We start from the raw sequence: 54,673 nt of genomic DNA, 5'->3' as shown, positions 1-54,673 counted from the left end.
TCGATGGCGACCGGATCGCCCTTTTCATAGGCGATGGTGATGACGGTCGGCGTGTCCGGGGCGGCTTCCGGCGAGATGGTGCGCTGGTGCACGAACTCGGGCGCCTCGACGGCCGGATCTTCCAGCACCTTGCCCTCGGACGAGGAGTGCAGAAGGTTGGCGTCGACCGAGAAGGGGGCCTCGCCGCGCTTGTCCTTGGAGATCGGGATCTGGTGCTTCTCGGCGAAGTCCAGCAGCGCCTCGCGGGACTTGAAGTCCCACTCGCGCCAGGGGGCGATGACGCGGATGTCGGGCTCCAGGGCGTAGTAGCCCAGCTCGAAGCGCACCTGGTCGTTGCCCTTGCCGGTGGCGCCGTGACAGACGGCGTCGGCGCCGACCTGACGCGCGATCTCGATCTGGCGCTTGGAGATCAGCGGGCGGGCGATCGAGGTGCCCAGCAGATACTGGCCCTCATAGACGGTGTTGGCGCGGAACATCGGGAAGACGAAGTCGCGCACGAATTCCTCGCGCAGATCGTCGATGAAGATGTTCTCGGGCTTGATGCCCAGCTTCAGCGCCTTTTCCTTGGCGGGGGCGAGCTCCTCGCCCTGACCCAGGTCGGCGGTGAAGGTCACGACCTCGGCGCCGTACTCCTCCTGCAGCCACTTCAGGATGATCGACGTGTCCAGCCCGCCCGAATAGGCGAGGACGACTTTCTTGGGGGCGGGCTTGCTCATCGGTCGGGGAATCCTTTCAGGAGACGCAAGGGTCAGGGGACGCTTGGGGGAGGCGTTCGGCGCGCTTAAAGGACCAGACGCGCCGCGATGCAAGCGCGGGATTGGGGCGCCGGCCCGCCAATGCGTCGAGGGCGCCGCGAACTGATCCGCGACGCCCCCGTTTCAGGCTGGATTTTCAGCCGTTTAGAAGGGTCAGGCGGCCAGGGCCTTGAGGGCGTCGACCAGGTCGGTCTTTTCCCAGGAGAAGCCGCCGTCGGCGTCCGGCGTGCGGCCGAAATGGCCGTAGGCGGCGGTGCGGCGATAGATGGGCTTGTTCAGGCCCAGGTGCTCGCGGATGGCGCGCGGCGAGGCGCCGCCGATCAGTTTGGGCAGTTCGCGCTCCAGCACCGCCTCGGCGATCTTGCCCGTGCCGTGCAGGTCGACGTGGACCGACAGGGGCTTGGACACGCCGATGGCGTAGCTGATCTGGATGGTGCAGCGGTCGGCCAGGCCCGCGGCGACCACATTCTTGGCCAGGTAGCGACAGGCGTAGGCGGCCGAGCGGTCGACCTTGGTCGGATCCTTGCCCGAGAAGGCGCCGCCGCCGTGCGGGGCCGCGCCGCCGTAGGTGTCGACGATGATCTTGCGGCCGGTCAGGCCGGCGTCGCCGTCCGGGCCGCCGATGACGAAGGTGCCGGTCGGGTTGATGTGCCACTCGGTGTCGGCGGTGATGAAGCCCTGCGGCAGCACCTTCTCGACATAGGGCTTCACGATGGCCGCGACCTGGCTCTGGCTCAGGTTGGCCTTGTGCTGGGTCGAGACGACGATGGAGGTCGCGCGCACCGGGCGGCCGTCTTCGTAGTGCAGCGTCACCTGGCTCTTGGCGTCGGGCTCCAGGCCGGGCTCGGTCCCGGCGTGACGGGCGTCGGCCAAAGCCTTCAGGATGTTGTGGCTGTACTGCAGGGTGGCCGGCATCAGCTCGGGCGTCTCCTTCGAGGCGTAGCCGAACATGATGCCCTGATCGCCCGCGCCTTCGTCCTTGTCGGCGGCGGCGTCGACGCCCTGGGCGATGTGGGCCGATTGCGGGTGCAGGTTGTTCTCGAAGCGGAAGGTCTCCCAGTGGAAGCCGTCCTGCTCATAGCCGATGTCGCGCACCACGCCGCGCACCGCAGCTTCGATTTCCTGTTCGACGCCGGGAGCCCACTCGCCCTCGGCGTTCATAATGCCCTTGCCGCGGATCTCGCCGGCCAGAACCACCAGATTGGTCGTCGTCAGGGTTTCACAGGCCACCCGTGCTTCGGGATCCTTGGACAGGAACAGGTCGACGACGGCGTCGGAAATCTGATCGGCGACCTTGTCGGGATGGCCTTCCGAGACGCTCTCGGAGGTGAAGAGGAACGACGAACGGGCCAAGGCAGGCTCCTGCGTGACGACAATTCCGTCAGACATATAAAGATATGCTTATACGTTCAAGGCGGCTTCTGCGGCGAAGCTGCAGGCGGCGGTTGATAGGCGCAGCCCCTTTTTCTTGCGCTGCAATATTCTGTGTGGCAGCAAAATCTGATTTCTCCCCAGAAGCGGATCGGTTTCTCTTCTTGTGGCCGGTTTATGCCTAGTCATTTGGAAAATTAATGCCCATCCCGAACATCCTTGACGCGGCCCTGACCCGTCTCGACGAAGCCGCACGGCATGTGCAGATCGACAGCGACGTGCTGGAGAAGCTGAAGTACCCGCGCGAGACGATGAAGGTTCGGCTGCTGATCCGCATGGACGACGGGTCGCGCAAATCCTTCCTGGCCTGGCGCTGCCGCTACGACGACACGCGCGGCCCGACCAAGGGCGGCATCCGCTTCCACCCCGACTCCACCGTCGAGGAGGTCGAGACCCTGGCCTTCTGGATGACGGTGAAGTGCGCCGTGACCAACCTGCCCTACGGCGGCGGCAAGGGGGCGGTGCAGGTCGACCCCAAGGCCCTGTCCAAGGCCGAACTGGAGCGGCTGTCGCGCGCCTATGTCCAGGCCTTCGCGGGCATCATCGGCCCGGATCGTGACATCCCGGCGCCGGATGTCTACACCAACGCCATGATCATGGGCTGGATGGCCGATGAATACGCCTCCATCCAGGGCGAGGCGGCGCCCGCCGTCATCACCGGCAAGCCGATCGCCCTGGGCGGTTCGGTCGGGCGCGAGGACGCGACGGCGCGCGGCGGCTTCTACCTGACCTGTCACCTGACCGAACGGCTGGGCCTGCCGACCGAGGGGCTGCGCGTGGCGGTCCAGGGTTTCGGCAATGCGGGCCAGCATGTGGCGCGTCTGTTCCGCAGCATCGGGGCGAAGATCGTCGCCGTGTCGGACTCGGGCGGCGCGGTCCATGCGGCTTCCGGTCTCGATCTGGACGCTCTGCTGGCGGCCAAGGCGGCGGGCCAGTCGGTGGTTCAGGCCGAACACGGCGGCGAGGTCATTGCGGCGGACGACCTGATCGGCATCGACTGCGACGTCCTGGCCCCCTCGGCCATGGAGGACATGATCCACGACGGCAACGCCGCCTCGGTCCGGGCGAAGGTCATTCTGGAGCTGGCCAACGGCCCGATCACGCCCGAGGGCGACCGCATCCTGGCCGGCAAGGGCGTCGTGGTCCTGCCTGACATCCTGGCCAATGCGGGCGGGGTGACGGTGTCCTATTTCGAGTGGGTCCAGAACCGTCAGGGCTACTACTGGACGCTGGACGAGGTGCAGTTGCGCCTCAAGACCATCATCGAGACCGAGGGCGACGCCGTCTGGTCCATCGCCGAGGACAAGGGCGTCACCCTGCGTACGGCCGCCTATATCCACGCGCTGGGTCGTCTGGCCGCCGCCATCGAGGCCCACGGCACCCAGCAGTTCTTCGCCAGCTAGGCCGTCTGGGTTCTTCTTCCGACTTCTCCAAAGCGTCGCAATTCCAACTGCTTCCCTGTCATCAACCTTGGGCAAAGGGGCGGCGACCGAGGTCGGGAGCGCGCCCATGGACGTCTTCTATTGTCTGATCCACACGCCCGAGGCGATCACGCCCGAGCTGTGCGTCCTGCCGGGCGCCACCGAGGTCGAGGCCGTGCGCGGCCTGACGGCGGTCGCGCGCGACTGGCCGCGCCTGGAGCGCATCGACCTCTATCGCGGCAACCACGAGGTCCGCAGCTTCGCCCCGTCCGATCTCGCCCTGGCCCGACCTCTCCGCGCCCTGGCCGCCTGAAGTTCAAGCGTGCGGATGCGCCGCCCGAGGCGTGGGTGCGATTCTGACAGGTGAAGAGAAAAGGTGGTGCCGCTTAGGTGACTCGAACACCTGACCCCCTCATTACGAATGAGGTGCTCTACCAGCTGAGCTAAAGCGGCCCCGACGTCGTGCGCGTATGGAGGCGCGAACGAGCGAGGAGGGCTCTTTATACGGGAGCGGCGGGCTTGCCAAGAGCCGATAGCATCGCTGGTTCGTCAGGGGCGGCGGCGATGCGGATTTGCGCGAAATCGAAGGGGCGCAGGGGGATGGCGGCCGCTTCGGAGATGCAGATGGCGATGCGGCCGGATGAGGCGGGACGAGGCGAGGCGGCCGTCAGGATCGTGGCGAGCGCGCGGGCGGCGCGGGGGGAATGGAGCATGACCGCGTCGAAAAGTTCGGGCGCGGGCGCGTGGGTTTCGAAGGCGGCGTAGACGGGCAGGCGATGGACCGGGCGGTCGGGCAGCAGGGCGGGCAGGTCGCCCGCCGGTTCGCGCGCGCCGGGGGCCAGCAGGGGGCCGGGCGGGGCTTCGGCCGCGATCAGGCGGGCCAGGGCGTGGATGTCGCCGGCGGCGGAGCGGACGTCGGCGAAGCCGGCGGCGCGGGCGGCCTCGGCCGTGACGTCGCCGACGGCGAAGACGGGGTGGCGGCGAAAGCGCGAGATCAGGGGGGCGAAGGCCTCGACGCCGTTGGGGCTGGTCAGGGCGAGGGCGGCGACGGCGGCCGGGGCAGGCGCGGCGTCGAGGGCGCCGGGCAGGGGCGCCAAGGTCAGCAAGGGCGCGGTGATCGGGGTGAAGCCCAGCGCCGTCAGCCGGTCCGCCGTGCGGGCGGCGCCCGGCTCGGCGCGCGTGACCCAGACGCGGCGGATCGGCGTCATGGCCTTAGAGCGCGATCTTCTGGTCGCCGGCGACGGCCTGGACCTGGCCGCCGAGGTCGAGGCCCAAGGCGCGGGCGGCGGCGTGATCGGCGTCGGCGGCGATGTCGCCGGAGCGGGTCCAGCGGCTCGAACCGTCGGGGCTGAGCATTTCGGTGCTGAGGCGCAGGCGGCCGTCCGCGATGTGGGCGTAGGCGCCGATGGCGGTGCGGCAGGAGCCTTCCAGCGCGGCCATGGCCCCGCGCTCGGCGGCGACGGCGAGCGCGGTGGGGGCGTGGTTCAGGGCGCGGGTCCAGGCGGCGTCGACGTCGCCTTCACGCGTCTGCAGGGCCAGGGCGCCCTGGCCCGGCGCGGGCAGGAAGGCGTCCAGCGGCAGGCGCTGGCGGATGACCTCGCCGAGGCCGAGGCGGTTGAGGCCCGAACAGGCCAGCAGGATGGCGTCGAAATCGCCGTCGCGCAGCCGCTTCAGCCGGGTGTCGACGTTGCCGCGCAGCATCTCGATGTTCAGGTCGGGACGCAGGGCCAGGGCCTGGGCCTGACGCCGCAGGGAGGCGGTGCCGAAACGGGCGCCCTGCGGCAGGTCGGCAAAGGTGGCGTAATGGTCGCTGATGAAGGCGTCGCGGGGGTCTTCGCGCTCGGGCACGGCGGCGATGGCGAGGCCCGGCGGCTGTTCGGCGGGGACGTCCTTCATCGAGTGGACGGCGACATCGACGCGGCCATCCAGCAGGGCTTCCTCGATCTCCTTGGTGAACAGGGCCTTGCCGCCGATTTCCAGCAGGCGACGGTCCTGGATGCGGTCGCCGGTGGTGACGATCTCGACCAGAGGAACCAGGGTTTCGATCTCGGCCTCGGGCACGCCGAGGGCGCGGCCGATGGCGCGCTGCATCATGCCGGACTGGGCCAGGGCCAGGCGCGAACGTCGGGTGCCGATGCGCAGGAGAGGTTGAGTCACGTCGAGACGCCGTTGCGAAAGGGGGGGCGGGTCGCTAACTCCGCCGAATGAAGATGGACGCGGACTATAGCAGGGCGACGGACGGGGCAACCGAACGCGGGTCGGACGGTTTGACCGTGCTGGGCCTGGAGACCAGCTGCGACGAGACCGCCGCCTCGGTGGTGCGGCTGTCGGCGTCGGGCGCGCAGGTGCTGTCCAGCGTCATCCACAGCCAGATCGACGACCATGCGGCCTATGGCGGGGTGGTGCCGGAAATCGCCGCCCGCAGCCATGTGGAGATGATCGACGGCGTGACGCGCCGGGCCATGAGCGAGGCCGGGCTGGACTGGAGCGCGCTGGACGGCGTGGCGGCGACGGCGGGGCCGGGGCTGGTCGGCGGGGTCATGGTGGGTCTGAGCTACGGCAAGGCGGCGGCGCTGGCGCGGGGCTTGCCGCTGATCGCGGTCAACCACCTGGAAGGCCATGCGGTGTCGGCGCGGCTGGGGGCGGAGACGACCTATCCTTTCCTGCTGCTGCTGGTGTCGGGCGGGCATTGCCAGTTGCTGGAGGTGCGCGGCATTGGCGACATGAGCCGTCTGGGCACGACCATCGACGACGCTGCGGGCGAGGCCTTCGACAAGATCGCCAAGGCCATGGGGCTGGGCTATCCGGGCGGGCCGGCGCTGGAGAGGCTGGCGGCGTCAGGCGACGGGTCGCGCTTCGAGCTGCCGAGGGCGCTGCTGGGGCGCAAGGATTGCGACTTCTCCTTCTCGGGGCTGAAGACGGCGGCGTCGCGGCTGGCTCAGACCTGCGAGACGGAACAGGACAAGGCCGATCTGGCCGATGCGGTGCAGAAGGCGATCGCGCGCCAGCTGGCCGAACGCTCCGAGCGGGCGATGAAGGATTACGCCGAGGCGCATGAGCATCGCCTCTTTGTCGTGGCGGGCGGGGTCGCCGCCAACAAGACGATCCGGCGGACGCTGGAGGATCTGGCGACCAAGCACGGCTTCGACTTCCTGGCGCCGCCGATGGCCTATTGCACCGACAATGCGGCGATGATCGCCCTGGCGGGGGCTGAGCGGCTGGAAAAAGGGCTGACGTCGGACATCGATGTCGCGGCCCGGCCGCGATGGCCTCTGGACGAGACGCGCGCGAGCGTTGATCCTGTGCACAAGAAAACGGGCCGCAAGGGCGCCAAGGCTTAAAGCGGCCTGGCTCTCGGCGGGGGGCGGGGGACCGGAGAAGACATGGAATTTCATACGGCAGGCGTAATTGGCGGCGGCGCCTGGGGCACGGCCCTGGCGCAGAGCGCGGCGGCGGCGGGTCTGGCCGTCATCCTGCAGGCGCGCGAGCCCGAGGTGATCGAGAGCATCCGCACGCGCCGGATGAACGACGCCTTCCTGCCGGGGGTCGAGTTGGATTCGGCCATCAACGTCACCTCGGACCTGGCCGACCTGGCCGACTGCGACCTGATCCTGGCCGTGCCGCCCGCCCAGCATATGCGGGCGACGTTGCAGGCCTTCGCGCCCTACGCCCGGCCGGGCCTGCCGATCATCCTGTGCTCCAAGGGCATTGAGCGCGGCTCGCTGAAGCTGATGACCGACGTGCTGGCCGAGACGATTCCCTCGGCCACGGCCGCCGTGCTGTCGGGGCCGAGCTTCGCCGCCGAGGTGGCGCGCGGCCTGCCCAGCGCCGTGACCCTGGCCTGCGCCGATGCGGCCATGGCCGAGGCGCTGGCGGGCGCCCTGTCGGGGCCGGTCTTCCGGCCCTATTACGCCGACGATCTGATCGGGGCCGAGACGGGCGGGGCGCTGAAGAACGTGCTGGCCATCGCCTGCGGCATTGTCGAGGGCCGCGAACTGGGGCGCAGCGCCCATGCGGCCGTCATCACCCGCGGCTATGCCGAGATCGTCCGCGTCGCCACGGCCCTGGGCGGCAAGGCCGAGACGGTGGCCGGGCTGTGCGGCGTCGGCGATCTGGTGCTGACTTGCTCCAGCCCGCAGTCGCGCAACATGAGCCTGGGCCTGGCCCTGGGCCAAGGCCTCAGCGTCGAGCAGGCGCTGGAAGGCAAGCGCTCAGTGGCCGAGGGCTATGAGAGCGCGCCGGCCGTGCGCGAACTGACCCGCAAACTGGGCGTCGACACGCCGATCTGCGAGGCGACGGCGGCGGTGCTGGCGGGCGAGCTGACGGTGGATCAGGCGATCGAGAGCCTGATGAGCCGCCCGCTGAAGCCCGAGCGCGAATAGTGGCGCAAGAGGGTCCGGCGGCCGAGACGCAGGAGCGCAAGCGGGTCTGGAAGACGCCGCCGAACGTGGCCCTGTGTCTTGAGGCGGACATCAATGATCCCGGCTCGCGCGGTTTCGTGCTGCAGATCGGCGAGGCCTTCTTCCACGGCTTCGTGGTGAAGAAGGACGGTCGGGTCGCGGGCTGGGTGGATCGCTGCCCGCACGCGGGCTTTCCCATCGCGGTGGAGCTGGATCGCTATCTGACGCCGGACGGCTCGCTGATCCTGTGCGGTTGGCACGGGGCGGCGTTCGAGCCGCTGTCGGGCGCCTGCGTCGCCGGACCCTGCGCAGGCGGCAAACTGACGCCCTGGCCGGTCGAGGCGCGGGACGGGGTCATACGCACGGCGTGAGGCTTCAATAGCCTCAACACGGCCGTCATCCTCGGGCTTGATCCGAGGTTCCAGCTTTCGGCTCTGCTTCGTTCAGAGAGGCGGCGAAGACGGTTTCAACCGGATGCCCGTCGCGCGCGGCCTCTGGATCCTCGGGTCAAGCCCGAGAATGACGGCGGGCGGAAGCCGCGTCCCGCCTATTCCTTCGGGACCAGCTTGGGATCCTTGGTGAAGGCTTCGTCGACCTCTTCCTCGGTGATCCGCTTGGAGGGGTCGCCGGGCTGGTTGAGGTTCTGCTCCTCGGTGCCGTCGCCCATCATGCCGGGGTGGGGGTCTTTGGGGTCTTTCTCGGCCATGGTGATCTCCTCCGCATGGATGCAAAGGCAATCCGGCGACGGCGCCGGGCGTTCCATCACGCCCGCGCGAGGTCAGCGCTTCAGGCGTCGCGCATTGGCCGTGGCCTTGGCGTGGACGGGGGCCATGGTCTTAGCCTGCGCCTTCAGCGCAGCGCCGTAGAAGGACCAGCCGTCGTTCAGCGCTCGGCTCCAGGCGCCCAGGGCCCAGTCGGTCTGGGCGGCGGCGAAGGCGAAGGGGGTGTCGGCGCGGGCCAGTTTGGCCAGGCAGTCGGCGGCCTCGGCCCCCTCGCGCGCGGCCCGCCGCCCGGCGCGTTCGGCCAGGTCCAGCGCGCCGGTATAGGCGGCCCCGGCCGAGGCCGTCATGGCCTCGACCTTCTCCACGCCCATGCGGCTGAGTTCGGCGTGGTCGGCGCGCAGGGGGTCGGCCAGAGCCTCGCCAATGATCTCGAACCGTCGTGTGATGACGGCGGCCGAGGCCTGGGCCAGTTCCTGACCGGCCTGGGCGTTGCGCAGGGCGTTGCGGGCCGTCTTCTGCATGGGGCTCATGCAACGACCCTGGGCTGGTTTCAGGCGACCGGCAAGACTTCTTGCGCGAAGTCGGTCAGGTCGCGGATCAGGGCCGGAACGGCGGCGTCGATGATGCGCTGGCCCTTTTCCGGGGTCGCCTGGGCCGGGTCCGAGCCGATGCGGCCGTCGGGGAAGCGGGCGCGATAGTCGTTGGCGTCGCGGATCGGGCCGAAGGGGGCGATCTTCGGCTCATAGGCGGCGGTCTTGATCCGGTCGGGATAGCCGGCCTGGGTCACGGCGATCTCGGACGGGGTGGCGTGGCTGCCGTGGCCGGTCGGGAAGATGTCCTCGCACAGCTTCTGCACGCCCGGCAGATCCCACCAGTTGCGCAGCTTCAGCACGAAGGGCGGACGCTCGGCCCAGGGCTCGGGCGTGAAGGACCAGTCGGCGTAGATTTCGGCGAAGGCGGCCTCGATGGTGGCGACGTTGCCGCCGTGGCCGTTCAGGAAATAGATGCGCTCGAAGCCGTGGCGCGTCAGCGACGACACCCAGTCGGCGATCGCCGCCATGAAGGTCGACGGGCGCAGGGTGATGGTGCCGGGAAACGCCAGGTGGTGCTGGGCCATGCCGATGTTGAAGGTCGGCGTGATCACCAGGCTGTCGTCGCCCTTTTCGGCGGCGTGGGCGATGATCTCGGGGCACAGCCAGTCGGTGCCCAGCAGGCCCGTCGGCCCGTGCTGTTCGTTCGAGCCGATCGGCACGATCACCGTCTTGGACAGAAGGGCGCCGGACTTCAGGCGCTCGTCGATCTCGGGCCAGGACGACAGGTGGATCAGCATGGGAAGGACTCCGACGGGCGGGAGGTGAGAGGACTGGGGGCGGCTTTACGCTGATCCGCCTTCAGGGCCAACTTGGGCGCGAAGGCCTATTGCGGCGCGAAGGCGCGCACGAAGCGACGGGCGGCCTCGCGGGCGCGGGCGGGGATGTCGTCGATCTCGGGGTGGGGCAGGCCCAGCACCGAGCGCAGATGGCCGTGGCCCAGCACCATGCCGGTGAACATCTCGGCGGCGGCGACGGGATCGGGCGCGGACAGGCGGCCCAGGCGGTCCTGCTCCTCCAGCCAGACGGCCAGACGGCGCAGGTTCTGGCCGGGCCCCGCGTCATAGACGACGCGCGCCAGCTCTGGCGCCTCGGGCGAGGCCAGGGCCATGCCGCGCAGGGCGACGCCGCGCCCCTCGATGCAGACGCGCCGGATCAGGGTCTCGGCCACGCTTGCCAGGGCGGTCTCGACGTCCATGTCGGAGGCGAGGGGGGCCAGAGTCTCTTCCGAGCGTTGAGCCGCCAGGTCGCGGGCGATGTCCGTCTTGGTCGGATAGCGGTTGTAGAGGGTCTGTTTGGACACGCCCGCGCGCCGGGCGACCTCGGCCATGGAGACCTTGGCGCCCTTCTCCATGAAGAGTTCGGCGGCGGCGCGCAGGATGGCGCGGCTCTTGTGTTCGTCGATCTGGCCGAGGGCGCGGGGCATCAGTGGGCGTCCGTAGGAGCTGCGGAGGGATTGGGCTTGGCCGGTTTGGACAGCAGGGTCAGGAAACCGGCGCAGGCGCAGCCGATAGCTAATAGGGCGAAGGCGTCGCCGAAGGCCAGGGTGGTCGCCTGTTTCTGCAACAGGCCGTAGACCGCCTTCATCGCCGAGGCCTGGGGGTCGATGGAGCCGGCGAAGCGCACGGCCATGCCCGCCATCATGTCGCGCACCCCCTGATGGGTCTGGTCGATGGCGCTGGTCAGCTCGACCATGTGCAGGGCGGTGTTCTGGGTCAGGGAGGTGTTGAGCATGGCCAGGCCGAAGGCGCCGCCGACGTTGCGCGACAGGTTCACCAGGCCCGAGGCGTTCTTGACCATGTGCGGCGGCAAGGTGGCCATCGTCACCTGCTGCGAGGCGATCATGGCCAGCATGACGCCGGCCCCGCGCATGGCCTGGACCCCGGCGAACTCCCAGAAGCCCCACTGATCCGTCACGATGCGGGCGTCCCACATGCCCCAGGCGGCCATCATGAAGCCCACGAACATCAGAATGCGCGCATCCACCGCCCGCACCAGCCGCCCGGCGATGGGGCCTGTGGCGAACATGGCCAGGCCTGAGACGACCATGGTGGTGCCGACCTCGGCCGCCGAATAGTCGCGCACCCGGCCGAGGAACAGCGGCAGCAGGAAGGTGCCGCCGAACAGGGCCGCCCCGACGATGAAGGTCATCAGCACCCCGACCACGAAGTTGCGGTTGCCGAAGGCGCGCAGCTCGACGATCGGATTGCGGTAGCTGAGCGAGCGCCAGACGAAGGCCGGACCGCAGACGGCGGCGACGCCGCTGAGCAGCAGGATCATGTCATCGGCGAACCAGTCCTCCTTGGCGCCCTCTTCCAACACGAATTGCAGGCTCATCAGGAAGGCGGCCATCAGGGCCAGGCCCAGCCAGTCGAAGCCCTTGGACAGGCTGGGGTCGCCCTTGTCGAAATGGGCGTAGCGTCCGACCAGGAACAGGACGATCGCGCCGGGAAAGACGTTGATGAAGAACAGCCAGCGCCAGCTGAGCCATTCCGTCAGGTGCCCGCCTAGCGTCGGGCCGACGGTGGGGGCCAGCGTTACGATCAGCCCCATGATGACGCTAGCCGTCACGCGCCGCTCGGGCGGGAAGGCGGTGAAGGCCACGGCGAAGACGGTCGGGATCATGGCCCCGCCGACGAAGCCCTGGAGCGCGCGGAAGACGATCATCATCTCGATCGACGACGACAGGCCCACGGCCACGCTCATCACCAGGAAGCCGAGACAGGAAGCCAGGAATACCTTCTGCGTGCCCCACAGCCGCGACAGGTATCCCGACAGGGGGATCATCACGACCTCGGGGATCAGATAGGCGGTCTGGATCCAGCTGATCTCATCGGCCGAGGCGCCGACCCCGGCCTGGATCTGCGGCAGGGAGGCGGCGACGATCTGGATGTCCAGAATGGCCATGAACTGGCCGATGACCATGCCGGCGAAGCCGAGCAGCAGGACGGTCCAGTTGATCTCGGGCTGGGCGGCGGGGGCCGGGGCCGCCGCTGTCGGGGCCGCCGTCTGGCTCACCGGGCGGAGCTCGGGGCGGCGGCCTGGGCCAGGGCCGTCTCGCCCATGTGGGCCTCGGCGAAGGCAGGCCCGCCCTGGCTCTTCAGGTCGACCTTGACCTCGACCGACAGGCCGGGCCGCAGGACGATCGGCTGGCCCGAGGCGTCGCGCTGGACGACGATGCGGACGGGCACGCGCTGGGTGATCTTGGTGAAGTTGCCGGTGGCGTTCTCGACCGGGATCAGGGCGAACTCAGACCCGGTTGCGGGGGCGAAGCTGTCGATACGGCCCTGCAGCGCCCGGCCGGGGAAGGCGTCGGCCTTGATCTCGACGGCCTGACCCAGGCGCATCCGCCCGACCTGGGTCTCCTTGAAGTTGGCGACGACATAGGTGTCCTGCAGCGGCACCACGGACATCAGCTGGCCGCCCGCCTGCACCACCTGGCCGAGGCGCACGCCGCGCGCGCCGACGACGCCCGCGACCGGGGCGCGGATCACCGTGCGGTCCAGCGTCAGCTGCGCCTGATCGACCAGGGCGCGCGCCTGTTCGACGGCGGCCACGCTCTGCTGGCGTGAGGAGCCGAGCACGGCGGCGGTGCGCTGTTCGGCGGTCAGGGCGGCCTGGGCCTGGGCGACCGAGGCGCGGGCGGTCTCGGCGGCGGCGCGCTGGGTCTCGATGCGCTGCTGCGACACCCAGCCCTGATCGGCCAGCTTGCCGTAACGGTCAACCTCGGCGTGGGCGAGGTTCGCCTGGGCCTGGGCCTGGGTCACGGCGGCGGCGCGGGCGGCGATAGTGGCCTGCTCCTGCTCAGTCCGGGCGTCGACATTGGCGACGGCGGCGGTCAAGGCCGCCAGATTGGCCTGGGCCTGGGCCAGGGCGGCGCGGGCGTCGGCGTCGTCCAGCCGGACCAGCACCTGACCGGCCTCGACGCGCTGGTTGTCCTTGACCAGGACTTCGACCACCTCGCCGCCGATGCGCGGGCTGACGGCCACGGTGTCGGCCTGGACGAAGGCGTTGTCGGTGCCTTCCCAGCGCTGCTTGCCCTGCCACCAGACCACGCCGCCGATAATCAGGCCCAGGCCGACGACGCCGGCGACGATCAGGGGCAGGCGCTTCTTGAGCGGGGCGGGGAGGGCCATGGGGGAGACAGCTCGCTTCGATTTCACGCGTAAAATGGACGGCGCAGTCCAGAATACAAGGCGAGACTGCGATTTTTTGTCGCAGCGTCGCGAGCGCGCGACATTGACGCCGGGCGCGGGGAAGGCGAAGCGGGGGCATGGCTCCGTTGAAATCCGCCTCCCGCCAGAAGAAGGCCGTTCAGAAGGCCGGGCTGACCCCGCCGCCGGGCAAGCGTTCGCGCCAGCCGAAGAAGGCCCCCGTCGGCGCCGTCATCAGCTGGCCGCCGGATGAGGATCGGGTGGAGGAGATCTTCGTCCGCCTGTCAGGCGTCATGCCCGATCCGAAGACCGAGCTGGATTTCGTCAATCCCTACACCCTGGTGGTGGCGGTCGCCCTGTCGGCCCAGGCGACCGATGTGGGGGTCAACAAGGCGACCAAGGCCCTGTTCGCCGTCGCCGACACGCCGCAGAAGATGCTGGCCCTGGGCGAGGAGGGGCTGATCCCCCTGATCGCCTCCATCGGCCTTTACCGCACCAAGGCGAAGAACGTCATCGCCGCCGCCCGGATGCTGGTCGAGAAGCACGGCGGCGAGGTGCCGCTGAACCGCGCCGACCTGCAGGCCCTGCCGGGCGTCGGGCGCAAGACCGCCAGCGTGGTGCTGAACGAACTGGGGATCGAGCCGGCCATCGCGGTGGACACCCACGTCTTCCGTGTTTCGCACCGGCTGGGCCTGGCCAATGCGGCGACGCCCGACAAGGTGGAGGTCCAGCTGCACCAGGTGGTGCCCGAGGCCTGGCTGCCCAAGGCGCACCACTGGCTGATCCTGCACGGTCGCTACACCTGCCTGGCGCAGCGGCCGAAGTGCAGCGCCTGCGTGATCTCCGACCTGTGCCCGTCGCGGGCCAGCTTCATGGGCGTGTAGGCCTAGCGCTCCAGCCGCGCCCGCACCGCCTGACCGAAGCGGGCGCCGGCTTCAGGCGCGGCGGCCAGGTAGAAGTCCGGCTCGATGAGTTCGGCCTCCATCAGCACCCAGTCGCCGTCGTCGTCCTTGGTCATGTCGATGCGGGCGTAGAGCAGGTCTTCGTCGATGGCGGCCAGGGTGCGTTCGGCCAGATCGAGCGCGCCCTGGGGCGCGGCCTTCAGCGCTTGGTATTGTCCGCCGTACTGGGTCTGGATGCGGAACTCGCCCGCCGCGCCGGGGCGCTTGTTCACGACGTGGCTCAGTTCGCCGCCGAAATAGAGCAGGGAGGTCTCGCCCTCGGTCTCGATGGCCTTGAGATAGGGCTGGATCATCGTTCCGCCGACGGGGGCGTCGGCCAGGGCCGCGTCCAGCAGGTCGCCCGCCGCCACCCGCAGGGTGCGCCAGGCGCCGCCCGAGACGGTCGGCTTGACGATCAGGGTCTCGGCCCCCGTGGCGGCGAAGGCGGCTTCCAGAACCGCAGCGTCGACGTGGTCGGCGAAGATCGTCTCGGGCACGGCGACGCCCTTTTCCGCCAGGCGGGCCAGATAGCGTTTGTCGGCGTTCCAGCGCAGGGTCGCGGCCGGATTTGCCAGGGGCGCGCCCGCCTCGGCCCAGGTCGTGCAGGCCTGGACCCAGCGGTCGTGATGCTGATGATAGCCCCAGACCAGCAGCGGCAGGACCAGGGGGAAGTCCATCAGGGCGCGGGCGTTCTCGACGTGATCGGTCCAGGGCGTCGGCCGCGCCGTGATCCCCGCCGTCGCCAGCGCCTCGCCCAGCCGGTCCAGCACGCCGGGCCACAGGGTCGAATAGGTGGGATCGGACGGATCAGGGGTCAGGACGGCGACGTCGGTCATGGGCGCGGCTCCGCATGGCCCGGGAGGGCGGTGTGCAACTGGTCCATCGGCTTTAGGCCGCCGCCGGATCGGCGTGAAGAGCCGCTTTTCGCACGACGGCGGGGCCGGCGCTCTGGCGCGCGGCGGCCTCGCCCGCTATGGGGCGCGAATGACCCAAGTCCTGCCCCCCTTCGCCCACAACGCCCGTTTCGACGTCTGCGCCCTGGGCAACGCCATCGTCGACGTCCTGGCGCCGTGCGATGCGGCCTTCCTGGAAGCCAAGGGCCTGATCCCCGGTTCGATGCAGCTGGTCGACGAGGATCAGAGCGCGACCCTGTATGACGCCATGGCGGCGGGGGTCGAGGCCTCGGGCGGTTCGGCGGGCAACACCGTGGCGGGCGTCGGCTCGTTCGGCGGGCGCGCCGCCTATATCGGCAAGGTGGCCAAGGACACCCTGGGCGGGGTCTTCAGCCACGACATCCGCGCCGTCGGCGTCCACTTCGACACCCCCGTGCTGGAAGACGGCGCGGGCAAGGGCTTCGGCACCGGCCGCTGCCTGATCAACGTCACGCCGGACGGCCAGCGCACCATGTGCACCTTCCTGGGGGCCGCCAACCAGCTGACCACGGCCGACGTCGATGCGGGCGTGATCGGCGACAGCGCCATCGTCTATCTGGAAGGCTATCTGTTCGATCCGGCCCCGGCCCGCGCGGCCTTCGAAGCCGCCGCCGCCGCCGCCCATGCGGCGGGCCGCAAGGTCGCCATCACTCTGTCGGACAGCTTTGTGGTGCATCGCTGGCGCGCCGAACTGCTGGCCTTCATCGAGACCTCGGCCGACATTGTCCTGGCCAATGAGGCGGAGCTGCACGCCCTGTTCGAGACCGAGGACTTCGACCACGCCGCCGCCCACCTGGGCCGCATCGTCGAGGTGGCGGCCGTGACGCGCGGCGCCGCCGGTTCGGTGCTGTTCCGCGGCGGCGAGCGGGTCGAGGTCGCCGCCTATCCGGTCGAGAAGGTCGTCGACACCACGGGCGCCGGCGATCAGTACGCGGCGGGCGTTCTGCTGGGCCTGTCGCGCGGTCTGTCTCTGGCGCAGGCCGGGGCTCTGGGTTCGCTGGCTGCGTCGGAAGTCATCGCCCACTGGGGGCCGCGCCCGATGGTCGGGCTGAAGGATCTGGCGGCGCAGCACGGTCTGAGCCTCTAAGAGCCTCGGCGCTCCAACATCGTCACCCTCGGGCTTGTCCCGAGGGCCCATGGTCCGGCGATGCGGGGCGACAGGCTGGTCCAGCCCAGGCGTGAAAGCGGTTCACCGACGGGGACGCCCCGCGCTGGATCCTCGGGACAAGCCCGAGGATGACGGAAAGAAAGAGAAGAGCCGCGACAAAGGGTCGGAGGCGGCGCCCGCTTGCCGTGGGGCGCTGGGCCGCGTAATCGGCGGCCCATGTTCGGCCTCGCCAATCCCGACCGCTTCATGCGCTTCACCGGCCCCCTGGTTCCGGTGTTGTGGATCTGCGCGCTCGGCCTGCTGCTGCTCGGGACGTGGTTCAGCTTCTCCGCGCCGGGCGACTATCAGCAGGGCGACACCGTCCGCATCATGTTCATCCACGTTCCGGCCGCCAGCCTGGGCCTGATGGCCTATGGCGCGCTGGGCGTGTCCAGCTTCTTCGCCCTGGTGTTCCGCCATCCGCTGGCCGATGCGGCGGCGCGGGCGGCGGCCGTGCCGGGCGCGGCCTTCACGGCCCTGGCCCTGGTCACCGGCTCCCTGTGGGGCCAGCCCATGTGGGGGACGTGGTGGGTGTGGGACGCGCGCCTGACCAGCGTGCTGGTGCTGTTCCTCTTCTACCTCGGCTACATGGCCTTGCGCGCCTCGATCGACGATGAGGCCAAGGCGGCGCGGGCGGCGGCGGTGCTGGGTCTGGTCGGCCTGATCAATCTGCCGATCGTGAAGTTTTCAGTCGACTGGTGGAACACCCTGCACCAGCCCGCCTCGCTGCTGCGGTCGGGCGGGACCAGCGTGGACCCGGTCTTCCTGCCCGCCCTGCTGACCATGATGGCGGCCTATGCGGTGCTGTTCGGCGCGATCTGGCTGACGTCGATCCGCACCGAGGTTCGTCGTCGCCGCGTTCTGACCCTTCGCGCCCGCGCGGCGCTGGAAGCCTGATGGAGGCGCTTCGTGCTTGATCTGGACATGAGCCCCTACGGCGCCTTCGTCTGGCCCGCCTGGGGGATCAGCGCCGTGGTGCTGGCCGCCCTGTCGGCGCGCGCCCTGATCGCCGCCCGCCGCTGGAAGCGCGAGCTGGCCCGGCTGGAGGCTGCGCGCAAATGAAACGCTGGCTGGCCCTTTTGCCCATCGCCGTCCTGGCGGCGCTGGGAATCTTCCTGATGACGCAGATGGACCGGATGGCGGGCGATCCCGCCGCGGGCCCGACCTATAAGCCGGACGCCCTGGTCGGCCAGCCGATCCCGGAGACGACGGTCCTGCCCATCCTGGCGGACGGCAAGGCCAGTGACGACCTGCTGGACCTGAAGACGGCGGGCGTCGGCAAGCCGATGATCGTCAACCTGTTCGCCAGCTGGTGCGCGCCGTGCCGTCTGGAGCATCCGCATCTGATGAAGCTCAAGGAACAGGGGATCGCCGTGGTCGGCGTGGCCTATAAGGACGATCCCGTCGCCACCGACGCCTTCCTGGAAGAGCTGGGCGATCCCTATCGCCTGGTGCTGGTCGACCGCGAGGGGCGCGCCGGGCTGGACCTGGGCGTGTCGGGCGTGCCCGAGAGCTTCGCCGTCGACGCCTATGGGACCATCGTCGCCAAGTCCTCGGGCCCGATCCTGACCGACGACGATCTGAAGACGCTGACCGACGCCCTGAACGCTCCGGCGCGTTGAGGCGATCGCGCGAAACAGGGTGAATCGCGCATTAACCATATCTAGACGAAGCGCGGGCATCCTCAGCCCATGTCCGCGATTTCGTCCGAGCGGCCGGCCTTTCCGCCCCAGGCGGGCGGTGCGGCCCACGCCCTGAGAACGGCCCAGTCGGCCTTCTTCCGCCAGGCCATGGGGTTGGCGGCGCCGATGGCGGCCGAGGAGACTGCGCGTCCCGCTGCAGCGGCTGCTGCGCCGGTCGAACAGGCGGCGCCGACGTCGCGCCTGCAACGCCCCGGCTCCCTGCTCGACATTCGGGTTTAGGGCGCAGCCTCAATACCCCGCTCATCCCGGCGGACGCCGGAAGGGAAGGACTTAGCCTTCAGCCGCGTCCTTGAGCGGAACCACGACGGCGTCGGCGACGTCGTCGGTCTGTGCTTGCTCCACGGCCGGCTCGCCCTTTTTCTTCTTCTTGCCGCGGCCGTCGGTCTTGCCGTCGCCCTTGCGGGCGGCCTTTTCCGCCTTCTTGGCGTCCTTGGCCGCCTTCTTCGCCGCCTTGATGTCGGCGCGGGCCTGTTCGGGGGCGGCGTCGGCGGCGTCGGACAGGCTGCACAACAGGTCCAGGAAGCTGTCGCGCTTGGACTTGGGCAGCAGGCCCATGATCCGCTTGTCGGCGGCCTCGACGCGCGGGCGGGCGGCCAGCAGCGCGGCCTCGCCCTCGGGCGACAGGCGCACGGCCTTGGCGCGGGCGTCCAGCGTCGAGCGTTCGCGCTCCAGCAGGCCCTTGGTCGTCATCCGCGCCACCAGGTCGGCCAGGGTCGAGCGATCGATGCCGGTGGCCTTGACCAGGTCGGTCTGCGTCAGGCCCGAGCGGGCGGCCACGGCCTCCAGCACGGCGAACTGGCGCTGGGTCAGGCCGTCCGGCCCGGCTTCCTCGGCGTAGATGTCCAGCGCCAGCTGCAACGCGCGGTGCATCAGATGGCTGGGCGATTCCGCCAGCCCGCCCTTGATCTTCGCCTGCTTGCCCGACTTGATCATCGTCTTCGTCCCCGAACAGCCCGATACCGGCCGTGGCCGGATGATGCTGCAACAGCTAACAGCCCGGCTTAACGCTTTGACGACGTTAAGGCTGACGGTTTGAAGACATTTAAGCGGGCCTACCGCGCGTTCGCGCTGCTTGAGGCCTTTGTTTGGCGGGCCTACCGGGCTTCGCCCTACTTGAGGCCCGGGAATGGATGGTCGAGTCCCTCTATGCCTCCGTCATCCTCGGGCTTGACCTGAGGATGACGAAAGGTGTCGGGGCGACCGTCAGAGACCCGTGTCGGGGGAGACGGGGCCGCGTTCCTCGTCCTTGGTCATGTTCTTCAGGATCAGCGGCACCTGGGACAGGCCGAAGATGGAGGCCGCGATCCACAGCACGCCGCGGAAGGCCGTCCAGACGCCGTTGGGGTCGGGCGTTCCCAGGTTCAGCGTCGACCAGATGGCGGTGACGGCGGTCGGGCTGCGGAACACCTCATTGGCGATGGCGACGGCCAGGAAGTAGAGGCCGTAGCGGAAGGTCAGCTTGCGCCAGGCCTCGTCCGTCACCTTGATGGCCGAGCCCAGCAGGGCCTTGAACGGATACTTCTTCAGCGGCAGCGAGCCCAGCAGGACGGCGGCCAGCAGGCCGTTCTGCACCGTCAGCTTCAGCTTCACGAACAGGTCGTCGTCGGTGACGATGGTCAGGATCCCGAACACCAGGGCGAAGCCGCCGGTGATCAGGGGCATGGGCGCCAGGCGCCGCTCCAGCACGAAGCCGACGGCCAGGGCGATGATCGAGGCGATGACCAGAACCCAGGTCGCCTTGATCATGTCGCGGGTGATGAAATAGGCGGCCATGAAGGCGACCAGGGCGCCGAAGTCGACGGCCTGACGAATCCACTGCGGGCGCTTGGTTTCGGTCGCTTCACTCATACGCTTCAGTCCTCAAGCCCGACCAGGGATCGGGAAAACGCGCGGGCGTCGAACGGTTGCAGATCCTCGACCCCTTCGCCGACGCCGATCAGCTTGATCGGGGCGTCCGAGGCCTGGGCCACGGGCACCAGGACGCCGCCGCGCGCGGTGCCGTCCAGCTTGGTCATCACCACGCCCGAGACATAGGCGGTGCGGCCGAAGATCTTTTCCTGCTCCAGCGCATTGCGGCCGACGGTGGCGTCCAGCACCAGCAGGGTCTCGTGCGGGGCGTCGGGGTCGACCTTCTTCAGCACGCGCACGATCTTCAGCAGTTCGTCCATCAGGGTCGACTTGTTCTGCAGCCGCCCGGCCGTGTCGATCAGCACGACGTCGAAGCCTTCTTCCTTGGCCTTGGCGAAGGCGTCGAAGGCCAGGCCGGCGGCGTCGGCGCCGTCGCGGCGGCTCTCGAAATGGGCGCCGGCGCGGTCGGCCCAGACCTTGAGCTGTTCGCGGGCGGCGGCGCGGAAGGTGTCGCCGGCGACGATCATCACCTTGGCGCCCTTGGCCGTCAGGTCCGAGGCGATCTTGCCCAGGGTCGTGGTCTTGCCCGAGCCGTTCACGCCGACGAACAGGACGACATAGGGCTTGGGCCCCGACAGCGGGTCGAAGGTCGCCTGACGCGGCGTCAGTTCGGCGGCCACGGCCTCGGCCAGGGCCTCCTTGATCTCGCGCTCGTCGGAGGTCTTACCGAAGCGCAGCTCGCGGAAGCGCTCGACGATGCGGGCCGAGGCGGCGGGGCCGAGATCGCTCTCGATCAGATGCTCTTCCAGCCGCTCCAGCGCCTCCTCCGAGAGGGGCTCTTTGACGAAGGTCGAGACGACCTGATCGGTCATCTGTTTCGAAGACCGGGACAGGCCTTCGCTCAGCCGCTGGAACCAGCCTTTTTTGGGCGTATCGCTCATGACGTGAGCCTTAGCCGACAGCGGTTCGCAGGTCACTACAAACCGCTCATCCCGGCCGACGCCGGGAGCCAGTGCTTTGGCTTCGCGGCGCAACCCTATATTGATCGGGAAGGCCGCAAGGTCTGTGCCTATGGCTCTCACTGGCTCCCGGCGTCGGCCGGGATGAGCGGAAAATAGATGGCGAAGTCTGAGACGCATTCCTTCCACGCCCCGCGCAGCCACGGCTTCGTGCGCGTCGCCGCCGCGACGCCGGTGGTCCATGTCGCCGACCCGGCCGCCAACGCCGGGGAACACGAACGGCTGATCCGTCAGGCGGGCGAGGCGGGTGCAGACCTGCTGGTCTTCCCCGAACTGTCCTTGAGCGCCTACGCCATCGACGACCTGCACATGCAGGCGGCCCTGCTGGAAGAGGTCGAGCGCCAGATCGCGCATCTGACCCAGGTCGCGGACGAGGCGGGCGTCATCGCCGTCATCGGCGCGCCGGTCCGCAACGGCGACGCCCTGTTCAACTGCGCCGTGGTGCTGGGCGGGGGCGAGGTGCTGGGCGTGGTCCCGAAGACCTATCTGCCCAACTACCGCGAATATTATGAGAAGCGCTGGTTCGCGCCCGCCGCCAGCCGCAGCGAGGACGCTGTCGTCCTGAACGGTGCGAGCGTCGATTTCGCGCCGGGCCTGATCTTCGAGGCGACGAACCGTCCGGGCTTCGTCTTCGCCGTCGAGATCTGCGAGGACTTCTGGGCGCCGCAGCCGCCGTCGACGCGGGCGGCGCTCGCGGGGGCGCGCATCCTGTGCAATCTCTCGGCCTCCAACATCGTCATCGGTAAGGCGGACGAGCGCGCCCTGCTGTGCGCCAGCCAGTCGGCGCGCACCCTGTCGGCCTATGTCTTCGCCGCCTCGGGCTGGGGCGAGAGTACGACGGATCTGGCGTGGGATGGTCAGGCGACCATTCATGAACTGGGGACGCGGCTGGCCGAGGGCGAACGCTTCGCCCTGCACAGCCATCTGACGGTCGCCGACGTGGACGTGGACCGCATCGGTCTGGACCGGTTGCGCAACGGCACCTTCGCCGACTGCGCGCGGATTGAAGGCGAGGCCGCGACGGTGGTGCCGTTCGAGGCGGGGGAGGGGGCGACCGACGCCCTGATCCGTCCGCTGGACCGCTTCCCCTTCGTGCCGGACGACGCCGCGCGTCTGGATCAGGACTGCTTCGAGGCCTTCAACATTCAGGTCCAGGGCCTGATGCGGCGGATGACGGCGACGGGGTCGAAGACGCTGGTGATCGGCGTCTCGGGCGGGCTCGATTCGACGCAGGCCTTGCTGGTCGCCTGCCGCGCCTTTGATCGGCTGGAGCTGCCGCGCACCGGCATCCTGGCCTTCACCATGCCGGGGTTCGCCACCTCGGACGGGACGAAGTCGAACGCCTGGGCGCTGATGAAGGCGCTGGGGGTGACGGGGGCCGAGATCGACATTCGCCCCGCCGCCGAACAGATGCTGCGCGACATCGGCCATCCATTCTCGAATGGCGAGCTGGTGCACGACATCACCTTCGAGAACGTCCAGGCGGGCCTGCGCACCGACTATCTGTTCCGCCTGGCCAATCAGAACCACGGCTTCGTGCTGGGCACCGGCGACCTGTCGGAACTGGCGCTGGGCTGGTGCACCTATGGCGTCGGCGACCACATGAGCCACTACAACGTCAACGGCGGGGTGGCGAAGACCCTGATCCAGCACCTGATCCGCTGGGTGGCTGAGCGCGGCCTGGTCGGCGAGGCGGCGACCCCGACGCTGCACGCCATCCTGGCCACGGAGATTTCGCCAGAACTGGTGCCGGCGGGCGCCGACGGCGCGATCCAGTCGACGCAGAGCATTGTCGGCCCATATGCGCTGAACGACTTCTTCCTGTTCTACATCAGCCGCTTCGGCCTGAAGCCGTCCAAGGTCGCCTATCTGGCGCATCAGGCCTGGGGCGATGCGGCGACGGGGAGTTGGCCGGTCGGCCTGCCGCAAGGCGAGCGCGTCGCCTATGACCTGCCGACCATCAAGGGGTGGCTGCGGAAGTTCCTGATCCGTTTCTTCCAGACCAGCCAGTTCAAGCGTTCCGCCGTGCCGAACGGGCCGAAGGTGGTCACGGGCGGGTCGCTGTCGCCGCGCGGCGACTGGCGGGCGCCGTCGGATTCCTCGGCGCGGGTGTGGCTGGACGAACTGGACGCCAATACGCCGGGCTGATGCGCGCGGGGGTTGAAACGACCTGCCTGGGGTTTACCCGCCCGCACGGCGCGGGTTAGCGTTTTCTTCTCCCCGCCCTCTGTGAGCCTGACACACCCGGTCGTGCGGGAGAGCCCGGATCTGTCCGGGTCAGCCTTGGGCTGAGCGTTCGGGGCTGAAGAAGGATACGCCATGCGTTTTGCAACGGCCGCCGCCCCGACCGCCATTCTGGCCGCCCTATTCCTGACCGCTGCGCCCGCCCTGGCGCAGGACGCCTCGCCCGCGCCTGCCGCCGCAGCGGCAGCCGGTGAACCGACCGACGCCGAACTGACCCAGTTCGCCGCCGCCATGAAGACCGTTCAGAGCGTGGCCGCGACCGTCCAGAACGGAACGCCCACCGAGGATCAACAGGCCCAGATGGCCGGCGCCGTGCAGAACTCGGGCCTGGCCGTCGAGCGGTTCAACGCCATTTCGGCCGCCGTTTCGGCTGACCCGATGCTGCAGGCCCGCGCGGCTGTGGCGGGCGCGACGCCGTCCGCGCCCGGCTCGGTCGGGGCCGGCGTCACCGACGCCGAAGCCGGTCAGTTCGCCGCCGCCATGGGCGAGATCTCGGGCATCGCCCGCGCTTTGAACGGCGCCCAACCGAACGCGGAACAGCAGGCCCAGATGGCCGCCGCCATCCAGAACTCGGGCCTTGAGATCGAGCGGTTCAACGCCATTTCCGCCGCTACGGCCCAGGACGAGCATCTTCAGGCGCGCATCGCCCTTGCTCAGGCGCGTCAGGGGGAATAGGCCAGTTGAAACGAGGGCCGTCGCTGATGCGGCGGCCCTTCTTCCATTCAGACAGGACTGATCATGAGCGACGACGTCACCAAGGACTCCAACGGCAACCTCCTGTCGGACGGCGACAGCGTGACCCTGATCAAGGATCTGAAGGTCAAGGGCTCGGGCGGGGTGACGTTGAAGCGCGGCACCCTGGTCAAGAACATCCGCCTGACCGGCGACCCCGACGAAATCGAGGCCAACGTCGAGAAGGTGCGCGGCCTGGTCCTGCGCACGGAGTTCGTGAAGAAGGCATAATTTAGGGGGCCTACCGCGCTTCGCGCTACTTGAGGCCCAGCAGGCTGATTCAGCCCACCTCCGCCAGAAACTCGAAGATGGCCGCGCGCGCCTCTGGCTCGTCCAGCATGGGGGCGTGGCCGACGCCGGGAACCTCGGCATAAGCCATGGCGGGGGCGGCCTTCTTCATCTTGTCGGCGATGGCGGAACTGAGCAGGTCCGAGGTTCCGCCGCGCACCAGCAGGGTCGGCTTCTTGCGCGCCAGCGCCCGGAACGAGGGCCAAAGGTTGGGAACCAGGGCCTTGGACCCCGCCGCCTTGATCGGCGCCGCGATGTCGGGGTCATAGTCCAGCACGGGCGCCCCTTCGGTCCCCTCGCGGAAGACGCGGCGGGCGAAGGCGGCCCAGTCGGCGTCCGTATAGTCGGGGAAGGCCGCCTCATTGATCCGGCGGGCGTAGGCGGTCGCGTCGTCCCAGCTTTCGATTACGACCGGCTGGCCGGTATAGGCGGCGATGCGGGCCAGGCCCTCGGCCGCGACCTCGGGGCCGACGTCGTTGAGGATGGCGGCGGCGATGGCCTTGGGCTTCAACGCCGTCAGCGCCAGGGTGATCAGCCCGCCCATGGAGGTGCCGAGGAAGACCGCCTTCTCGATCCCGGCCTGCTCCATCAGGGCCATGACATCCTTCGCATAGACGTCCGGCGTATAGGTCATGGGATCGGACGCCCGGTCCGAGCGTCCGCGCCCGCGCACGTCGACGGCCAGGACGCGGCGGCCGCTGTGGGCGATCAGGCCGGCGATGACGCCGAAATCGGCGCTGTTGCGCGTCAGGCCGTGGATGGCGATGACCGGCAGGCGCGCCGGACCTTCGGCCGGGGCGTAGTCGCGCGCATAGAGGTTCAATCCGTCCGGCGAGGTCCAGCGCCGCTCGACGTAGCGGTCGGCCAGCGGGGTGGTCATCGGCATGGATCGTCTCCGAACAGCAGTTCCGTTCGAGCGACGTTAATTCATCGATTGCGGAATAGCGATCAGGCGAGCGGCAGATCGCGGATGAATTGATCGAGATCGCCCTCGGTGAAGCGGTGGCCCGTCACGCCCGCGCGTCGCGCCGCCTCCATGTCGGACGGCTGGTCGCCGATCATCAACGAGCGGGAGAGGTCGAGGTCGTGCTCGGCGGCGGCCCTCAGCAACATGCCGGGATTGGGCTTGCGGTCGGGGTGGTCGGGGTGGCGATAGCGTTCGTCCGCCGCTTCAGAATGGAAGGGGCAGGCGTAGACGGCGTCGATGCGTCCGCCGCCTTCGGCCAGCCGCGCGACCAGCCGGCGGTTGAAGTCGTGCATGGTCTCTTCGCTGAACATGCCGCGCGCCACGCCCGACTGGTTGGTGACGATGACGGTGACATAGCCCGCCGCGTTCAGTCGCTTCACCGCATCGGCTGCGCCGGGGATCAGCACCAGTTGATCGGGCCGGTGCGGATAGCCGCTGTCGACGATCAGCACGCCGTCGCGGTCGAGGAAGGCGGCGGGGCGCTGGGTCATGCGGGCTCCGTCAACAGGGCCGAGAAGGCGGTCATCAGGTGATAGAGGCTCGAGGCGGGAACGGCGGCGTCCAGCGGCCGTCCCTCGGCGTCAAAGGCGTCGATCCACAGGCCGGGCGTCGTCGTGGCCAGGTGGGTCTCGAACAGGCGATCGATCAATCCGGCCGCCCTGAGGTGTTCGCCGCGCGCATGCAGGACGCGCAGAAGCTCGGTCTGGGCCCACAGGCGTACGCCGCCGTCGCGGACCTGGCCGATCCGGTTGATCTCGCGCACGGCCAGCCCATCCGCGCGGACCCCGCAGGTCAGGGCGCTGGTGTAGAGAGCCCGCGCGAGAGAGCTCAGGTCCGGCAGGCCGAGACGCGCGGCTTCGCCCAGCAGCCAGACCCATTCCATGTGGTGCCCCGGCTCGATGCATTGACCTTCTGAGCCGGGGCGCGGGCTCCAGTCGGCCTCGTAGAACTCGCCCAGCATCAGATGCTCGCGGTCGAAGAAGCGCCGGTTGAACAGGTCCAGCACCGAGCGCGCCGCCGTTTCAAAGGCCGGATCGGGCGCTGTCGCCTGCCAGGCCAGCAGGGCCTCCAGCATGTGCATGTGCGGGTTCTGGCGGCGCGGCAAGACCGGGGGCAGGGCCTCCTGCCAGCCGCCGTGGACCGGGTCGGCCATCTGCGCCTGGATGGCCGCCAGCGTCTCCAGCGCCAGCGGCTGCGCCTGTTCGTCCTTCAGCACGCGGTGCGCGGCGGCCAGGGCGAACAGGACGAAGGCCAGGTCATAGAGGTCGGGCGTGGCGTCGATCACGACCCCTGCGTCGTCCGTGGCGCGCACCCACAGGCCGTCGTCCCGGCGGTTGTTGCGGATCAGGGCGTCCAGCGCGGCGCGGGCGACGGGCTCGCCCTCGGTCCAGCCCAGCGCGACGGCCTGGATGAAGACATAGGTCTGGCGCGCCTGGACGCGGGTGCGGCGGGGGACGCCCATGACGGGCCGCCCATTGAAGTCCAGCTTCTCGAAGAAGCGGTCCTGATCGTCGATCCCTGCCGCCGCCCACAGCGGCAGGGCCTGGCCGAACAGCCAGTCATGGACCCGGTTCCTGGCGGCGGCGTCGAAGCTCATGGCTCCGGCTTAGGCGGCGCTCCCGACTTTGCCAAGCCGCCCTTTCGTTGCATCGCGCAACGCGAAGTGACTCCGGGGGGTTTGTTCAGCACCCCGCCGCTTTGCTAGGACGCAGGCTGACACAGACGACCCGCCTTCGCGTCCGCGCCCCGGAAGACGATTCCCCGCTGCGCCGGCCCCATCGAGAGAGCGACATCGCAATGACCATTCCCTTCATCGACCTTCAGGCCCAGCGTCTGCGCCTCGGCGGCAAGATCGAGGCCGCCGTTCAGGAGGCCGTCGTCGGCGGCGCCTGGGTCATGGGCCCGCAGGTGCGCCAGTTCGAGGCCGACCTGGCCGCCTTCGGCAAGGCGAAGCACGCCCTGGGCTGCGCCAACGGCACCGACGCCCTGGCCCTGCCGCTGATGGCCTGGGGAATCGGGCGCGGGGACGCGGTCTTCGTCCCCAGCTTCACCTTCGCCGCCACCGCCGAGGTCGTGCCCTGGTTCGACGCCGAGCCGGTCTTCGTCGACGTGGACCAGAGCACCTACAACATGGACCCGGCGGCGCTGGAGCGCGCCATCGAAGGGATCAAGGCCGAAGGCCGCCTGACCCCGCGCGTGGTCATCGCCGTCGACCTGTTCGGCCAGCCCGCCGACTATCCGGCGATCAAGGCGATCTGCGACAAGCACGGCCTGAAGCTGATCTCGGATTCGGCCCAGGGCTTCGGCTGCACCATCGACGGCGCGCATCCGCTGGAATGGGCCGATGTGACCACCACCAGCTTCTTCCCGGCCAAGCCGCTGGGCTGCTACGGCGACGGCGGGGCGGTGCTGACCAATGACGACGACCTGGCCCAGCTGATGGATTCCATCCGGGTTCACGGCAAGGCGGTGGGCGTCGACCTGAAGGACCGCACCTTCGACCATGACCCCAAATATCTGAACATGCGCATCGGCCTGAACAGCCGTCTGGACACCATCCAGGCCGCCGTCCTGATCGAGAAGCTGAAGGTCTTCGCGCAGGAGATCGAGTGGCGCAACGCCGCCGCCGCCCGCTACAACGAAGGCCTCCGTCCCCACGTCGCCAAGGTTCCGGACGTTCCGGCGGGCAAGGTCTCCAACTGGGCGCAGTACACGGTCGAGCACTCCGACCGCGACGCCCTGGCCGCGCACCTGAAGGAACAGGGCGTGCCGACGGCGGTCTATTATCCGATCCCGCTGCACCTTCAGCCCGCCTATGAGCATTATCCGCGCGGCGCGGGCGGCCTGCCCGTCACCGAGCGGCTGAAGGATGTGGTGATCAGTCTGCCGATGCACGCTGATCTGGACGCGGCGACGCAGGACCGCATCATCGCCGCCGTCGCCAGCTTCAAGGCCTGATCCGCATGACCATCCATCAGACCCCCCTCAAGATCGGCGTCGCGGGCGCCGGCGTCATGGGCCGCAACCACGCCCGCGTTCTGGCCGAACTGCGCGACGTCGAGCTGACGACCGTCTTCGATCCGGACGCCGTGACGGCCGAGGGCGTGGCCGCCGCCTATGGGGCGACCGCCGTGACGACGGCCGAGGCCTTCGTGGCCGCCGGACTGGACGCCGCCGTCATCGCCACGCCGAACCGCTATCACGCCGAACTGGGCGTGGCCCTGCTGAACGCGGGCGTCCATGTGCTGGTGGAGAAGCCGATCGCGGCCACCGTCTCTGACGCCCAGGCCATGATCGACGCGGCCAGGGCCAATGACCGCGTGCTGATGGTCGGCCATGTCGAGCGCTTCAACCCGGCGGTCGAGACGGTCAAGCGCGCCATCGACGGCGACGAGATCATCTCCATCCAGATCACCCGCGTCGGCCCCTTCCCGCCGCGCATGGGCGAGGTCGGGGTGGTCATCGACCTGGCCGTGCACGACATCGACATCATCCGCCATCTGACCGGGTCGGAGATGACCGAGGTCCAGTCCCTGCTGGGCCACACCCATGCCTCGCGCGAGGACTCGGCCCTGCTGCAGTTCCGCATGGACAATGGGGTGATCGCCCACATCACCACCAACTGGGTCACGCCCTATAAGACCCGCGTCCTGCAGGTGGCGACCAAGAACCGCTTCATCGTCGCCGACCTGATCACCCGTCAGGTGACGGAATTCTTCGGCCAGCAGCCGGACGGCTCCTATTCGACGCGGATGCTGAACGCCTGGCCCGCCGAGCCGCTCAAGAAGGAGCACGAGGCCTTCGTCCACGCCATCCGCACCGGCGAGACGGCGGCGGTCAGCGGCGAAGACGGCCTGCGCAATCTGGAAGTGGCGCTGAGGTGCCTGGGCGAATAGGCGCCCATGGATTTCCGCTCACCCCGGCGCTCGCCGGGATGAACGGGAGGCTCTAGGCCTTCACCACCTGCATCGTCAGCCATTCGGCGATCAGGGCGGGCTTGTCGCCGCCGTCGATCTCGACGGTCAGTTCGTGCTTCAGCAGCCATCGGCCGCCGCCCTTGTCCTCGGTCGACAGCAGTTTGAAGCGGCCGCGCACGCGCGATCCCGACGGCGCCGGGGCGAGGAAGCGCAGGCGGTCGAAGCCGTAGTTCACCCCCATGACCAGATCATCCAGCGGGGCGATCGCATCCATGCTCATGGCCGAGGCGAGGCTGAGGGTCAGGAATCCGTGCGCGATGGTCCCGCCGAAGGGCGTCGCCTTGGCGCGCTCGGGATCGACGTGGATGAACTGCTCGTCCTCGGTCAGTCCGGCGAAGGCGTCGATGCGCGCCTGATCCAGCGCGAACCAGCGGCTGACGCCGACCTCCTGACCGATCAGGGATTGAAGTTCGCTGGCCTTGGTCATGTGACGCCCTCCCGTTTGCGCCAGCCTTGCGCGGGGAGGGGGCGGAGGCAAGGCCTACCCTTCGAACCGTCCCTCGATGATTTCGCTGAACAGGCCGGGGTCGACGTTGCCGCCCGACAGGACGACGCCCGTGGTCAGCCCCTTCGCCTCGACCTTGCCTGACAGCAGGGCCGCCAGAGACACGGCGCCGCCCGGCTCTATGACCAGCTTCAGCCAGCGGAAGGCGAAGCGCATGGCCTCGGCGACCTCGGCGTCGGTGACGGTCGCGGCGCCCGCCAGGCGCCGGTTGATCGGCCAGGTCAGTTCGCCCGGAATGGGCGCCATCAGGGCGTCGCAGATGGACGGCGACCCTTGCGGATGGGCGGTGCGGGCGTCCGCCTCCAGCGAGCGGCGGGTGTCGTCGAAGGCTTCGGGCTCGACCACGATGACGCGGGTGGCGGGGCTCTGTTCGGCCATGACCAGATTGATCCCGGCGATCAGCCCGCCGCCTGAGGCGCCGCACAGCAACTGGTCCATCGGCACGCCCGCTTGCTCCAGCATCTCCAGCCCGACCGTGCCCTGGCCCTCGATGATGAAGGGATCGTCGAACGGCGGGACCAGCACCGAGCCGCGCTCGGCCGCGATCTCGGCGCCGATGGCCTCGCGGCTTTCGGTCCAGCGATCGTAGAAGCGGACCTCGCCGCCGAAGGCGCGCACGCCCTCGACCTTCACCGTCGGGCTGTCGGACGGCATGACGATGACGGCGGGCGTGCCGACCGACTTGGCCGCCGCCGCCACGCCCTGCGCATGGTTGCCGGATGAATAGGCCACGACGCCGCGCGTCTTTTCTTCGGCGCTCAGGCGGCTGACGCGGTTATAGGCGCCGCGGAACTTGAAGGCGCCCGCGACCTGAAAGGTTTCGGCCTTCATCAGGACGCGCCCGCCGACGGCCTCGTTCAGGGCCGGATGCGCGATCAGCGGCGTGCGGACGGCGGCGGGGGCGATCTGGCGGGCGGCGTCGACGACGCCTTGGAAACTGGGCGTATGCATGGCTTCCCTCTTACGTCGCGGCGCAGGCTCTGCATAACTCACATCATGCAAGCAAATATGATCCTCGCCATCGACCAGGGCACGACCTCGACGCGGGCGATCGCGTTTGAGGTCTCGCCCGATGGGGCCTTTCATGCGGTCGCCGTCAGCCAGATCGAGCTGGCGCAGCACTTCCCGCAGTCGGGTTGGGTCGAGCATGACGCGGCCGAGATCTGGCGCGCGACTCTGCAGACCTGTCGCGAGGTGGTCAGGAAGGCGGGCGGCGTCGGCCGCTTCGCCGCCATCGGCATCACCAATCAGCGCGAGACCTCGGTGATCTGGGACGCGGCGACGGGCGAGCCCCTGCACCGCGCCATCGTCTGGCAGGACCGGCGCACGGCCGAGGCCACGGGCAAGCTGGCGGCGGCAGGGCATGAGGCGATGGTGCAGGCGGCGACGGGCCTGATCCTCGACCCCTATTTCTCGGCCTCGAAATACGCCTGGCTGCTGGACGCCGTGCCCGGCGCGCGCGAGCGCGCGGCGCGCGGCGAGGTCAAGCTGGGCACGATCGACGCCTGGCTGATCTGGAAGCTGACCGGCGGACAAAGCCACGTCACCGACGCCACCAACGCCAGTCGCACCAGCCTGATGGACCTCACGACCCGCACATGGCGCCAGGATCTGTGCAACCTGTTTGGCGTGCCGATGCAGGCCCTGCCGGAAATCCGCGACTGCGACGCCCTGCTGGGCGAGGCCGAGGCGTCCCTGCTGGGGCGCGCCCTGCCCATTCATGGCTCGGCGGGGGATCAGCACGCGGCGCTGGTCGGACACGGGGCGCTGACGGCGGGGGACGCCAAGATCACCTATGGCACCGGCGCCTTTCTGGTGGCCAATGTCGGGGCGGCGCCTGTGGCCTCGACCTCGCGGCTGCTGGGGACGCTGGGCTATGCGGCGGGCGGCGAGGCGGCCTATGCGCTGGAGGGGTCCATCTTTTCGGCCGGATCGGCGATCCAGTGGCTGCGCGACGGGCTGAAGGTGCTGTCGGACTCGCGTCAGTCCGAGGCCATGGCCCAGACACTGAAAGACAACGGGGGGGTCTATCTGGTCCCCGGCTTCACCGGCCTGGGCGCGCCGTGGTGGGAGCCGGAGGCGCGGGGCACGGTCGTCGGCCTGACCCGCGACAGCGGACCGGCGCACATGGTCCGTGCGGCGCTGGAGAGCCTGGCCTATCAGACCCGCGATCTGCTGGACGCCCTGACCAGAGACGGAGCGCCGCCGCTGAAGCGGCTCAAGGTCGACGGCGGCGTCACCGCCAACGCCTTCGCCATGCAGTTCATCGCCGACATCTGCGAGGTCGAGGTGGAGCGGCCGGCTTTCCAGGAAATGACGGCCATGGGGGCGGCGCGGCTGGCGGCCTATGGCGTGGGCCTGACCGAGGCCCTGTGGACCGCACCGGCCGAGGCGCCCGCCGTCTGGACCCCGCGCATGGGAGCCGAGGAGCGGGCGCGGCTGCTCAAGGGCTGGCGCGGCGCGGTCAGGGCGGCCATCATCGCCGTCCAGCCGGAGGAGGGGGAATGACCGAGGCCGCGGATTCACAGGCATTGGACGCTCAAACCGCGTTTTCGGGCACGCGCGAGGTGGACGACCGCCATCGGCTGGACGAGGCGGCGCTGGACGCCTGGCTGGCGGCGAACGTCGAGGGCTACGCCGGGCCGCTGACCCTGCGTCAGTTCAAGGGCGGCCAGTCCAACCCGACCTATGAGCTGACCACGCCGGGCCGGACCTATGTGCTGCGTCGCAAGCCGCCGGGCGCGTTGCTGGCCAGCGCACACGCCGTCGACCGCGAGTTCGCCGTTATTTCCGCCCTGCACGCCCAGGGTTTTCCGGTCGCGCGGCCCTATGCTCTGTGTACGGATGATGGCGTCGTCGGCTCCATCTTCTACGTCATGGAGAAGGTCGAGGGGCGCATCTTCTGGGACTTGAAGCTGCCCGGCCTGACGCCGCCGGAGCGCCGCGCCGTCTATGACGCCCAGGTCGATACGCTGGCGGCCCTGCACCGACTGGAGCCCGACGCCGTCGGCCTGGCCGACTACGGCAAGGCGGGGAACTATTTCGCGCGCCAGGTGGGGCGCTGGACCAAACAGTATCGCGCCTCCGAGATCGAACCGATCGCGGCCATGGACCGTCTGATCGCCTTCCTGCCCGACAGCCTGCCGCCCGAGGGACCGACGCGGATCGTGCATGGGGATTTCCGGCTCGACAATCTGATCCTCGATCCGGCCGAGGCGAAGGTGCGGGCGGTGCTGGACTGGGAGCTGTCGACCTTGGGCGACCCGATGGCGGACTTCTCCTATCTGCTGATCGCCTGGGTCATTCCGGCGTCCCTGCGCAACGGCCTGGCCGGGGCGGACCTGAAGGCGCTGGGTATTCCTTCGGTCGAGGAGACGGTCGAACGCTATGCGCAGAAGACCGCGACGGCGGCGCCGACGAACCTGGACTGGCTGTTCGCCTATAATCTGTTCCGGCTGGCGGCCATCTGTCAGGGCATCGCCGGGCGGGTGCGCGACGGCACCGCCGCCAGCGCCCATGCGCGGGCGATGGCGGCCCAGGTCGGCCCGCTTTCGGACGCGGCCTGGGGCTTTGCGCGCAAGGCCGGGGCCTAGCGGAGCTATATGGAAACAGTTTTTGTTACGGATCGATTTGTGAAACGCCCTCGGAAGGCCTACCTTCCTATCAGGAGCATGAACCCTGATGTCTGACAGCCAACGTTTTCCCGTCGCCGCCCACGCCCTGGCCTATCTGGCCCACAAGGGCGCCTATGCGGCGACTGAGGCCGAGCCGAGCGCCGTCCTGGCGGCTTCGGTGCCGACCAATCCGGTGGTGATCCGCCGGGTCACGGCCCTGCTGGCCAAGGCGGGCCTGATCGCCACGCGCCCCGGCGCGTCGGGCGGGTCGTGGCTGCTGCGGCGGCCCGAGGATATTCGCCTGGATGAGGTGCTGAAGGCGGTGAACGGCTGCGCCCAGCTGGGTTCGCCGCCCGCCGGGGCCAAGGGCTGCCCAGTGGGCGAGCATATTCCGCGCCAGGTGGCCAAGGCCCTGACGGCGGCGGATCAGGCGGCGGGCGCGGCCCTGTCGAAGATCACCATCGCCGACCTGCTGGCCGAAGATTCCGAGGTGCTGCGTCCGTTCGCGCCGCATCCGTGCTGCCCCAACGCCGACGCGGCCTGACGAGGCGTCCTTGGGGGAGGGGCGTCGCACCGTTCTGATCACCGGGGCTTCGGCGGGCATCGGCGCCGCCCTGGCGCGCGTCTGCGCGGCGCGAGGCCATGACCTGATCCTGACCGCCCGGCGCGAAGGGCCGCTTCAGGCCCTGGCCGCGGAGCTGGCCGCCGCCCACGGAGTCGCCGCGACCGTCGTCGTCGCCGACCTGGCTGAACCCGAGGCGCCTGCGCGTCTGGTCGAGGCGATCGGGGCGCGGGGGTTGAGCGTCGACGGCCTGATCAACAATGCGGGCTTCAGCCGGACCACAGGCTTTCTGGCGACCGATCCGGCGGACCACGCCGCCATGATCCGCGTCATGCTGAGCGCGCCGGTCGAGCTGTCGCGCCTGGTGCTGCCCGGCATGGTCGCGCGCGGCTGGGGCCGGGTGCTGAACGTGGCCTCCCTGGCCGGGCAGATGCCGGCGACGGGCGGCGACACGCTTTACGGCCCGATCAAGAGCTTCCTGATCAAGGCGTCGCAGGGGTTGTGGCTGGAGACGCAAGGGACCGGCGTGCATGTCACCGCCCTGTGCCCCGGCTACACCTATACCGAGTTCCACGACGTCAACGGCTCGCGCGAGCAGGTCTCGGCCGCCTATCCCAAGTGGATGTGGATGGACGCCGACCGCGTGGCCCGCATCGGCTGGGACGCGGTCGAAGCCAATCGGCCGCGCGTGACGCCGGGCGCAGCCAACAATGTGCTGGCGGCGCTGGGCGGGCTGCTGCCCGACGCCCTGGCGCTGAAGATGGTCGGCGGCCACGCTAGACGGCTGGACCGCCTCTAGAGCATTTAGTGCCCGCCGGAGGGGTAGGGGGTGGTGACGCCCGCGCTGAACATCCCCGGCAGGGCCTCGCCCAGACCCATCAGGATGAACTGGATCGCCAGGGCGCACAGGATCAGGCCCAGAACCCGCACCACGATGGCCATGCCCACGTCGCCCAGCAGGCGGCTGATCGGGCCGGTGGCGGCGAAGCACAGGAAGGTGACGACGCAGGCGGCGACCATGGCGGTCAGCGACGCCGCCGTGCCCGCCGCGCCCAGCTTCTGGGCCTCGCCCGCCTGGATGATGATGGCCGAGATGGCGCCCGGTCCGATCATCAGGGGAATGGCGAAGGGCACGATCAGACGCTTGAACCGGCGCTTGGCGTAGCCGCGCACGTCCTGGGCGTCGGTCGCGGCGTCGGCGTCGGCGAAGATCTTGAGGAAGTCCTCGCGGGCCATGTCCAAGCCCAGCAGCAGCAGCAGGATGCCGCCCGCGATGCGGAAGGCGGCCAGAGAAATGCCGAAGAACTGCAACAGGCCCAGGCCCGTGAAGAAGAAGAAGCCGAGGAAGACCGCCGCGAAGGCGCAGATCATGGCCGAGACCGTGATGCGCTGACGCAGGGAGGCGCCCGCCGTAGCCGCCGCGAAGATCGGCACATTGCCGATCGGGTCCAGCAGGGCGAACAGCGCCACGAACAGGTTGACCCCCAGATCGACCGCGTTCATTGCTTGCCCCCGCCTTAGAAAACCCGCCGCGCGACCGCGACCCCTTGTCTCACCTATCGGGGCATCCGCGCGCGCCTGCAAGCCGCCGAGAGCCGGAAATGTCAGCAGACCGTCCCAATCGCCCCTTCGACCCGCGCGTCATCTGCGCCCTGGACGTGCCGACGACCGATGAGGCGCGCGCCCTGGTCGAACGGATCGGCGATGCGGTCGGCTTCTACAAGGTCGGGCTGCAGCTGTTCGCCTCGGACGGCATGGGGCTGGCGCGCGAGCTGAAGGCGTCGGGCACCCAGGTGTTTCTGGACTGGAAGCTGCACGATATCGGCGCGACGGTGGAGAAGGCGACGGCGGTGCTGGCGAACGCGGGCTGCGACCTGCTGACCGTCCACGCCCGGCCCCAGGTGATGGCGGCGGCGGCGCGCGGCGCGGCGGGATCGGAGCTGAAGATCCTGGGCGTCACCGTCCTGACCAGCCTGACCGACGACGATCTGAAGGCGGACGACCACAGCCTGTCGGCGGCCGAACTGGTGGAACAGCGGGTGCGTCAGGCGTTGGAGGCTGGAATCCACGGCGTCGTCTCCAGCCCGCATGAGGCGAGCCGCGCGCGTGAAATCGCGGCGGGGGCGGGTCGCGAGGACTTCCTGATCGTGACGCCGGGCGTGCGGCCCGCAGGCGCGGCCATGGACGATCAGGCGCGCGCAGCGACCCCGGCCAGCGCCCTGCAATCGGGGGCGACCCATCTGGTCATCGGCCGTCCGATCACCGCCGTCGCCGATCCGCGCGCGGCGGCCCAGGCGATCACCCAGGAGATCGCCCTGGTCTGAGGCCTATGGGCTTGATCCGTAAGGGGTCTGCTTCACGTGAAACAAGGAGGGCGGCGTCTGCGGACGCCGCCCTTTTTCGTATCAGCCGCGTTCGCCGCGTTCCTGGCGGTAGGGCCGCTCGGTCGGAGACGGCGGCGCCGGCGGGGCGGGCGGCACGGCGTAATAGCCCTGGTCGAAGTTCACGACCGGCGGAGCGGTTTCGACGCGCGGCGGCTCGACGTAGACGTTGGGGCGGGCCACCTCGACCTGGGCCGGGGCGACGCGCACGTCGGCGGCGGCCACATGGACCGGCGGCGGCGCCACGTGGACGCGGGCCGGTTCGACGTAGACCGGGGCCGGCTGCAAATAGACCGGCGGCGATTCCACATAGACGGGCGGTTGCGAGACATAGACCGGCGGCTGGCTGACGTAGACCGGCTCCGAACGGTAGTAGACGGGCTGGGGCGGCGGGCCGCAACGGCCGCAGTCCTGGCCGTATCCGCCTTGATAATAGCCCTGCTGGTAATAGCCGCCGCCGCTGTACTGACCGCCGTAACCGCCATAGCCGTAGCGCGCCCAGGGGTAGCGGCCGTAGCCGTCGACCGGATAGCCGAAGGGCATGGAGCGGGTGACGCCGGAATAGGCGTAGCCGCCGTGCTGGATCGGCGGCTGTGACGGAGCGATCACGACCGGCGGACGAACTCCGGCGCCGCCGTAGCCGTAACCATAGCCGTAGCTTTCGATCGGGCCGTAGCCGCCCTGCCAGCCGGTGTCGCTGTACCAGGTCTGGGCGCGGGTCTGGATCACGGGACCGCGGGCGTAGCCGGCGGCGGCGTTGTATCGGGCGCCGGCCTGATGAGCCTCGGCCGCTCCGGCGATGAGGATCGCCGCGCCTGCGGCGGCGTAGAATAGAGCCTTCATGGCTGCGCTCCTTGTTTCAGCCGTAAAGGTTAATGCGGATCTGGCCGGAGCGTTCACTATTCTCCCGTCAAGGGAACCGGGAGGCCGCATCGGCGGGAGGCATGAGGCGTCCAGACCGCCTTCGCTCAGGCAGCGAGTCGCTGCGCGGCGAGCGTTGGCGCTCTACCAGCTCAAGCAGCGAGCCGCCGCGCGGGGAGCGCTAGCGTCCTAACCAGCTCAAGCAGCGAGCCGCCGCGCGGTGAGCGCTAGCGCCCTAAAAGTCCACTGCTAGACCCTTCTTCTCCCAGTCGCCGAAACGGGTGGGCTCCGGTCCCTTGCGGCCGCCGACCTCGTTCGGAAGCGCGGCGGCCTCCTCGGCGGCGCGGCGTTCGGCCGCCTCCAGCAGGGCGCGGCGGGCGGCCTCGTTCAGGGGGCGCTCGGACGTGGCGTGGGGCACGTCGGCGTTGAAGGCTTCCTCGGGGGAAGGTTCGGTCGGGTGTTCAGTCGGGGGGGTGGGCTGTTCGGTCACAGGTCGCCTGCCTTGAGAGCGGGGATACTGGGGCTCAAATAGACGTTCCGGCTGAACACGCCACCCCTTGAAGTCCGACAGCGCGACCGAAGCCCGTATGAACCATCTGAAGACATTCGCCCTGCTGGCCGTGATGACCGCCCTGTTCATGGGGATCGGCTATCTGATCGGCAAAGGGCCCGGCATGGCGATCGCCCTGGTCGCGGCGGCGGGCATGAACCTGTTTTCCTATTGGAATGCGGACAAGATCGTCCTGAAGATGTACCGCGCCCAGCCGGTGGACGAGACCCACCCCAACGCCGTGGTGCGCGCCTATGTCGCCGATGTGAAGCAGATGGCCGGCGACGCGGGCCTGCCCCTGCCCAACATCACCATCATTCCGAACGATCAGCCGAACGCCTTCGCCACGGGACGCAATCCCCAAAACGCGGCGGTGGCGGCGACGACCGGCCTGCTGGACATGCTGACGCGCGAAGAGATTCGCGGCGTCATGGCGCACGAGCTGGCCCATGTGAAGAACCGCGACACCCTGACCATGACGGTCACGGCGACGGTGGCGGGCGCCATCGCCATGCTGGCCAACTTCGCCCTGTTCTTCGGCGGCGGGGACGACCGCGAGCGGCCGGGCGGCATGATCGGGACCATCGCCCTGATGCTGCTGGCGCCGATGGCGGCGGGTCTGGTGCAGATGGCCATCAGCCGCACCCGCGAATATGAAGCCGATCGCGTCGGCGCCGAGATCGCCGACGACCCTCAGGCCCTGGCTTCGGCCCTGCAGAAGATCGAGGCCTATGCGCGCGGGGCGGTCAACGCCCCGGCCGAGCGCAATCCGGCGACGGCCCATATGTTCATCATCAATCCGCTGAACGGAAAGGGGGCGGACAATCTGTTCTCGACCCACCCGGCCACGGGCAATCGCGTCCGCGCCCTGATGGAGCTGGGCGCGAAGATGGGCATGGGCGGGCGCGTGCGTCCGGCGGCGGCCTTCGTGGCGCCTGCGCCTGTCGCGTCCAGCACGTCCGCCGCGCCGGTCCGGGGGACCAGCGTGCCGACGACCGACGACGCCCCCGCCGCGCCGCCGCGCGGGCCGTGGGGCTGAGGCTTCCGCAAGTATGGGGCTTTGCGTGCGCGGGCTTAAGCCGCTAGAGCGAATATCTGTGTTCAGTTGGACGAGTGTCCAACTGAACACAGATATTCGCTCCAAGCATAATTCTGGACCATTGTTCTGGGTTCAGTCGATTTCGACTGAACCGAAAATGGTCTAGAGCGCGCGCCATGACCGACGAGACCGATCCCAAACCGTCCGACGCCGACCGCCCTGAATGGGCCAAGGCGCATGGCCCGCTGCGCTCCTTCGGGCGCATCAAGTCGCGGCCGATCAAGGCGAAGCAGGCGGCCCTGTTCGACACCCTGATGCCGCGCATCGTCGTGCCGGACCCGGCCAAGGGGCCGATCGACCCTCAAGCCCTGATGCCCGGCGCGAAAGCGGCGTGGCTGGAGATCGGCTTCGGCGGCGGCGAGCACCTGGCGGCCCAGGCGGCGCGCCATCCCGAGGCGGTGATGATCGGCTGCGAGCCCTTCCTGAACGGCGTCGCCTCGGCTTTGCGTCACGTCGAGGAAGGCGGGCTTCAGAATGTGCGGCTGCACGCCGACGACGCCCGCGCGGTGATGACGGCCCTGCCGGACGCCTCGCTGGACCGGGTGATGATCCTATTCCCCGACCCCTGGCACAAGGCGCGCCACAACAAGCGCCGCTTCCTGCAGGACGAGACGGCGGTGGAGATCGCCCGCCTGCTGAAGCCGGGCGGCCGCGTGCGTTTCGTCACCGACTGGCTGGACTACGCCGACTGGGCGCTGGAGCGGCTGGCGCGTACGCCGGGGCTGGGGCGCCGGGAGACGGGCGCCGACTGGTTCGCCGCGCCCGAAGACCACGTCGTCACCCGCTATGAGGAAAAGAAGCTGGGCGACACCGATCCGATCTTCCTGGAGTTCGAACGCCTGGCCTGACGCCGCGGCATACGTGTTTCTACGAACGGCGGTTTTCTTTGTGTTTACCCCCGTCCGTCACCCTGGCTCTGACAGTCAGGGGGATGATCTATGGGTGGTTTGACGATCAGCGGGCGGGTGAACCTGCTTTCGGTGCTCGCGGTGGCCGGACTTCTGCTGGTCGCGGGCCTGTCGTTGATGAAGCTTGACGGCGTGCTGCGAGATGAGATCGCGGACCGCACCCAGAAGACCGTCGAGGTGGCCCATAGCGTCGTCGCCCACTATCACGCCCAGGAGCAGCTGGGCGTCATGACTCGCGCCCAGGCCCAGACCGCCGCCCTGTCGACCCTGCGCGCCCTGCGCTACGGCCAGGACGACTATTTCTGGGTCAACGACATGCACCCGCGCATGGTCATGCATCCTTTCAGCCCGCAGCTGGAAGGGCAGGATCTGAACGCAAAGACCGACGCCGACGGCGTCTTCATGTTCCGCGAGATGACCGAGGTCGCCCGGCGCGACGGCGGGGGCTTCGTCAACTACCGCTGGGCCAAGCCGGGCCAGCAGGAGCCTGCGCCCAAGGTGTCCTATGTTCAGGCCTTCAAGCCGTGGGGCTGGGTGATCGGCTCGGGCGTCTATACGGATCAGATCGTCGCTACCGTGGGACGTGCGGCCCTGGCTCTGGGCGGGATGGCGCTCGCCGTGGCGGTCGCCGTGGGCGCCGCCGGATGGTTCCTAGGGCGATCGGTGGCGCAGCCGGTGGTGGCCTTGGCCGCACGGATGAAGCGCCTGGCGGACGGCGACAGGACGACAGCCATTCCGGGCCTGGCGCGGCGTGACGAGATCGGGCGGATGGCCGGCGCCCTTGAGGTGTTCCGCGACGCCGCCCTCGCCAACGACCGCCTGGAGGCCGAAGCTGCGGCCCAGCGTCAGGCGGCCGAAGAGGAGCGCATCCGCGTCGAGGCGGAAAAGGCCAAGGCCGCCGAGGAGGACCGCATCGCCATCACCGCCCTTGGCCAGGGCCTGAACGCCATGGCGTCGGGCGACCTGACCCATCGCATGACGGTGTCGGTGGCGCCCAAGGCGGAGCAGCTGAAGGCCGACTTCAACGCCGCCATCGCACAGTTGGAAAGCGCCGTGGCGGCGGTCGTGGCCAATGTCGCGGCCATCCGTTCGGGCTCGAACGAGATTTCCGAAGCGTCGGACGACCTGTCGCGCCGCACCGAACAACAGGCGGCCAGCCTGGAAGAAACGGCGGCGGCTCTGGATCAGATCACCGCCACGGTGAACCGGACCGCCGACGGCGCCCGTCAGGCTTCGGGCGTGGCGCATTCGGCGCGCGACGACGCCGAGGGCAGCGGCCAGGTGGTGCGCGACGCCGTGGAGGCCATGAGCCGGATCGAGGCGTCGTCCAACCAGATCGGCGACATCATCGGGGTGATCGACGAGATCGCCTTCCAGACCAACCTTCTGGCGCTGAACGCCGGCGTCGAGGCGGCGCGCGCGGGCGACGCCGGCCGCGGCTTCGCCGTGGTGGCCTCCGAAGTGCGCGCCCTGGCCCAGCGTTCGGCCGAGGCGGCCAAGGAGATCAAGGCTTTGATCTCGGCCTCCAGTCAGCAGGTCGGCGCGGGGGTGGCCCTGGTCGGACAGACGGGCGAGGCCCTGCAGCGCATCGTCGGCCGCGTGGCCGAAATCGACGGCCTGGTCGCGGAGATTTCGGCCTCGGCCCAGGAGCAGGCGACAGGCCTGCAGCAGGTCAACACCGCCGTGAACCAGATGGATCAAGTCACTCAGCAGAATGCTGCGATGGTCGAGGAATCGACGGCCGCCAGCCACTCCCTGGCCCAGGAGGCCGACGTCCTGGCCGCCTCGGTGGCGCGTTTCCGCATCGGAGGGGCTGTCGCGGCCGAGCCTTCGCCTGCGCCGGCGCCTCGGACCATTGCGGTGCTGAAGACCGTCGGTCGCGGCGGCGCCGCTCGGCTGCAAGAGGTCGAGGACGACTGGCAGGAGTTCTGACCGGACGGCCTGATCGTATGGCCGTGATTGGCATGGGGTGACGGCGGGGGCTGACACGGCCCCCGCTTTCGCCTATATGACCGCTCACATCGTTAGACCGACGTCCAACGGCGTCGTATCAAGCGGCGGCCCGGACGGACCGTCGCTTTTGTTTTTGGAGTAGCCGCTTGCGGGCCAAGACCGCCGAAGACCGTGCTCTGCTGGAGCTGATCGACCCCGTGGCCGAGAGCCTGGGGCTGGCGGTCGTGCGCGTGCGCCTGATGGGCGGGACGCTGCGTCGCCGCCTGCAGATCATGGCCGAGCGCCAGACCGACCACGACATCTCGGTCGAGGAGTGCGCCCGTCTGTCGCGCGCCGTGTCCGAGGTGCTGGACGCCGCCGACCCGATCTCGGGCGAGTATCTGCTGGAAGTCTCGTCGCCCGGCATCGATCGGCCGCTGACGCGCCTGATCGACTTCGACCTGTTCGAAGGGCTGGAGGCCCGCATCGAGACCGACCGCATGGTCGAGGGGCGCAAGCGCTTCAAGGGCGTCGTGGCCGGGACCGAGGGCGAGAACATCGCCATCGATCTGGACGGCGAGGACGAGACCGCCCTGATCCCCTTCGCCTGGCTGGCCGACGCCAAGCTGGTGCTGACCGACGAACTGCTGAAACGCGGCGCGGCCCTGCGCGCGGCGCGCGGCGAACCCGAAGACGACGGCCTGCCCCAAGATACGTCTGGGGGCGCGCCCGACGCTGAACAATCCAACTCCGACTCCACTAAGGACGACGCCTGATGGCCGTGACCGGAATCTCCGCCAACCGTCTGGAACTGCTCTCCATCGCCGACGCCGTCGCGCGCGAGAAGAACATCGACCGGGAGATCGTCATCGAGGCGATCGAGGAGGCGATCCAGAAGGGCGCCAAGTCGCGCTATGGCGCGCACCACGACATCCGCGCCCAGATCGACCACAAGACCGGCGAGCTGAGCCTGACGCGCCACGTCACCATCGTCGCTGACGACTGGCAGCCGGAAGACGAGCTGGAAGAGTTCAACGACAGCGCCATGGTGCGCCTGCGCGACGCGCTGAAGCGCGACGCCGAGGCTGAGGTCGGCAAGGAATACGTCGAGATCCTGCCGCCGTTCGAGTTCGGCCGCGTCCAGACGCAGATGGCTCGCCAGGTCGTGACCGGAAAGGTCCGCGAGGCCGAGCGCGCCAACCAGTACGAAGAGTTCAAGGATCGCGTCGGCGAGATCGTCAACGGTACGGTCAAGCGCGTCGAATACGGCAACACCATCGTCGACCTGGGCCGTGGCGAAGGCATCATGCGCCGCGACCAGTCGATCCCGCGCGAGGTGTTCAACGTCGGCGACCGCGTCCGCACCTACATCTACGACGTGCGCCCCGAGGCCAAGGGTCCGCAGGTCATGCTGTCGCGCGCCCATCCCGGCTTCATGGCCAAGCTGTTCGCCCAGGAAGTGCCGGAAGTCTACGACGGCGTGATCGAGATCCGCGCCGCCGCCCGCGACGCCGGTTCGCGCGCCAAGATGGCCGTCCTGTCGAACGACAGCTCGATCGACCCCGTCGGCGCCTGCGTCGGCATGCGCGGCTCGCGCGTTCAGGCGGTCGTCGCCGAACTGCAGGGCGAGAAGATCGACATCATCCAGTGGAACGAGGACGAGCCGACCTTCATCGTCAACGCCCTGGCCCCGGCCGAAGTGGCCAAGGTGGTGCTGGACGAAGAAGCCGACCGCGTTGAAGTCGTGGTGCCGGACGAGCAGCTGTCGCTGGCCATCGGCCGTCGCGGCCAGAACGTCCGCCTGGCCTCGCAGCTGACCGGCTGGCAGATCGACATCATCACCGAGTCCCAGGACTCCGAGCGTCGCCAGCGCGAGTTCGCCGAACGCACCGCCCTGTTCCAGGAAGCCCTGGACGTGGACGAGACGATCGCCCAGCTGCTGGTCACCGAAGGCTTCGCCACGGTCGAGGATCTGGCCTTCGTCGAGGCTTATGAAATCTCCGAGATCGAAGGCTTCGACGAGGACACGGCCGAAGAGCTGCAGACCCGCGCCCGCGAACACCTGGAGCGTCAGGCGGCCGAGCTGGACGCCAAGCGCGTGGCCCTGGGCGTCGAAGACGGCGTTCTGGAAGTGCCGGGCGTGACCGCCGCCATCGCCGTCGCCTTGGGCGAAGGCGGGGTGAAGACGGTCGAGGATCTGGCCGACCTGGCCACCGACGAAATCCGCGGCGGCTATGAAGTGCGCGGCGGCGAGCGCGTGAAGGTTCCGGGCGTGCTGGAAAGCTTCAATCTGAGCCAGGAAGACGCCGAAATGCTGATCTTGCAGGCGCGCGTGGCCGCTGGCTGGATCGACGCTTCGGAACTGCCTCAGCCGGAATACGTCGAGGAAGAAGCTTTCGAGGAAGAGGCCGAAGCTGAGGGCGATGAAGACGCCGTCGCGGCTGACGCTGACGTCGACGCTGATGCAGAGGCCGCTTCCGGCGACCTCGACGATCAGTCCCGCGACATGTGATGGGAGCCGCAGCCGTCCATGAGGTCGTCCGAGACGTTGATCGATAGGGATCGTCAGGACCTGGCGTCGCGCCAGGCCCTCGATGAATCTCGTCTGATCCGTTTCGTGGCGGCCCCGGACGGGGCGGTGGCGCCCGATCTGGGGCGCAAGCTTCCGGGGCGCGGCCTGTGGGTCGCGGCCGACCGCGCCTCGCTTGAGGCCGCGATCAAGAAGAACCTGTTCGCGCGGGCGGCCAAGGCGCCGTTGAAGCCCGCCGCGGACCTGCCTGATGTGGTCGAAAGCCTGCTGGTTCGGCGCTGCCTGGACCAGCTGGGTCTTGCCCGGCGCGAAGGCGTGCTTATCTCTGGGTTCGAGAAATGCGCTGCGGCGATCCGCAGCGGCCGCGCCGCCTGGCTGATTGAAGCCGCCGACGGCTCGGCCGATGGGCGCGGCAAGCTTCTGGCCCTCTCCAGACACGCCTCGCCCGCCCCCGAAATCTGCGGGGCTTTCAGCGCGGACGATTTGAGTTTGGCCCTTGGGCTGGAAAATGCGATACACGCCGTCCTGCTGCAAGGCGGGCGGGCCGATCGCTGGACCATGGAGGTTCAGCGGCTGGCGGGATTTCGACCTCTCTGTCCCCAGAGCTGGAACCGGGCGGGGCCCGAACACGGCGCAGAGGACGACCGGAGCGCGGCTCCGGAAGGAGAGCCTTAGGGTTTGAGCGGCTGCGGGCCTGTTTCCGAAACAACGGAGGCGGGGCCGCATTCTGCTATGGGTGATTGAGAGACGAAGGCGGAATTCTCCGCCCTGAGTAAAGCGACCGGATGAGCGACGAAAACAACAATTCCAACGACGGCAAGACTCCTGCCAACACGCCTTCGCAAACGGGGCCGCGCGCGCCGTTGAGCCTGAAGCCGCGTGCGGCGGGCTCGGTCTCGACCGGCACGGTGAAACAGAGCTTCAGCCACGGCCGTTCCAAGACCGTCGTCGTCGAGACCAAGCGCCGCGCTGGCCCGCAGGGCGGGCATCAGCGTCCGCAGGGCTTCGACGTCGCGCGTCCGCGCCCCGAAGGCGGCGCGCCGCGTTCGGCCGCGCCGCGTCAACCGGCCGGCGGCGCCCTGTCGCCCGAGGAACAGGAGGCGCGTCGCCGCGCCATCGCCCTGGCCACGCAACAGGCCGCCGAGCGCGAACGCAAGGCGGTCGCCGCCAAGGCCGCCGAGCGCCAACAGGCCGCCGCCGTCGAGGCCGCCGCCGCCAAGGCCGCGGCTGAAGCCGCCGCCGCCAAGGCCGCAGCCGAGGCCGCCCGCGTGGAGGCCGCCAAGCTGAGCGCAGCGGCGCCCGCCCCCACGCCGGCCAAGCCTGCCGCGCCGAAGGCCGAAGCGCCCAAGGTCGAGGCTCCGAAGGTCGAAGCCAAGCCTGAGCCGGCCAAGCCGGCGGCCCCGGCCGCGCCCAAGCGCCCGACCGTCAACTTCGGCCAGCGCGCGCCCAAGATCCCGACCGGCCGCGCGCCGCTGGAGCGTCCCGCCTTCGGCGGTCGTTCGGCTCGCGAACAGGCCATGGGCGACGGCGAGCGTCCGCAGGCCCGTGAACAGGCGCCGCGCGAAGGCGGCCGCGAGGGCGCCGAGCGTCCTGCGCGTCCGGCCCAGACCGTCCGCTATTCGGCGCTGAACCCGCGTCCGGCCCCCGGCGCCCGCACCGGCGCGCCCGGCGCCTCGCGTCCCGGCGCCCGTCCGGCCCCGAACCAGCCTCCGGCCCAGCCCGAAGTGGCGCGTCCCAGCCGCGCCGGCGGCGGTTTCGCCCGTCCGGCCACCGGCCGCGAGGACGATCGCGAGAAACGTTTCGCCGACAACGCGCCCGGCAAGGCCGTCAGCCGCACGCGCGGCGAGCCCAAGCGCCGCGAAGGCCGCCTGACCATCCATTCGGTGGCGGGAGGCGACGAGGACGCCGTCGAGCGCATGCGCTCGCTGGCCTCGGTGCGCCGCGCTCGCGAACGCGAGAAGGAAAAGCGCCGCGGCGGCTCGACCGAGACGCCGAACCGTCCGCGTGAAGTGGTCATCCCCGACACCATCACCGTCGGCGAACTGGCCAACCGGATGGCCGTGCGCGGCGTCGACATCATCAAATTCCTGATGCGTCAGGGCCTGATGATGAAGATCAACGACGTGATCGATTCCGACACCGCCGAACTGGTGGCCGAGGAATACGGCATGGCCGTCAAGCGCGTGTCCGAATCCGACGTTGAAGAAGGCTTCATCGCCGACGCCGACGACGCCGACGCGGGCGAGATCCGCCCCCCGGTCGTGGCCATCATGGGCCACGTCGACCACGGCAAGACCTCGCTTCTGGACGCGTTGCGCACCACGGACGTGGCGGGCGGCGAAGCCGGCGGCATCACGCAGCACATCGGCGCCTATCAGGTGCGCCTGGCCGACGGTCAGCGCATCACCTTCCTGGACACGCCGGGCCACGCGGCCTTCTCGGCGATGCGGGCGCGCGGCGCCAACGTCACCGACATCGTCGTCCTGGTCGTGGCGGCCGACGACGGCGTCATGCCGCAGACGGTCGAGGCCATCCAGCACGCCAAGGCGGCGGGTTCGCCGATCATCGTGGCGGTCAACAAGATCGACAAGCCGGACGCCAATTCGCAGAAGATCGTCAACGAGCTGCTTCAGTATGAAGTCATCTCCGAGAGCCTGGGCGGCGACACTCAGATCATCGAGCTGTCGGCCAAGGAGAAGATCAACCTCAACGGTCTGACCGACGCCATCCTGCTGCAGGCCGAAGTCATGGACCTGCGCGCCAACGCCGACCGTTCGGCCGAAGGCGTGGTCATCGAGGCCAAGCTGGACAAGGGCCGCGGCCCGGTCGCGACCGTCCTGGTCAAGCGCGGCACGCTGAAGCGCGGCGACATCGTCGTGGCCGGTTCGGCCTGGGGCAAGGTTCGCGCCCTGCTGAACGAGCGCAACGAGCAACTGCCTGAAGCCGGTCCGTCGGTTCCGGTCGAGATTCTCGGCCTGGACGAGGCGCCGTCGCCGGGCGACGTCTTCGCCGTGGTGGAATCCGAGGCCCGCGCTCGCGAACTGACGGAATACCGTCAGCGCGTGAAGCGCGAGAAGACCCAGGTCTCGGGCGGTTCGCTGTCGCTGGTCGACATGATGTCGAAGCTGCAGTCCAAGAAGGTCAATGAACTGCCGGTCCTCATCAAGGCCGACGTTCAGGGCACGGCCGAAGCCATCGTCGGCTCGCTGGACAAGATGGGCAACGACGAGGTCCGCGCCCGCACCGTCTATTCGGGCGCCGGCGGCATCACCGAGAGCGACGTCAACCTGGCCAAGTCGGCCGGGGCGCCGATCCTGGGCTTCAACGTCCGCGCCTCGAAACAGGCGCGCGACCTGGCGGAGCGTGAAGGCGTCGAGATCCGCTACTACTCGATCATCTACGACCTGCTGGACGACATTAAGGGCGTGCTCTCGGGCATGCTGGCGCCGCTCCAGCGCGAAACCTTCCTGGGCAACGCCAAGGTGCTGCAGACCTTCGACATCACCAAGGTCGGCCGGGTCGCGGGCTGCCGCGTCACCGAGGGCGTGGTCCGCAAGGGCGCGCGCGTCCGCATCATCCGCGACGACGTGGTGGTGCTGGAGCTGGGCGTGCTCAACACGCTCAAGCGCTTCAAGGACGAGGTCAACGAAGTGCCTTCGGGTCAGGAGTGCGGCATGCAGTTCGCCGGCTTCCAGGACATCAAGGAAGGCGACTACATCGAGTGCTTCACCGTCGAAGAGATCAAGCGCACCCTGGACTAGAACGCTTGAGCCTCACGGCCTGAAACATGAAGGGCGCGGTTTCCACGGAAGCCGCGCCCTTTGTCTTTGGGGATGAGCGGGTGAGTGAGGTCACGCCTCGACGGCGGACTTCAACGCGCCATCCGCGAAGGTCAGGGTGAAGCGCTGAACCGGCGTCGCGTCGTTCGCCTGAAGCTCAATCTCCAGCCGTTCTCCGCACAGTTCGGCGCCGAGCAGGTCGACCTCAATCTCCCCCAGCCAGGCGCGGCCCGTGACCTGCTGATAGGTTTGCTCCAGCTCCAACCGGCACGGCGTTCCGTCGGCGCCCGTCCAGCTCCATAGACCTGCGACCGAGGCGGGAACCGTCCATTTGTAGATGTAGCCGTCGGCGACCTTGATCCGCTCGTCGGCCGGCCAGTCGCCCATGTCGAAGGCGTGGGAGACGATGCGGGCGCCGGGCTTCAGCTGGCTGAGCAGGCGCGGGCGCAACTGCACATTGATGGACTGAAGCAGATAGAGGCTGACCACGGTGGCCTCGCGGACATCGACGCTGAACAGGTCTTCCTCGCGGAAGTCGACCATGTGTTCGACCCCGGCCCAACCGGCGAACTCCATGGCGTCGGCGATCCGCAGGGGGTCGACGTCGACGCCGACGCCGCGCGCGTCGCGATCGCGGGCGGCGGCGATGACGATGCGTCCGTCGCCGCAGCCGAGATCATACAGACGATCGCCGGGACCGACGCCCGCTAGACTCAGCATGGCCTCGACCGTGTCCTCCTCGGTCGGCACGAAGGGCACGGCGAGGTAGTGATCCGGATCCTGGGCGTAGTTGTCGATGTCGAAGGGGTCTGTGAACACGGTCTTGGGTCATGTAGCGGGGGGAGGGGCATCATGACGGATCGACCGCCGTCTTTCCACTCGATGGGCTTCATCTGAAGCCCGCTTGGCCTTAGGGTTCGGCTCTATCGCGTCGGGGGGCGCTAATGAATGGGCCGCCATGCCTCGTCCTGACCTGTCTCTGCTGCTGATCGTCGCCGGCCTGGGCGCCCTAGCGACGCCGGCGATGGCCGATACTCGTTTCCTGTCCTTCGATGCGCGCGACCGCGCCACCCAGGCCCTGACGCGCGGGGTGACGCTGGAGGTCGAGCGCGGCTGGTTCGGCGCCACTTCGGTGAGGAACCTGTTCTCTTCGAGCTCGCGCGGGTCGGCGCGGTTCGAGCGCGGCGGGCCGGAACAGGTGCGCCGCGTCCTGCCGCAGGGGGCGGCGGACGGCGGGGTGTACAGCATCACGACCGACGGCGACGGCCGCGCCCTGTCGCGCGCCCTGTGCCCCGGCTCGGACCAGGCCTTCATCGTCGTCGGACGGGTGCGCGCAGGCCATCCCCTGACGATCGAGACGGTCGGGCGCTGGGCCGACGGTCAGTTCCGTCACTGCGTCACCTTGAACTACGACTATCGCGGCGAATGGGCGACGATGCAGGGCTCTTCGCCCGCCCGCGACGTCCCTGCCGCCTTCGGGACCAACTAGGCGGCGCGGAGGTGCTGATCCGCTGGAGCCTGGCTGTCCTGATCGGCCTGCTGGCCGGGGTGTGGACGGCGCAGCGGCCGGGCGATCCAGCGTTGTTCCCCGCCGCATCGTCGGAGACGGCGATCGTCGTCTATCTGCTCGACAACGGCTTTCACACCGACCTGGCCGTGCCGCGCGCGGCGCTGGCGGCGGGCGACGACGCCCTGGCGCGGGCGGTGCGGGCCCTGCCGCCGGGCGACTGGGTGCGGATCGGCTGGGGCGACTCCGTCTTCTATGTCGAACAGGGGGCGATCAGCGGCCGCCTGCCCGACGGGGCGCGGGCCTTCTTCAAGCCCGGCGGCAATCCTTCGGTGCTCATGCTGGACCCCGATCCGACCGATCCGGCGCTGTTCGCCGAGCCGGGGCGGGCGACGCTGCGCCTGTCGCCCCAGGGCTTCGCCGCCCTGCGCGCGCGGGTGGCGACGTCGCTGCGGCTGGATGAGGGCGGGCAGGTGGTGGTTTCGGCGCAGAGAGACGGCGACGACGCCGTCTTCTACGCCAGCGGCGAGACCTTCTGGGTCGGGCATCTGTGCAATCACTGGACGGCCGAGGTGCTGAACGCGGGCGGCCTGCCCATGCCCATGGCCCGCAGCTTGACCTCAGGCGCGGTGATGCGGGCGGCCCGGCAGGCGGAACAGAGTGCGGCGGAACTGGACTTGAGCGGCGCAGGCGACTAGACCCCGCCCCTTCGCGTTTCAGAGCCGGCGTCCGATCCCCGGCGGCGCGAGCAGGAGGAGCCCACGATGGCCCGCAAGCAACACACCCGCAACGCCAGCGGCCCGCTGGGGCCGTCGCAGCGCCAGCTGCGCGCCGGAGAACTGATCCGCCACGCCCTGGTCGACGTCATGCGCGAGCATGAGATTCACGATGAAGCCCTGGTCGGCGTCTCCGTCACCGTGACCGAGGTGCGGATGAGCCCGGACCTGCGCCACGCGACCTGTTTCGTCGAACCGCTGGGCGCCGGCGTCGACGCCGCCGAAACGACGGGTCACGAGAGCGAGATCATCAAGGCGCTGAACGACCATGCCAAATTCTTGCGCGGTCAGCTGGGTCGCCGCATCGACATGAAGTTCACGCCGGACCTGAAATTCCGCCACGACGAGAGCTTCGACACGGCCAGCCACATGGACCGTCTGTTCAATGATCCGCGCGTGCGCGCCGATATCGAACACGCTGACGACCAGGGCGAAGACTGAGTTATGGCGCGACGCAAGAAGGGCGATCTCGTCAACGGCTGGGTGTGCCTGGACAAGCCCTATGAGATGGGTTCGACCGAGGCGGTGACGAAGATTCGTCGCCTGTTCAACGCCCAGAAGGCGGGCCATGCGGGCACGCTGGACCCGCTGGCCTCGGGCATACTGCCCATCGCGCTGGGCGAGGCGACCAAGACGGTGCCCTTCATGATGGAGGCGCAGAAGGTCTATCGCTTCACCATCCACTGGGGCATTTCGACCGACAGCATCGACCGCGAGGGCGAGATCATCGCTCGTTCCGACGTGCGCCCCTCGGTCGAGGCGGTGAAGGCCGCCTTGCCGTCCTTCGTCGGCGAGATCGATCAGACGCCGCCGGCCTTCTCGGCCGTACGGGTCAATGGCGAGCGCGCCTATGACCTGGCGCGGGCGGGGGTCGAGGTCGAGCTGCAGTCGCGCCGCGTGACCATTCATGAGGCGGCGGTGACGGCCGCGCCGGACGCCGATCACGTCGAGATCACGATGCGCACGGGCAAGGGCGTCTATGTCCGTTCGCTGGCGCGCGACCTGGCGATCATGCTGGGCGCCGAGGGCCATGTCTCGGACCTGAGGCGCGAGCGGGTGGGGCCGTTCTCGGTCGACAACGCCGTAACGCTGGATTTTCTGGAAGAGTTGGCGCATAAGGGCGCCGCCTTTGAGGGCTTGCTGCCCGTTTCGACCGCTCTGGACGACATCCCGGAGTTGGCCGTGACGGATCAGGACGCCCTCTCTCTGAGGCAGGGACGGCCGATCGTTCTGCTCCCCCGACAGATTGAAACCCTCAAGGACCGGCTGCCCGCCGGCTCGCGGCTGGTTTCGGTCTTCGAGGGCGGAACCCTGGTCGCGCTCGGCAATCTCAGGGCCGGTCGGCTTGAACCCGATCGTGTTTTCAACCTCCCATAACGGAGAACTCTGATGTCGATTACGGCTCAACGTAAGGCTGAAGTCATCGCCGACAACGCTCGCTCGACGGGCGACACCGGTTCGGCGGAAGTCCAGGTCGCGATCCTGACGGAACGCATCGCCAACCTGACCGAGCACTTCAAGACCCACAAGAAGGACAACCACTCGCGTCGTGGCCTGCTGAAGCAGGTTTCGCAGCGTCGTCGCCTTCTGGACCACCTGAACAAGACCGACAGCGCCCGCTATCAGGCGCTGATCGCCAAGCTGGGCCTGCGTCGCTAAGGCGCGCCCGGTTGCGGATCGGATAATTCCACGAGGCGCGGGCGGACACGTCCGCGCCTCGTTCCGCTCCTAGACTACGCTTTCCCGCGCGCCGCGGGTCTTACCGGCGCAACCGACGCGAGGGCCTTGAATCCGGTCCTCAATCACCCGCCCGGCCGCGATGTCGCGGTCAGGTCAACGGGGACCGTTAAGGACTGAACGGCCTGACGCTCCGCACACCCCCGACGGGAATACGCCCGCGGGAGACGAAAGACGAAACATGTTCGATATCAAACGCAAGACGATCGAGTGGGCCGGACGCCCCTTGACCCTCGAGACGGGCCGCATCGCCCGTCAGGCCGACGGCGCCGTGCTGGCGACCTACGGCGAGACCGTGGTCCTGGCCACCGTCGTCTACGGCCGTCAGCCCAAGCCGGGCCTGGATTTCTTCCCCCTGACGGTCAACTACCAGGAAAAGACCTTTGCGGCCGGCAAGATCCCGGGCGGCTACTTCAAGCGTGAAGGCCGTCCGACCGAGAAGGAGACCCTGGTCTCCCGTCTGATCGACCGCCCGATCCGCCCCCTGTTCGTCAAGGGCTTCAAGAACGAGACCCAGGTCATCGTCACCGTGCTGCAGCACGACCTTGAGAACGATCCCGACATCCTGGGCATGGTCGCCGCCTCGGCCGCTCTGACCATCTCGGGCGTGCCCTTCATGGGCCCGATCGGCGCCGCGCGCGTCGGCATGATCGACGGCGAACTGGTGCTGAACCCGGCCATCGACCAGATGGGCGAAAGCGCCCTGGATCTGGTCGTCGCGGGCACGCAGGACGCCCTGATGATGGTCGAATCCGAAGCCAAGGAGCTGTCGGAAGAGAAGATGCTCGAGGCTCTGATGTTCGCGCACGCGGGCATGCAGCCGGTCATCGACGCCATCATCGACCTGGCCGAACACGCCGCCAAGGAGCCGTTCGACTTCCAGGCCGAGGACCACTCGGACGTGGTCGCCTCGATCAAGGCGCTGGTCGGCGAAGAGATCAAGGCCGCCTACGCCCATCCGGGCAAGTATGACCGCCGCTCGGGCGTCGACGCCGCCAAGAAGAAGGCCGCCGAGGCCCTGGTGAAGACCGACGAGAAGCCGGAAGGCGTCGACTCGTCCAAGTTCTCGGCCGCGTTCAAGGAATGCGAAGCCGACGTCCTGCGTCGCGACATCATCGAGAACAGCCACCGCGTCGACGGCCGCGCCCTGGACAAGGTCCGCGCCATCGTCTCGGAAGTCGGCGTCCTGCCGCGCACCCACGGTTCGTCGCTGTTCACGCGCGGCGAAACCCAGGCCCTGGTCGTCGCCACCCTGGGCACCGGCGAGGACGAGCAGTACATCGACAGCCTGACGGGCACCTACAAAGAGTCCTTCCTGCTGCACTACAACTTCCCGCCCTATTCGGTCGGTGAAGCGGGCCGCATGGGCTCGCCGGGCCGTCGTGAAATCGGCCACGGCAAGCTGGCCTGGCGCGCCATCCGCCCGATGCTGCCGTCGAAGGAAGACTTCCCCTACACCATCCGTCTGGTGTCGGAGATCACCGAGTCCAACGGCTCGTCCTCGATGGCCACGGTCTGCGGTTCGTCGCTGGCCCTGATGGACGCCGGCGTGCCGCTGGCCCGTCCGGTCTCGGGCATCGCCATGGGTCTGATCCTGGAGCCGTCGGGCGAGTTCGCCATCCTGTCGGACATCTTGGGCGACGAAGATCACCTGGGCGACATGGACTTCAAGGTCGCGGGCACCTCGGAAGGCATCACCAGCCTTCAGATGGACATCAAGGTCGCCGGCATCACCAAGGAGATCATGCAGCAGGCCCTGACGCAGGCTTCGGCCGGTCGTCTGCACATCCTCGACGAAATGTCGAAGGCGATGGAGGCTCCCCGCGCCGAGCTGGGCGAGTTCGCGCCCAAGATCGAATCCATCAAGATCGCGGTCGACAAGATCCGTGAAGTGATCGGTTCGGGCGGCAAGGTCATCCGCGAGATCGTGGAAAAGACCGGCGCCAAGATCGACATCGGCGACGACGGCACCATCAAGATCGCCGCCAACGAGCAAGAGAAGATCGAAGCCGCCAAGGCCTGGATCCAATCCATCGCCTCGGAGCCGGAAGTCGGCGCCATCTACACCGGCAAGGTCGTGAAGGTCGTCGACTTCGGCGCCTTCGTGAACTTCTTCGGCGCCAAGGACGGCCTGGTCCACGTGTCCCAGATCGCCCTGGAGCGCGTCGCCAACCCGGCCGACGTCCTGTCGGAAGGCCAGGAGGTCAAGGTCAAGTTCCTGGGCTTCGACGATCGCGGCAAGACCAAGCTGTCGATGAAGGTCGTCGATCAGGAAACCGGCGAGGACATCACCGACAAGATCAACGCCGAGCGCGCTGAACGCGGCGAAGCCCCGCTGTCGGAAGACACCGGCGGCCGTCCCAAGGGCGACCGCAACGGCGGCGACCGCGGCCGTCGCCGTCGCGACTAAGCCTCGGCGTCATTGCTGAACTGAAGAAGGCCCCGGCGGAGCGATCCGCCGGGGTCTTTTTGTGCGCTATCGCTCGCGACGCGGTCGCTCTCTGTTTGAGCGCGCTTTCTCCTTTCCTATGAAGGGGAGGGAGAGGATCAGCCCTTGCACTCTTTCGGCGGGGTTTCGCCGTCGCGGGTCCACATCGCGCAGGAACGATCGATCTCGCCCTGGATCAGGTCGCAGGGGTTGGAGGCGTGGCAGGGCGGGCG

The 54,673-nt window shown here is 69.0% G+C and carries 57 protein-coding genes and 1 tRNA gene (1 of these 58 cut by a window edge); 34 read left to right on the top strand and 24 right to left on the bottom strand.

The window, feature by feature from the left end:
- Both BJP32_RS14730 and metK read right to left on the bottom strand, forming a co-directional pair.
- Window positions 1-716, bottom strand: the 5' portion of a protein-coding gene (locus tag BJP32_RS14730; RefSeq protein ID WP_046652712.1) for an argininosuccinate synthase. Its footprint begins 514 nt before the window's first position; only the first 716 of its 1,230 coding nucleotides appear in the window; the start codon lies at window positions 714-716; its stop codon lies beyond the left edge, outside the window.
- 192 nt (window positions 717-908) lie between these two features.
- Window positions 909-2,108, bottom strand: a complete 1,200-nt coding sequence (gene metK, locus BJP32_RS14725; RefSeq protein ID WP_095046070.1) for a methionine adenosyltransferase — start codon at window positions 2,106-2,108, stop codon at window positions 909-911.
- Between the two features lie 218 nt (window positions 2,109-2,326).
- Here metK and BJP32_RS14720 point away from each other — a divergent pair, with 218 nt between their 5' ends.
- Window positions 2,327-3,589, top strand: a complete 1,263-nt coding sequence (locus BJP32_RS14720) for a Glu/Leu/Phe/Val dehydrogenase (RefSeq protein WP_046652714.1) — start codon at window positions 2,327-2,329, stop codon at window positions 3,587-3,589.
- 106 nt (window positions 3,590-3,695) lie between these two features.
- A complete protein-coding gene (locus BJP32_RS14715; protein ID WP_003166592.1) occupies window positions 3,696-3,920 on the top strand; it encodes a hypothetical protein in 225 nt (74 codons plus the stop codon).
- Between the two features lie 64 nt (window positions 3,921-3,984).
- Here the strand turns inward: BJP32_RS14715 and BJP32_RS14710 are convergent.
- The 3 genes from BJP32_RS14710 to hemC all read right to left on the bottom strand — a co-directional run bounded on the left by BJP32_RS14710 (window position 3,985) and on the right by hemC (window position 5,764).
- Window positions 3,985-4,060 (bottom strand) — tRNA-Thr (locus BJP32_RS14710).
- A 47-nt stretch (window positions 4,061-4,107) separates the two neighbouring features.
- Window positions 4,108-4,815 carry a uroporphyrinogen-III synthase gene (locus tag BJP32_RS14705; RefSeq protein ID WP_046652726.1) on the bottom strand — a complete coding sequence of 236 codons (708 nt, stop codon included), beginning with the start codon at window positions 4,813-4,815 and terminating at the stop codon, window positions 4,108-4,110.
- A gap of 4 nt (window positions 4,816-4,819) precedes the next feature.
- The gene (gene hemC / locus BJP32_RS14700; RefSeq protein WP_046652728.1) at window positions 4,820-5,764 is read right to left on the bottom strand and encodes a hydroxymethylbilane synthase; all 945 of its coding nucleotides are present in this window, start codon (window positions 5,762-5,764) and stop codon (window positions 4,820-4,822) included.
- A 53-nt stretch (window positions 5,765-5,817) separates the two neighbouring features.
- Between hemC and tsaD the strand changes: the two genes are divergently transcribed.
- The 3 genes from tsaD to BJP32_RS14685 are packed head-to-tail and all read left to right on the top strand — an operon-like array spanning window position 5,818 to window position 8,378.
- Complete coding sequence (gene tsaD, locus BJP32_RS14695) at window positions 5,818-6,948, top strand: tRNA (adenosine(37)-N6)-threonylcarbamoyltransferase complex transferase subunit TsaD (RefSeq protein ID WP_046652876.1); 1,131 nt, start codon at window positions 5,818-5,820, stop codon at window positions 6,946-6,948.
- 42 nt (window positions 6,949-6,990) lie between these two features.
- Window positions 6,991-7,989 (top strand): NAD(P)H-dependent glycerol-3-phosphate dehydrogenase, encoded by a 999-nt coding sequence (locus tag BJP32_RS14690; RefSeq protein ID WP_046652729.1) that lies wholly within the window; start codon window positions 6,991-6,993, stop codon window positions 7,987-7,989.
- The gene (locus BJP32_RS14685; protein WP_046652730.1) at window positions 7,989-8,378 is read left to right on the top strand and encodes a Rieske (2Fe-2S) protein; all 390 of its coding nucleotides are present in this window, start codon (window positions 7,989-7,991) and stop codon (window positions 8,376-8,378) included. The genes BJP32_RS14690 and BJP32_RS14685 overlap by 1 nt, the downstream gene beginning before the upstream one ends.
- Before the next feature lie 176 nt (window positions 8,379-8,554).
- Here the strand turns inward: BJP32_RS14685 and BJP32_RS14680 are convergent, their stop codons facing one another.
- The 6 genes from BJP32_RS14680 to BJP32_RS14655 form a co-directional block, all read right to left on the bottom strand.
- A complete protein-coding gene (locus BJP32_RS14680; protein WP_223850640.1) occupies window positions 8,555-8,713 on the bottom strand; it encodes a hypothetical protein in 159 nt (52 codons plus the stop codon).
- Window positions 8,714-8,785: 72 nt separating this feature from the next.
- On the bottom strand, window positions 8,786-9,259 hold the full coding sequence (locus tag BJP32_RS14675) for a phasin family protein (RefSeq protein WP_233126855.1): 474 nt from the start codon (window positions 9,257-9,259) through the stop codon (window positions 8,786-8,788).
- A gap of 20 nt (window positions 9,260-9,279) precedes the next feature.
- On the bottom strand, window positions 9,280-10,059 hold the full coding sequence (locus tag BJP32_RS14670) for a creatininase family protein (protein WP_076224645.1): 780 nt from the start codon (window positions 10,057-10,059) through the stop codon (window positions 9,280-9,282).
- 86 nt (window positions 10,060-10,145) lie between these two features.
- Window positions 10,146-10,745: a TetR/AcrR family transcriptional regulator gene (locus BJP32_RS14665; RefSeq protein ID WP_003166598.1), complete on the bottom strand. Its 600-nt coding sequence runs from the start codon at window positions 10,743-10,745 to the stop codon at window positions 10,146-10,148.
- Window positions 10,745-12,337: a DHA2 family efflux MFS transporter permease subunit gene (locus BJP32_RS14660; protein ID WP_076224643.1), complete on the bottom strand. Its 1,593-nt coding sequence runs from the start codon at window positions 12,335-12,337 to the stop codon at window positions 10,745-10,747. The genes BJP32_RS14665 and BJP32_RS14660 overlap by 1 nt, the downstream gene beginning before the upstream one ends.
- The gene (locus BJP32_RS14655; RefSeq protein ID WP_076224642.1) at window positions 12,334-13,455 is read right to left on the bottom strand and encodes an HlyD family secretion protein; all 1,122 of its coding nucleotides are present in this window, start codon (window positions 13,453-13,455) and stop codon (window positions 12,334-12,336) included. Before BJP32_RS14655 ends, BJP32_RS14660 begins: the two co-directional genes overlap by 4 nt.
- A 137-nt stretch (window positions 13,456-13,592) precedes the next feature.
- Between BJP32_RS14655 and nth the strand changes: the two genes are divergently transcribed.
- Window positions 13,593-14,357 carry an endonuclease III gene (nth, locus tag BJP32_RS14650; protein ID WP_223850641.1) on the top strand — a complete coding sequence of 255 codons (765 nt, stop codon included), beginning with the start codon at window positions 13,593-13,595 and terminating at the stop codon, window positions 14,355-14,357.
- Window positions 14,358-14,359: 2 nt separating this feature from the next.
- Here nth and BJP32_RS14645 read toward each other — a convergent pair whose 3' ends face one another.
- Window positions 14,360-15,250, bottom strand: a complete 891-nt coding sequence (locus BJP32_RS14645; RefSeq protein ID WP_076224640.1) for a RimK family alpha-L-glutamate ligase — start codon at window positions 15,248-15,250, stop codon at window positions 14,360-14,362.
- Window positions 15,251-15,398: 148 nt separating this feature from the next.
- Between BJP32_RS14645 and BJP32_RS14640 the strand changes: the two genes are divergently transcribed.
- From BJP32_RS14640 to BJP32_RS14620, 5 genes are all read left to right on the top strand, one after another.
- Window positions 15,399-16,433, top strand: coding sequence for an adenosine kinase (locus BJP32_RS14640; RefSeq protein WP_076224648.1), 1,035 nt, complete (start codon window positions 15,399-15,401; stop codon window positions 16,431-16,433).
- Window positions 16,434-16,670: 237 nt separating this feature from the next.
- Window positions 16,671-17,390, top strand: a complete 720-nt coding sequence (gene ccmC, locus BJP32_RS14635) for a heme ABC transporter permease CcmC (RefSeq protein ID WP_076224638.1) — start codon at window positions 16,671-16,673, stop codon at window positions 17,388-17,390.
- A gap of 12 nt (window positions 17,391-17,402) precedes the next feature.
- A complete protein-coding gene (ccmD, locus tag BJP32_RS14630) occupies window positions 17,403-17,555 on the top strand; it encodes a heme exporter protein CcmD (RefSeq protein WP_003166605.1) in 153 nt (50 codons plus the stop codon).
- Entirely contained in the window at window positions 17,552-18,115 is a 564-nt protein-coding gene (locus BJP32_RS14625; protein WP_076224637.1) for a DsbE family thiol:disulfide interchange protein, read from the top strand. The genes ccmD and BJP32_RS14625 overlap by 4 nt, the downstream gene beginning before the upstream one ends.
- Window positions 18,116-18,184: 69 nt before the next feature.
- The gene (locus BJP32_RS14620) at window positions 18,185-18,415 is read left to right on the top strand and encodes a hypothetical protein (protein ID WP_076224635.1); all 231 of its coding nucleotides are present in this window, start codon (window positions 18,185-18,187) and stop codon (window positions 18,413-18,415) included.
- 51 nt (window positions 18,416-18,466) lie between these two features.
- Here the strand turns inward: BJP32_RS14620 and BJP32_RS14615 are convergent, their stop codons facing one another.
- The 3 genes from BJP32_RS14615 to ftsY form a co-directional block, all read right to left on the bottom strand.
- On the bottom strand, window positions 18,467-19,129 hold the full coding sequence (locus BJP32_RS14615; RefSeq protein WP_076224633.1) for a MarR family winged helix-turn-helix transcriptional regulator: 663 nt from the start codon (window positions 19,127-19,129) through the stop codon (window positions 18,467-18,469).
- Between the two features lie 270 nt (window positions 19,130-19,399).
- On the bottom strand, window positions 19,400-20,044 hold the full coding sequence (locus BJP32_RS14610) for an inner membrane-spanning protein YciB (RefSeq protein WP_003166610.1): 645 nt from the start codon (window positions 20,042-20,044) through the stop codon (window positions 19,400-19,402).
- 5 nt (window positions 20,045-20,049) lie between these two features.
- On the bottom strand, window positions 20,050-20,985 hold the full coding sequence (gene ftsY, locus BJP32_RS14605) for a signal recognition particle-docking protein FtsY (RefSeq protein ID WP_076224632.1): 936 nt from the start codon (window positions 20,983-20,985) through the stop codon (window positions 20,050-20,052).
- A 177-nt stretch (window positions 20,986-21,162) separates the two neighbouring features.
- Here ftsY and BJP32_RS14600 point away from each other — a divergent pair, with 177 nt between their 5' ends.
- The 3 genes from BJP32_RS14600 (at window position 21,163) to BJP32_RS14590 (ending at window position 24,270) form a co-directional block, all read left to right on the top strand.
- Window positions 21,163-23,211: an NAD(+) synthase gene (locus tag BJP32_RS14600; protein WP_076224630.1), complete on the top strand. Its 2,049-nt coding sequence runs from the start codon at window positions 21,163-21,165 to the stop codon at window positions 23,209-23,211.
- Window positions 23,212-23,382: 171 nt separating this feature from the next.
- On the top strand, window positions 23,383-23,982 hold the full coding sequence (locus BJP32_RS14595; RefSeq protein ID WP_046652749.1) for a DUF4168 domain-containing protein: 600 nt from the start codon (window positions 23,383-23,385) through the stop codon (window positions 23,980-23,982).
- Between the two features lie 63 nt (window positions 23,983-24,045).
- Entirely contained in the window at window positions 24,046-24,270 is a 225-nt protein-coding gene (locus BJP32_RS14590; protein WP_003166615.1) for an alkylphosphonate utilization protein, read from the top strand.
- Between the two features lie 49 nt (window positions 24,271-24,319).
- On the opposite strand, the gene BJP32_RS14585 is transcribed toward BJP32_RS14590, so the two are convergent.
- From BJP32_RS14585 to BJP32_RS14575, 3 genes are all read right to left on the bottom strand, one after another.
- Entirely contained in the window at window positions 24,320-25,213 is an 894-nt protein-coding gene (locus BJP32_RS14585; protein WP_046652750.1) for an alpha/beta fold hydrolase, read from the bottom strand.
- A 62-nt stretch (window positions 25,214-25,275) separates the two neighbouring features.
- Window positions 25,276-25,785: an HAD-IIIA family hydrolase gene (locus BJP32_RS14580; RefSeq protein ID WP_046652751.1), complete on the bottom strand. Its 510-nt coding sequence runs from the start codon at window positions 25,783-25,785 to the stop codon at window positions 25,276-25,278.
- A complete protein-coding gene (locus BJP32_RS14575) occupies window positions 25,782-26,891 on the bottom strand; it encodes an AGE family epimerase/isomerase (RefSeq protein WP_046652752.1) in 1,110 nt (369 codons plus the stop codon). The genes BJP32_RS14580 and BJP32_RS14575 overlap by 4 nt, the downstream gene beginning before the upstream one ends.
- A gap of 200 nt (window positions 26,892-27,091) precedes the next feature.
- Between BJP32_RS14575 and BJP32_RS14570 the strand changes: the two genes are divergently transcribed.
- Both BJP32_RS14570 and BJP32_RS14565 read left to right on the top strand, forming a co-directional pair.
- A complete protein-coding gene (locus BJP32_RS14570; RefSeq protein ID WP_046652753.1) occupies window positions 27,092-28,252 on the top strand; it encodes a DegT/DnrJ/EryC1/StrS aminotransferase family protein in 1,161 nt (386 codons plus the stop codon).
- 5 nt (window positions 28,253-28,257) lie between these two features.
- Window positions 28,258-29,190 (top strand): Gfo/Idh/MocA family protein, encoded by a 933-nt coding sequence (locus tag BJP32_RS14565; protein WP_046652754.1) that lies wholly within the window; start codon window positions 28,258-28,260, stop codon window positions 29,188-29,190.
- 52 nt (window positions 29,191-29,242) lie between these two features.
- On the opposite strand, the gene BJP32_RS14560 is transcribed toward BJP32_RS14565, so the two are convergent.
- Together BJP32_RS14560 and BJP32_RS14555 are read right to left on the bottom strand one after the other, a co-directional pair.
- A complete protein-coding gene (locus BJP32_RS14560; RefSeq protein WP_046652755.1) occupies window positions 29,243-29,698 on the bottom strand; it encodes a MaoC family dehydratase in 456 nt (151 codons plus the stop codon).
- A gap of 54 nt (window positions 29,699-29,752) precedes the next feature.
- A complete protein-coding gene (locus BJP32_RS14555; RefSeq protein WP_046652756.1) occupies window positions 29,753-30,727 on the bottom strand; it encodes a threonine/serine dehydratase in 975 nt (324 codons plus the stop codon).
- A gap of 57 nt (window positions 30,728-30,784) precedes the next feature.
- Between BJP32_RS14555 and glpK the strand changes: the two genes are divergently transcribed.
- The 4 genes from glpK (at window position 30,785) to BJP32_RS14535 (ending at window position 34,751) form a co-directional block, all read left to right on the top strand.
- Window positions 30,785-32,284 (top strand): glycerol kinase GlpK, encoded by a 1,500-nt coding sequence (glpK, locus tag BJP32_RS14550; RefSeq protein ID WP_076224628.1) that lies wholly within the window; start codon window positions 30,785-30,787, stop codon window positions 32,282-32,284.
- Window positions 32,281-33,369: a phosphotransferase family protein gene (locus BJP32_RS14545; RefSeq protein WP_076224627.1), complete on the top strand. Its 1,089-nt coding sequence runs from the start codon at window positions 32,281-32,283 to the stop codon at window positions 33,367-33,369. The genes glpK and BJP32_RS14545 overlap by 4 nt, the downstream gene beginning before the upstream one ends.
- 88 nt (window positions 33,370-33,457) lie before the next feature.
- Window positions 33,458-33,934 (top strand): Rrf2 family transcriptional regulator, encoded by a 477-nt coding sequence (locus BJP32_RS14540; protein ID WP_003166623.1) that lies wholly within the window; start codon window positions 33,458-33,460, stop codon window positions 33,932-33,934.
- 10 nt (window positions 33,935-33,944) lie between these two features.
- A complete protein-coding gene (locus BJP32_RS14535; RefSeq protein WP_076224625.1) occupies window positions 33,945-34,751 on the top strand; it encodes an SDR family oxidoreductase in 807 nt (268 codons plus the stop codon).
- Window positions 34,752-34,756: 5 nt separating this feature from the next.
- Here the strand turns inward: BJP32_RS14535 and BJP32_RS14530 are convergent, their stop codons facing one another.
- Window positions 34,757-35,455 (bottom strand): MarC family protein, encoded by a 699-nt coding sequence (locus tag BJP32_RS14530; RefSeq protein ID WP_003166626.1) that lies wholly within the window; start codon window positions 35,453-35,455, stop codon window positions 34,757-34,759.
- Window positions 35,456-35,553: 98 nt separating this feature from the next.
- Between BJP32_RS14530 and pyrF the strand changes: the two genes are divergently transcribed.
- On the top strand, window positions 35,554-36,276 hold the full coding sequence (gene pyrF, locus BJP32_RS14525) for an orotidine-5'-phosphate decarboxylase (RefSeq protein WP_076224624.1): 723 nt from the start codon (window positions 35,554-35,556) through the stop codon (window positions 36,274-36,276).
- Between the two features lie 81 nt (window positions 36,277-36,357).
- Here pyrF and BJP32_RS14520 read toward each other — a convergent pair whose 3' ends face one another.
- Window positions 36,358-37,176 (bottom strand): hypothetical protein, encoded by an 819-nt coding sequence (locus tag BJP32_RS14520; RefSeq protein WP_076224622.1) that lies wholly within the window; start codon window positions 37,174-37,176, stop codon window positions 36,358-36,360.
- 253 nt (window positions 37,177-37,429) lie between these two features.
- A complete protein-coding gene (locus tag BJP32_RS14515; protein ID WP_095046073.1) occupies window positions 37,430-37,612 on the bottom strand; it encodes a DUF1674 domain-containing protein in 183 nt (60 codons plus the stop codon).
- 169 nt (window positions 37,613-37,781) lie between these two features.
- Between BJP32_RS14515 and htpX the strand changes: the two genes are divergently transcribed.
- The 7 genes from htpX (at window position 37,782) to infB (ending at window position 47,974) form a co-directional block, all read left to right on the top strand.
- Window positions 37,782-38,783 carry a zinc metalloprotease HtpX gene (htpX, locus tag BJP32_RS14510; protein ID WP_046652878.1) on the top strand — a complete coding sequence of 334 codons (1,002 nt, stop codon included), beginning with the start codon at window positions 37,782-37,784 and terminating at the stop codon, window positions 38,781-38,783.
- A gap of 176 nt (window positions 38,784-38,959) precedes the next feature.
- Window positions 38,960-39,691: a tRNA (guanosine(46)-N7)-methyltransferase TrmB gene (gene trmB / locus BJP32_RS14505; RefSeq protein WP_046652762.1), complete on the top strand. Its 732-nt coding sequence runs from the start codon at window positions 38,960-38,962 to the stop codon at window positions 39,689-39,691.
- Window positions 39,692-39,781: 90 nt separating this feature from the next.
- Window positions 39,782-41,683, top strand: a complete 1,902-nt coding sequence (locus BJP32_RS14500) for a methyl-accepting chemotaxis protein (protein ID WP_046652763.1) — start codon at window positions 39,782-39,784, stop codon at window positions 41,681-41,683.
- A gap of 167 nt (window positions 41,684-41,850) precedes the next feature.
- Complete coding sequence (gene rimP, locus BJP32_RS14495; protein ID WP_076224621.1) at window positions 41,851-42,459, top strand: ribosome maturation factor RimP; 609 nt, start codon at window positions 41,851-41,853, stop codon at window positions 42,457-42,459.
- Window positions 42,459-44,195: a transcription termination factor NusA gene (gene nusA / locus BJP32_RS14490; RefSeq protein ID WP_076224619.1), complete on the top strand. Its 1,737-nt coding sequence runs from the start codon at window positions 42,459-42,461 to the stop codon at window positions 44,193-44,195. The genes rimP and nusA overlap by 1 nt, the downstream gene beginning before the upstream one ends.
- Before the next feature lie 18 nt (window positions 44,196-44,213).
- On the top strand, window positions 44,214-44,888 hold the full coding sequence (locus tag BJP32_RS14485; RefSeq protein WP_046652765.1) for an RNA-binding protein: 675 nt from the start codon (window positions 44,214-44,216) through the stop codon (window positions 44,886-44,888).
- A 110-nt stretch (window positions 44,889-44,998) separates the two neighbouring features.
- Window positions 44,999-47,974 carry a translation initiation factor IF-2 gene (infB, locus tag BJP32_RS14480; RefSeq protein ID WP_076224618.1) on the top strand — a complete coding sequence of 992 codons (2,976 nt, stop codon included), beginning with the start codon at window positions 44,999-45,001 and terminating at the stop codon, window positions 47,972-47,974.
- Window positions 47,975-48,064: 90 nt separating this feature from the next.
- On the opposite strand, the gene BJP32_RS14475 is transcribed toward infB, so the two are convergent.
- The gene (locus BJP32_RS14475; protein ID WP_046653041.1) at window positions 48,065-48,811 is read right to left on the bottom strand and encodes a cyclopropane-fatty-acyl-phospholipid synthase family protein; all 747 of its coding nucleotides are present in this window, start codon (window positions 48,809-48,811) and stop codon (window positions 48,065-48,067) included.
- A gap of 139 nt (window positions 48,812-48,950) precedes the next feature.
- On the opposite strand from BJP32_RS14475, the gene BJP32_RS14470 reads away from it, so the two are divergent.
- From BJP32_RS14470 to pnp, 6 genes are all read left to right on the top strand, one after another.
- The gene (locus BJP32_RS14470; RefSeq protein WP_076224616.1) at window positions 48,951-49,481 is read left to right on the top strand and encodes a hypothetical protein; all 531 of its coding nucleotides are present in this window, start codon (window positions 48,951-48,953) and stop codon (window positions 49,479-49,481) included.
- 11 nt (window positions 49,482-49,492) lie between these two features.
- Window positions 49,493-50,197 carry a DUF2459 domain-containing protein gene (locus BJP32_RS14465; protein ID WP_233126854.1) on the top strand — a complete coding sequence of 235 codons (705 nt, stop codon included), beginning with the start codon at window positions 49,493-49,495 and terminating at the stop codon, window positions 50,195-50,197.
- 66 nt (window positions 50,198-50,263) lie between these two features.
- On the top strand, window positions 50,264-50,716 hold the full coding sequence (rbfA, locus tag BJP32_RS14460) for a 30S ribosome-binding factor RbfA (protein WP_046653043.1): 453 nt from the start codon (window positions 50,264-50,266) through the stop codon (window positions 50,714-50,716).
- 3 nt (window positions 50,717-50,719) lie between these two features.
- Complete coding sequence (truB, locus tag BJP32_RS14455; RefSeq protein WP_046653044.1) at window positions 50,720-51,652, top strand: tRNA pseudouridine(55) synthase TruB; 933 nt, start codon at window positions 50,720-50,722, stop codon at window positions 51,650-51,652.
- A 12-nt stretch (window positions 51,653-51,664) separates the two neighbouring features.
- Window positions 51,665-51,934 (top strand): 30S ribosomal protein S15, encoded by a 270-nt coding sequence (rpsO, locus tag BJP32_RS14450; RefSeq protein ID WP_003166644.1) that lies wholly within the window; start codon window positions 51,665-51,667, stop codon window positions 51,932-51,934.
- Window positions 51,935-52,193: 259 nt separating this feature from the next.
- On the top strand, window positions 52,194-54,422 hold the full coding sequence (gene pnp, locus BJP32_RS14445; RefSeq protein ID WP_076224615.1) for a polyribonucleotide nucleotidyltransferase: 2,229 nt from the start codon (window positions 52,194-52,196) through the stop codon (window positions 54,420-54,422).
- The last annotated feature ends 251 nt before the right edge of the window (window positions 54,423-54,673 follow it).

The sequence above is a fragment of the Brevundimonas sp. ZS04 genome, from assembly GCF_001956865.1.
GTDB lineage: Bacteria > Pseudomonadota > Alphaproteobacteria > Caulobacterales > Caulobacteraceae > Brevundimonas > Brevundimonas diminuta.
The sequence above is the reverse complement of the archived record's forward strand: the minus strand, read 5'-3'. Positions and strand labels throughout refer to the sequence as shown.

Bases quoted from the DNA above. Each gene is read 5' to 3' on its own strand.
- ccmC (WP_076224638.1), top strand. From the start codon at position 16,671: ATGTTCGGCCTCGCCAATCCCGACCGCTTCATGCGCTTCACCGGCCCC.
- BJP32_RS14600 (WP_076224630.1), top strand. From the start codon at position 21,163: ATGGCGAAGTCTGAGACGCATTCCTTCCACGCCCCGCGCAGCCACGGC.
- BJP32_RS14520 (WP_076224622.1), bottom strand. From the start codon at position 37,176: ATGAAGGCTCTATTCTACGCCGCCGCAGGCGCGGCGATCCTCATCGCC.
- BJP32_RS14665 (WP_003166598.1), bottom strand. From the start codon at position 10,745: ATGCCCCGCGCCCTCGGCCAGATCGACGAACACAAGAGCCGCGCCATC.
- BJP32_RS14560 (WP_046652755.1), bottom strand. From the start codon at position 29,698: ATGACCAAGGCCAGCGAACTTCAATCCCTGATCGGTCAGGAGGTCGGC.
- BJP32_RS14555 (WP_046652756.1), bottom strand. From the start codon at position 30,727: ATGCATACGCCCAGTTTCCAAGGCGTCGTCGACGCCGCCCGCCAGATC.
- BJP32_RS14670 (WP_076224645.1), bottom strand. From the start codon at position 10,059: ATGCTGATCCACCTGTCGTCCTGGCCCGAGATCGACGAGCGCCTGAAG.
- BJP32_RS14640 (WP_076224648.1), top strand. From the start codon at position 15,399: ATGACCCAAGTCCTGCCCCCCTTCGCCCACAACGCCCGTTTCGACGTC.
- BJP32_RS14690 (WP_046652729.1), top strand. From the start codon at position 6,991: ATGGAATTTCATACGGCAGGCGTAATTGGCGGCGGCGCCTGGGGCACG.
- BJP32_RS14645 (WP_076224640.1), bottom strand. From the start codon at position 15,250: ATGACCGACGTCGCCGTCCTGACCCCTGATCCGTCCGATCCCACCTAT.
- rpsO (WP_003166644.1), top strand. From the start codon at position 51,665: ATGTCGATTACGGCTCAACGTAAGGCTGAAGTCATCGCCGACAACGCT.
- BJP32_RS14620 (WP_076224635.1), top strand. From the start codon at position 18,185: ATGTCCGCGATTTCGTCCGAGCGGCCGGCCTTTCCGCCCCAGGCGGGC.
- infB (WP_076224618.1), top strand. From the start codon at position 44,999: ATGAGCGACGAAAACAACAATTCCAACGACGGCAAGACTCCTGCCAAC.
- BJP32_RS14595 (WP_046652749.1), top strand. From the start codon at position 23,383: ATGCGTTTTGCAACGGCCGCCGCCCCGACCGCCATTCTGGCCGCCCTA.
- ftsY (WP_076224632.1), bottom strand. From the start codon at position 20,985: ATGAGCGATACGCCCAAAAAAGGCTGGTTCCAGCGGCTGAGCGAAGGC.
- truB (WP_046653044.1), top strand. From the start codon at position 50,720: ATGGCGCGACGCAAGAAGGGCGATCTCGTCAACGGCTGGGTGTGCCTG.
- htpX (WP_046652878.1), top strand. From the start codon at position 37,782: ATGAACCATCTGAAGACATTCGCCCTGCTGGCCGTGATGACCGCCCTG.
- BJP32_RS14540 (WP_003166623.1), top strand. From the start codon at position 33,458: ATGTCTGACAGCCAACGTTTTCCCGTCGCCGCCCACGCCCTGGCCTAT.
- BJP32_RS14530 (WP_003166626.1), bottom strand. From the start codon at position 35,455: ATGAACGCGGTCGATCTGGGGGTCAACCTGTTCGTGGCGCTGTTCGCC.
- BJP32_RS14500 (WP_046652763.1), top strand. From the start codon at position 39,782: ATGGGTGGTTTGACGATCAGCGGGCGGGTGAACCTGCTTTCGGTGCTC.
- BJP32_RS14470 (WP_076224616.1), top strand. From the start codon at position 48,951: ATGCCTCGTCCTGACCTGTCTCTGCTGCTGATCGTCGCCGGCCTGGGC.
- nusA (WP_076224619.1), top strand. From the start codon at position 42,459: ATGGCCGTGACCGGAATCTCCGCCAACCGTCTGGAACTGCTCTCCATC.
- BJP32_RS14680 (WP_223850640.1), bottom strand. From the start codon at position 8,713: ATGGCCGAGAAAGACCCCAAAGACCCCCACCCCGGCATGATGGGCGAC.
- BJP32_RS14570 (WP_046652753.1), top strand. From the start codon at position 27,092: ATGACCATTCCCTTCATCGACCTTCAGGCCCAGCGTCTGCGCCTCGGC.
- BJP32_RS14580 (WP_046652751.1), bottom strand. From the start codon at position 25,785: ATGACCCAGCGCCCCGCCGCCTTCCTCGACCGCGACGGCGTGCTGATC.
- BJP32_RS14585 (WP_046652750.1), bottom strand. From the start codon at position 25,213: ATGCCGATGACCACCCCGCTGGCCGACCGCTACGTCGAGCGGCGCTGG.
- BJP32_RS14590 (WP_003166615.1), top strand. From the start codon at position 24,046: ATGAGCGACGACGTCACCAAGGACTCCAACGGCAACCTCCTGTCGGAC.
- glpK (WP_076224628.1), top strand. From the start codon at position 30,785: ATGATCCTCGCCATCGACCAGGGCACGACCTCGACGCGGGCGATCGCG.
- BJP32_RS14705 (WP_046652726.1), bottom strand. From the start codon at position 4,815: ATGACGCCGATCCGCCGCGTCTGGGTCACGCGCGCCGAGCCGGGCGCC.
- pyrF (WP_076224624.1), top strand. From the start codon at position 35,554: ATGTCAGCAGACCGTCCCAATCGCCCCTTCGACCCGCGCGTCATCTGC.
- BJP32_RS14675 (WP_233126855.1), bottom strand. From the start codon at position 9,259: ATGAGCCCCATGCAGAAGACGGCCCGCAACGCCCTGCGCAACGCCCAG.
- BJP32_RS14720 (WP_046652714.1), top strand. From the start codon at position 2,327: ATGCCCATCCCGAACATCCTTGACGCGGCCCTGACCCGTCTCGACGAA.
- BJP32_RS14610 (WP_003166610.1), bottom strand. From the start codon at position 20,044: ATGAGTGAAGCGACCGAAACCAAGCGCCCGCAGTGGATTCGTCAGGCC.
- BJP32_RS14575 (WP_046652752.1), bottom strand. From the start codon at position 26,891: ATGAGCTTCGACGCCGCCGCCAGGAACCGGGTCCATGACTGGCTGTTC.
- BJP32_RS14625 (WP_076224637.1), top strand. From the start codon at position 17,552: ATGAAACGCTGGCTGGCCCTTTTGCCCATCGCCGTCCTGGCGGCGCTG.
- BJP32_RS14615 (WP_076224633.1), bottom strand. From the start codon at position 19,129: ATGATCAAGTCGGGCAAGCAGGCGAAGATCAAGGGCGGGCTGGCGGAA.
- BJP32_RS14485 (WP_046652765.1), top strand. From the start codon at position 44,214: ATGAGGTCGTCCGAGACGTTGATCGATAGGGATCGTCAGGACCTGGCG.
- BJP32_RS14655 (WP_076224642.1), bottom strand. From the start codon at position 13,455: ATGGCCCTCCCCGCCCCGCTCAAGAAGCGCCTGCCCCTGATCGTCGCC.
- rbfA (WP_046653043.1), top strand. From the start codon at position 50,264: ATGGCCCGCAAGCAACACACCCGCAACGCCAGCGGCCCGCTGGGGCCG.
- trmB (WP_046652762.1), top strand. From the start codon at position 38,960: ATGACCGACGAGACCGATCCCAAACCGTCCGACGCCGACCGCCCTGAA.
- BJP32_RS14545 (WP_076224627.1), top strand. From the start codon at position 32,281: ATGACCGAGGCCGCGGATTCACAGGCATTGGACGCTCAAACCGCGTTT.
- tsaD (WP_046652876.1), top strand. From the start codon at position 5,818: ATGGACGCGGACTATAGCAGGGCGACGGACGGGGCAACCGAACGCGGG.
- pnp (WP_076224615.1), top strand. From the start codon at position 52,194: ATGTTCGATATCAAACGCAAGACGATCGAGTGGGCCGGACGCCCCTTG.
- BJP32_RS14715 (WP_003166592.1), top strand. From the start codon at position 3,696: ATGGACGTCTTCTATTGTCTGATCCACACGCCCGAGGCGATCACGCCC.
- nth (WP_223850641.1), top strand. From the start codon at position 13,593: ATGGCTCCGTTGAAATCCGCCTCCCGCCAGAAGAAGGCCGTTCAGAAG.
- BJP32_RS14565 (WP_046652754.1), top strand. From the start codon at position 28,258: ATGACCATCCATCAGACCCCCCTCAAGATCGGCGTCGCGGGCGCCGGC.